Here is a 57,133-nt window from a genome sequence, read left to right on the forward strand (position 1 = left end):
CAGTGATAGTTCTCACCAAAGACCAAAGGCAATGGAAGATGCCACCAGGGATGTTGACGGTTGTTAAGGACGTAAACTGATACCAGGGAGATCGCTGTGTCAATTATGTCAGGGAATGAACGCTAACGGCTGGGACGGTGTGAGCGTCATCATGGATAAGGCGTACGAGGGTGATGAGACCCGTCAGTTGATTCTGGATTTAAAAATGACGCCTATCGTGCCTCCCAAAGTTAATCGTGTGACACCTTGGGCGTACGACAAAGAAATGTACAAGAAGCGGAACGAGGTAGAGCGCCTGTTTCGACGCCTGAAAGGATTCCGAAGAATCTTTAGCCGATTCGACAAGCTTGATGTGGTTTTCAGGTTTTTCATTAACTTTTCACTGATCGCCGACAGGCTGATTAGTGTGAACAGGCCCTAGTAGCTTTGACGGATATGTAGAGAGTGTTCAAAACTCATTGTCAACCAAGATTACAGCGCCATGTGATCGTCCAGTCGCCCCTCAGTAATAAATCGCCAACTGTGATAGCGTGAGATTCCAGTTTTGTACTGAGTGCGCAGTGGGTCATTCCGTCAGCGGAATCACATAAAACAACACGGCAAAGAAATGCAGCGTGCTGCCGGTCAGGACAAACAGATGCCAGATGGCGTGGTGATAAGGGAGGCTGCGCCAGAGGTAGAACCCCACCCCACCGGTATAGGCCAGCCCGCCGATCAGTAGTAACAGCAACCCGCCGGTTTTGACGTTGGCCAGCAGGGGTTTGATGGCGGTCAACACCACCCAGCCCATCAACAGGTAAAGCGTGATGGAAGCAGCGCGGTAGCGCCGCAGCGATGTCACCTCCAGCAAAATGCCCAACAGCGCCAAGCCCCAGATAACACCGAAAATGGACCAGCCCCAGGGGCCGCGAATATTGACCAGCGCGAACGGAGTATAGGTGCCGGCAATCAATATAAAAATGGCGATATGGTCCAGAATGCGCAGCACCGGTTTGACCCGGGGCGTCTGGATACTGTGGTAGAGCGTCGAGGTGGCATACTGAAAAATCAGTGAAAAGCCGAAAATGCTGCAACTGACGATATGCCACACATTGCCGTAGATACTGGCGAATGCAGTGAGTACGCCGAGACCGCCGATCGACAGCAGGATGCCGACACCGTGTGTGACACTGTTGGCGATCTCTTCGCCGAGGGTGTAACGCGGTACTGCTGTCGTCATAATGACTACTCTCCGGTGGCGACGGACGGTTTACAGGCCGTGATGCCGGTTACGGTTTGCCGGGCGGTTAGTTTGAGTGTAGCTGCAATATACGGGCTGCTCCCTGTTGCAGCCAAGTTAAAATATCCGTTCGGTCACGCGCTGTAGTGCTTGTTGTGTCAACTTTTGTGCAAGCAATCGAGTCGGTAAAAACCTGTTATGCATCGGTACGCCTGCAACTGCAATCGCCTCGCGGATCGGACTTTGCCCGGCCCGATTTGTTGACACACGGGGATGGTATCCACCGGCACCTGTTCGTTCAGGTGCCGGTGGAGTTTACCATAGGCTGACCCGGGCGAGTCAGCGCCGGCCGATGGGTAATAATGCCGTATTTCCATGACAGTTTGGCTGCCATGGGGTCGCATTCGGGGACAGTTCTGGCGACCCCGGCCTGCGACTATCCTTCCCCGGCCGGCGGGCGGGTTTACAACCGGCGTCTGACCGATAGGTCGCAAAATGGGCGTGGCGCCCGGTGCCGGTCCCCGAGCTGAGCGAGGCCCGGCGATAACAACGGGCTTAGCGCGCTTTCAGGCGGTACAAGGCGCCGATAAAGGCCAGGCCCAGCGCAATACCCACGGCATTGGCGAGGATATCCTGCGGACTGAAATGGCGCCCCGGCACCCAGTGCTGGGCCATATCCAGCAGTGCCGAGTAAACCAGCAATGCCATTGCCCCCTGCGCACTCAAGCGCAGCGGCGCTGCGGTGCGCACCCCTGCCAGGGCGATTTGCAGGGACAGGGTCAGTACCAGCCAGCAGACCACGTGCAGCGCTTTATCCCAGATCGACACAAATACCGCGCCGGGACTGGGAGTCAGGTGCAGATAGCTGGCATAGCTGAGTAACAGTAGGAACTGGGCGTTTCTGAGCGCCCCCGATATCGGTCTCACGGACCCTCCTGCATAAATCCCGCTCCCGCAAGCTCCAGACGTAGATTCGGGGTGCGCTTTGAGAGACTTGTAGCCATAAAAGATGTATAACGTGACATTCGTAGGGCAGTTGCGAGACAGGATTATACAAACAGTTATAGGAAATAGGTCATAAACGCCACTGTGGGGTTTTCAGGGGGGCCCATAGTATCAGCGCAATGACAAGCAAACGAGTGAGGGAATGCTTTGAATGAATTGACAGCTATATTATCGGCGATGGTGGCCCGGTCTGCCTCAGATCTGTATATCAACGTGGGTGCACCGCCGACGATCAAAGTGGAGGGTTCGCACCATCGGATGGGCAGCGAAAACCTGAGCGCAGAGCGGGTGCAGGCGTTGATCGACGGGGTTCTCTCCGAGCGGCAACGCCGCGATTTCGAACGGGATATGGAGATGGACCTGGGCATGGAGTTTCCCAAGGTGGGCCGTTTCCGCCTCAATGTCTACCGGCAAAAAGGGCTGCCGGCGATGGTGGTGCGATACATCAAAGACACTATCCCGTCGATCAGTGAGTTGGGGCTGCCCGAGGTGCTGCACGATCTGGCGATGCAGGAGCACGGGCTGTTGTTGGTGGTGGGAGCCACCGGCTCCGGCAAATCCACCACCCTGGCGGCGCTGATCGACCACCGCAACCAGAACCGGACCGGGCATATCCTGACCGTCGAGGACCCCATTGAGTTCACCCACAGGCACAAGCGGTCTCTGGTGAGCCAGAGAGAGGTGGGCATAGATACCCGCAGCTATGCCGACGCGCTCAAGTACGGTTTGCGGGAGGCGCCGGATGTGATCATGATCGGCGAAATTCGCGATGCCGATACGGCCATGCAGGCGCTGCGCTATGCCGAGACCGGCCACCTGTGTATCTCCACCATGCACGCCACCAATGCCAACCAGGCGCTGGACCGGTTTATGAACTTCTTTCCTGCTGCCGCCCAGCGGCGAGTGCAGCAGGACCTGGCCCATCACCTGGTGGCGATTCTCAGCCAGCGGCTGGCGGTGGGCGTCGACGACAAGCGGGTGGCGGTGGTGGAAATCATGATGCGAACGCCCCATATCGCCGAGCTTATCGATAAAGGTGAGACGGACAAAATCAAAGAGGCGATGGGCGGCGGCGCCAACGGCGAGTGTCAGACCTTTGATGATGCGTTGTATAAACTCATCGCCGAGCGGCGCATCAGCAAGGCAGAGGGGCTGCGCCTGGCCGACTCGCGTATTAACCTCAACCTGCGTCTGCGTCTCGATGGCAAGCGCCAGCCCGATAACGCCGGCACGCGCACCAGGCACTGGTTCAGCAAGACCGCCGATTTCAGCCGTTATAAGAAAGTCAATGTACGGGCCAGGAAGACCAGCCTCGAGCGGCGCCCCGAGATGGAAAAAATGTTGACCGCCGCCATCAAGCAGGCGGCTGTGGACCGCGGTTACCACATCGATGAGAAGGCGCCCGATATCGTGCTTCACTATGCGTTCGGGCTGCGCCAGGACGGTTTGCGCCAGGACCATTTACCTCAAAACCACTCACCTCAAAACCATTCACCTCAAAACCATTCACCTCAAAACAAAGGGCTGGATATCGACGGCGGCCAGGCCGAGCCGGTCCCGGGCGCCGACTCGGCGCTGGCCAAAGGCGGGCTGGCGATCCAGGCCAAGGAGGTGCGCAGTGGCGAGGTGGTGTGGACCCTGATTGCGCCGCGTCCCCTGGGGGAGCAGTTAAAGGGGCAACAGGAGCTGAATACTGAGATATCGAATCTGCTGGGGTCGCTGCCGGTGGCGGGTAAGGCCAAGCTTTAGTGCTTTGACCAGAAACTATTTTCACTTCGGTGGCACTGAGGTCTCGATCCGGGTATCGCCCTTCGGGACCTTCGCCAGCAGGGATGCTGGCGTAGAGCTTACAGGGAGGTATTCACAGCGTGTCCCGAAGGGCGATACCCGGATCGAGACCGTGTCGGCTAGGACACCAAAACCCGTTTTGAGTGAAAATCTTTATTTGTCAAAGCTCTTCAGGTGGTGCCCCGCGTTGACAACGACGGTTTAGCCAGTTGCCTCCGCCGCTGGTGTCAGCGGCGGAGCGAATCAACGCCCGGCGGGGCTCGTCAGGCTTTCGGCCCCGCCGCTTCAATTTCCGCAGCGACATTGAACTTCTTGATATTTTCCGCAAACAGGCCGGCCAGCTTTTGCGCCTGCCGGTCGTAAGCGTCGTCGTCGTTCCAGGCTTTGCGGGGGTTGAGGTATTTGCTATCGACGCCCTCTACTGCGGTGGGGATGGCCAGATTGAGGGCCGCCAGGTGCTCGGTCGGCGCGTTTTCCAGCGAGCCGCTCTGGATGGCGGCGACCACCGCCCGGGTGACGGGAATCGGGAAGCGTGAACCCTTGCCGTTGGCGCCGCCGGCACCGCCGGTCCAGCCGGTGTTGACCAGGTAGACTTTAGCGCCGAATTCCTCGATACGTTTCATCAACAGGTCGGCGTACTCGCGGGCCGGACGCGGCATAAACGGCGCACCGAAACACGTGGAGAAAGTGGGGTGAATACCGGCCTCGGCACCCAGTTCGGTGGAGCCGACCCGGGCGGTATAGCCCGACAGAAAGTGATAGGCGGCGGCCTCTTTACTGAGCACGGACACCGGCGGCAGCACGCCGGTGACATCGCAGGTCAGGAAGATGATGTTGTTGGGCTCGCCGGCGCGGTTCTCCGCCACCCGCAGTTCGACGTGCCGCAGCGGATAAGAACAGCGGCCGTTTTCGGTGAGGCTGGTATCGCTGTAATCCGGCTGCCGCCGTTCCGCGTCGTGCACGACGTTCTCGACAATGGAGCCGAAGCGAATGGCATCCCAGATCACCGGTTCGTTTTTGCGGCTCAGGTCGATGGTTTTGGCGTAGCAGCCGCCTTCCATATTAAACACCATGCCCCTGCCCCAGCCGTGTTCGTCGTCGCCGATCAGGAAGCGCTCCGGGTCTGCCGACAGTGTGGTTTTGCCGGTGCCGGAGAGGCCGAAAAACAGGCAGGTATCGCCGTCTTTACCGACGTTGGCCGAGCAGTGCATGGGCATCACGTCTTTTTCCGGCAGCAGGAAGTTTTGCACCGAGAACATCGATTTTTTCATTTCCCCGGCGTATTTCATGCCGGCCAACAGCACTTTGCGCTGGCCGAAGTTGATGATTACCACGCCGTCAGAGTTGGTGCCGTCGCGCTCGGGGTCGCAGGCAAAGTCGGCGGCGTGCAATATGCGCCATTCCTCTTTGCCTTTGGGGTTATAGGTGTCCGGATGGATAAACATATTGCTGGCAAACAGGCTGTGCCAGGCCGTTTCGGTAGTGACTTTTACCGGCAGGTAGTGATCCGGGTCTTCGGCCACGTGCAGGTGTGATACAAAATTGTCCACCGCTGCCAGGTGAGTTTCAACCCGTTCCCACAGGCGGTCGAACTTGTCGGCGGGGAAAGGTCGGTTCACCGGACCCCAGTCGATACTTTCGGCGCTGGAGGGTTCCTCGACGATATAGCGGTCGGCGGGGGAGCGACCGGTGCGTTTACCGGTAGTGGCGACCAGGGCACCGGTGTGGGCGAGCTTACCCTCATTGCGGGCAACTGCTTCCTCAACCAGTTGTGATGGGCTCAGATCGGCAAAAACAGTTGCCGGTGTCTCTTCGTGTGTCATTCGTTATTGTCCTGTCAGCTTGTGGCCAAGTTAATACATATCCCGCCGCCTATGGTTGGCAACTTTGGGAGCACTGAACCCCACTGAATGGTAGTTCCTCGGGGTGAGTTATCGGGGGGAGCCATTATGTCAGAAAAGCCCCTCTGAATCGATTCGATGGGGGCTATGGTGGTTATTAATTTGACTTATGTCGGCAGCGGCGATCACGATTTGAAGTGCGTTCTTCAGTGCAGCGTGCGGGGTTGATCGCCGAACAGTGTCTCGACTTCCGGCGGGCCGAAGCGGTACCGTTGATTGCAGAACTGGCAGTCGATGGTGATGGCCTGTCGCTCCGCCAGGATGCGCCTGGCCTCTGCCTCGCCCAGCGCTTTCAGGGCATTGGCACTGCGCTGTGGCGAGCAACTGCAGGCGAAGCGTACCGGTGCCGGTGCAAACAGCCGCACCTGTTCTTCGTTGAACAGCCGGTAGAGCAAATCCCCGTGGTCCAGCTCGAGCAGTTCGCCCGTGGTTACCGTGCCGGCCAGATGGCAGGCCGTTTCCCAGTGCCGGCGGTTGTCCTCCTCGGAGGCATTGACCTGTCGCGGCAGGGCCTGCAACAACAGGCCGGAGGCCCGTTGCCCGTCGGCGGCCAGCCACAGCCGGGTGTCCAGTTGCTCCGACTGGTAAAAGTAGTGCTCCAGGCAACCGGCGAGGCTGTCGCTGTCCAGGGGCACTATGCCCTGGTAGCGCTCGCCCTGCTCGGGGTCGATGGTGATGGCCAGCACGCCCTTACCCAGTAGTTGGCGGATATTGGCAGTATCGAGGTCGGCCAGGTCACCATCGTCGGCTGCCAGCCGGGCGATCCCGCGCAGGTTCTGGTGGTGTGTGCACTCGGCCATCAGCAACGACACCGGCCCTTCGCCGCGGGCCTGCAGCGTCAGGATACCGTCGAATTTGAGCGTGCTGGACAGTAGGCTGGCGGCGGCCAGGAACTGGCCCAGCAGATTCTGCACCACGGTGGGCAGGGGGTTGTGGTTGAGCACCTCCCGCAGACTGTGTTCCAAGGTCACTACCTCGCCGCGGATGTCTGTATGGTCAAATAAAAAGCGGTGCATCTGGTCTCTGGAGGGCATGGGAGAGTTCTCACGGCATAGTTTTTATAACAAGGGTTTTACGCTAAAGTTTTTTCCGCCGGCATTTTTTTCAACCCGATCTTTTACAGTCGGGCCGTCTTGGTAAGGCTTCAATCACCGGTGTCTCGCAGCCGGTCTTTATTAACGCGGCCCTGGCAAAAAGTGTTGGCGGTAAGGCTTTTAATAATAGGGGGACACTGATAACTTAATAACTTGGCTGGCCAGCCAAGTTATTAAGTTATCAGTGTCCCCTTCCCTTCCTTCCCTTCCTCAACTACTGAGTTTTAAGTACTGGATTTTGACTGCTGAATCTTAAGTAAAAGGTTTTAGCAACAGGGTTCTAGAAACAAGTTTCCGGCGACATAAGGACTCCGACTAAGTGGGGCTTGCCCCAGGGGTTTCAATCCCCCTGGCCAAAGCCCCCGGGTGCTTTGGCTTACTAGCCGCAATACTGATTGATCTCCGCCTGCAGCTTGGCCTCCCGCTCCTTGCGCTCGCGCTCGCTGATATTGTAAGGCTGGCCGTTTTCATCGACAAAATAAACCCGCCCGCGCAATACATCGAGCAGTTTGCGCGCCCGTTTGCAGTCCTTGTCGTGCTGTTGCCGCCGGGTCTGGCGCTCCTGCGTCTGGCGCTGGCGCAGCGCCTTTTCCGCCGCCGTCTCCTTTGGAAACACGTCCCCGAGTTTTTGGTTCTGCTGGGTGCTGTCGTCGATATTGGTCTTGGAGACCGCCTCGGAAATGTCTTCCGCGGCGGCTTTGCCCTGGGGTTTGCGATCGCTGAAATGGACTTTGCCATTCTCGTCGACCCACCGGTACACCTCCGCCGGCGCCCACAGCGGCAGTGCCACCAGCACCAGCAGGCCAAGTCTTGTTTTCAAACTGTGGTATGCCATCTTATTGCCCGCCCCGGTCTAATCGGCTGCCTGTTGCTCGAACAGTCCGACGGAGTGACTGCCCGGAATCCGGTACAGCTCGAGGATCTCCGGCTCCGCCGCCAGCGCCTGCTGGTGGTCTATAACCAACTGGTAGCCATCGTCGTCCTTAAAAATAACATGATCGGCGGTGTTGTTGCGCAGCAGCTCGCTGAAGCTCTGGAAGTCGCGGATCGGCGTGCCGTTGATGGTGTCCAGAATCCAGTTCTTCCAGTCGTGGTAGCCCAGGTTCACGTCTGCCGCCAGCACTTTCAACGCCACCACCAGTTCGCGCTGTTGGTTGGAACTCCAGCGGTTGCGGGCATGGAGAAAATCCACCGGCGCCTTGCTGTGCCAGTCGCGCCCCCAGCGTTTGATCAGGTTCATGTTCAGGGGCACAAAGACGATGCCGCCATAGATATAGTAGCGCGGCACCTGATCGAACTGCTCGTTTTGCACCAGGCTGTAACTGGTGAGGCGCTCGCCGGCGGTCAGCTCGATCTCTTTAATCTCGCCGTGGCGGGAGACCGTCAGCTCGATCTTGTCGCCGATGTGGTACTGGTCGATGGCGTGCTTGAAATTGGTACGCTGGTCGGGCCGGAACTCGATGGTGCGGTCATCGGCGATGGTAAAACCGTCGATGGCGAGAATAACATCATTGACCTGCAACCGGCCGCTGGCGGGGGACTTGTCGAATACCTTGGCGACCAGGGCGCCGGTTTGGTCGCGGTTGAGGTTATAGGCGTTTTTCATCGCCGGGCTCTCCAGGTTCTGGGTGCGAAAACCCAGGTCCGGAAAACCGTGGTGGAAGCCGTCGGTCGCGTCTTTAAGTACATGGCGAATAACGCTGGGTGGCACGAAGTAACCCAGGTTCTCGGCCCGGCCGCTGGTATTGGCCTGCATCACCACGCCGACGATCTTTTGGTCGACGATGACCGGGCCGCCGCTGTTGCCGGGATTGATCGCCGCGTCTATCTGCCCGGCCAGCAGAAAGGCGCCGCTGTGAGCGTAATACTGGTGTTCCACCCGCGACAGAATACCCTTGGTGATACTGAGGGCATTGCCGCCAAACGGGTAACCGAACACGGACACCTCCTGCAGCGGGTCGGGCAGCTTGCCCAATGACAATGGGCGCAGTCCGTCAAAAAACGTCTTGTCGTCGACTTCGAGAATGGCCAGGTCGGCTTCGTGGGAGATAAATGCCACCCGGGCCAGGTACTTCTTCGGATCGCCGTTTTTCTGCGCCTGGATATAGCGCGCATCGGCCAGCACATGGGCGTTGGTCAATATTCGCTGGCCCGAGATAACCGCGCCCGAACCGCTCGACTGTTTGGGGTTGAGCAGGCGCCAGGGAGTAAAGTAGTCCGGCGGGGCCGAGGTGGTGTAGATCTTCACCACCGCGCTTTTCAGCCGTTTTATCTGCCGCTCGGTATCGGCCATGGCACTGACGCAGGTCAGTGTTAAAAGGGCGGCAACAATAAGCTGAATTCTCTTCATCGCAGATCCTTGATTGACAATATGTAATTGAATATAGATTAATTATGTGGTTCGGCCGGTCATCGCGGCTATTCATCGGCAGTTCCGTGACCCTGTTTGTTGACAAACTGGTGTATCTGGCGGCGCTCCTTTTTGGTCGGCCGGCGCTCGCGCGGCGGATTGACGCCGCGCTGTGCCTTGCGCTGCTCGGCGCGGGCCTCCCGTGCGGCGATACTCGCCTCAGTCTCGCGGTACAGGGCTGCCGCCTCGGCGGCGCCGCGACGCTGGTCGGACAGGGCCAGTACCACCACGGTTTTTTCATCCCAACCCTGCCGCAGCGTTATTATTTGATCGACAGCAATATCCTTGCTGGGTTTCACTTTGTGGCCGTCGGCGTGCACCTTGCCGCCTTCGATGGCCTGTTTGGCGAGGCTGCGGGTCTTGTAAAAGCGGGCGGCCCATAACCATTTGTCGATACGTACTTTTTCCATCGGGCGTCTGTCTTAGGGGTGGCTGTCGTTCGCGCGCCGGCGCTCAGTGAGATTGTTCGGGGGCCGGCGGCGGCATGATTTCGTCGAAATGGTCGATGGCCGGGTATTCGGTGATCTGCCGGTGTTCGCTGCGGCTGTCGGGTTGGTGGATACACAGCAGATGGGCGATGCCGAAGCGCTCGGCCGAGCGCAGCACCCGCAGTGTGTCGTCGATAAACAGGGTGCGCGCCTTGTCGAAATGCTCCCGCTGCTGCAACTGGTGCCAGAAGGCCTGGGCCTCCTTGGGTTCCTGGAATTCGTGAGAGGAGATCACCATATCCAGCCAGCGGTCGATGCTGGTGATCTCCAGCTTGATATCCAGGCTCTGGGGGTGGGCATTGGTGATCAGAATAAGTTTTTTGTCCAGTGCCTGCAGACGCTGGAGAAAGTCGCTGACAAAGGGGCGCACCTGGATTTTGTCTTTGACTTCGTGCTTCAGCTTGACGATGTCGATTTTCAGAAAGTCGCTCCAGTGCTCCAGACAATACCACTGCAGGGTACCCTCATGGGCCCGGTATTGAGCCGCCAGTTGTCGATGGGCGGTGTCCAGGTCGACACCGTGGGCCTCGGCGTAGCGCCTGGGCAGATGGGTCAGCCAGAAGTAGTTATCGAAATGCAGGTCCAGCAGGGTGCCATCCATATCCAGGAGCACGGTGTCTATATGTTGCCAATCTATCATTTGCTTGTTGTGCCCTAAACTTTCCATGGTCGCATTCCGCTGAGGGTGCGCGGTCCGGGTGCCGGTGTGGCAGGGTGATTATCAACAAGCATTGTGCTAAATACCAGCCTCTCTATAATAGCCGTCCCGATCTTGCCCCCCGGCCCCGATCCGCACAGGAACCTCCGATGACTGATACGGCCCTGATAAACCAGGTCATACAACTCTGCCACCGCGCCGGCGAGGCGATTCTCGACGTCTATAACCACAGTGCGGGCTTCGATATCGATACCAAGGCTGACGACTCACCGGTCACCGAGGCCGATCTCGCCGCCCACCGCATCCTCGAGTCCGGTCTCAGCGAGTTGCTGGCAGGCGTGCCTGTGTTGTCGGAGGAGTCCAGTCTGCCGCCGTTCGCCGAGCGCTCCCGCTGGCAGCGTTACTGGATTGTCGATCCGCTCGACGGCACCAAGGAGTTTATCAATCGCAATGGCGAGTTTACGGTGAATGTCGCGCTGATCGAAGCGGGCCGGCCGGTGCTCGGCGTGGTGTATGTACCGACTACCGGTGTCACCTACGGCGGCGCCGATGGACCGGGCGCTTTTAAAGAAGTGGACGGTAACAGGCAGGCCATCGCTGTGCGCTCAATCGAGGCCCGCCGCAGTGCCGGTCTGCCCGTGTCGGTAGTAGCCAGTCGCCGTCACGGTGCCAGTGCCGTGGATCAATTGCTCGATAAGATAGCCGCCGCCTTTGGTCCGGTTGAGACCACCAGTATGGGCAGCTCCCTGAAACTCTGCCTGGTGGCGGAGGGGGCGGCGGATATATACCCGCGCCTGGCGCTGACATCAGAGTGGGATACCGCCGCCGCCCAGGCAGTGGTGGAGTGTGCCGGTGGCCTGGTGGTGGATACTGACTTCGCGATTTTGCGCTACAACACAAAAAAGGACATATTAAATCCGTTTTTCTACGTTTTTGGGGATAAAGACGTGGACTGGCGTGGGATTCTTAGCTAGGGTAGAGAGCCGGGTCGGAGTTGTGTCAGCTGACTCTCGATGGGTTTTATGGTCGTTTAGATGTCGTTTAACAGGTGTTTGATGGTCATTTGATAGCTGTTTGTGATAGCTGTTTGACAGTTATCAGGTGTCGCCAGACGTTGTTTACAGTGGTGTGAAAGTTTTATAAATCAGGCGTTTGAAGCGCGGGCCGCTTGCCTGTGTCAATATATTGACTATGCTTCGAACTGAGATAACTGCATTACCTCCAGAGGTATAAGATGCGACGTTTACGGGCGGAACACGTTGGTGTGAGCTTTCAGAGCATTAACCAGGTCAAAGAGCAGTTGATTCGCGAAATCACCAATCTGGAGCGCCAGCTCGAGCATATGCGGGTCAACGACGATACCGTCAACTTTTCTATGGTCCAGACTTACAAGGAAATGATCCACTCGCGCCGGGAAATGATGGCGCACCTGCCGCGCAGCACCTGAGCAACGGCAGGCTCGGTCCGGCCTGGTCGGCAGTCCCAATCCCATGGGCAAGCGTTCGCCTGCCTTAGTTTCCCGCCACTGGCGTTGATTGTGTGGCACCCGGCTTTCCCTCATCTGCTCCTTTGGTTCCCGTCGCTGCCATTGATGTCAGCAGGTCGAGGCTCCAGGGTTTTGCCGAGGCGGGATTGATCAATCGGGCCGTCCTGTTGGGCGTCCTACCACTCTCCCGTGTTGGGCATCGACTGCCAGGGCTCAGCGGGCGGCAGCGAATCGCCTTTTTGCAGTAATTCTATCGAGATACCGTCCGGCGAGCGGATAAAAGCCATATGGCCATCCCTGGGTGGGCGGTTAATGGTCACGCCGGCCTGTTGCAGGCGTTCACAGAGGGCGTAGATATCGTCTACCCGGTAGGCCAGGTGGCCGAAGTTACGCCCGCCGGTGTAGGTTTCGGGGTCCCAGTTGTAAGTGAGTTCCACCATGGGGGCATGTTTCTCGCGGGCGCTCTCGGCGTCGCCGGGGGCGGCCAGAAAGACCAGGGTAAAGCGTCCGCTTTCGCTGTCTTTACGGCTGATTTCCACCAGTCCCAACTGGTCGCAGTAGAAATCCAGGGCTTGTTCGAGATTGGCGACCCGCACCATTGTGTGAAGGTATTGCATATGAGGCTCCTTAAGATACAGGTAAGAGGGGCAGGTAACTGCGTGCGCACATTTTAAGGGCTATGTGGTCCGACTACCAAACCTCCGGACATGTAAAGACTATATGGCTGTCCACAAGTTCTCGCCTGTGACATCGTTGTTTTCACGTTGTTAACCGCCCGGTAAGCGATGTCGGATTTGCCAGACGGCCGGATGTTTACAACCTAAGCGGGGCAGGTATTGCCAATGATCCGCAAGAGCCGGTCAAACGTATAACCCTGGCTGGTTTGAATAGTGAAGTCGGAGATCATCAATATGTTTGGCCTTTTTTCCTCCAATCCTGTCAAAAAACTCAATAAACGCTATCACGTATTGTTACGGGAGGCGATGGAAGCCCAGCGCTCGGGCGATATTCGTCTCTACTCCGAATTGAGCGAAAAAGCCGATTTCACTCTGAAGGAGATTGAGAAGGCGAAAGAGGGTACGCCCGAAAAGTGATTGAGAGGCTTGGCCAGCCCCCACTATCTCGTCACTACTGCGGGCAGCACACCAAACCCTCCACCGCAAAGCGGCCATTTAGATGAGAATCGACCCTTGCCAAAGGAGGCGTTCCGCTTTCGCACAGATAGCCGGGGCTGTGTATTCTGCCGTCGCCGATGTCACCAATGACCAAGCCACCCATTTCGTCGCACTAAAACGGCCCGTCCCCAGTAGTCCACACTCTTTTACGAAAGATGTTTACCAAGACGAAGTGCCGGGCGCACCTTTAAATGGACCCTCGATATTGCTTGTAATCCAACCGCCGTAAAAATCCCCGGCTTGCGCAATGACCTGTTCTTCATTGACAAAGCAGGCATCGACTTTCGAGGCGTAAAAGCTCACATGGTCTTTGATAGCTGAAAAGGTCGATGAAGGCTGTTGGTAAGTCCATGCCCCACGCATAATCACTTTGCCATTGATCTGCAGATCGAAATAGCTGGCAATTCCCTTCCATTCACAAAATGTTTGATGGTCGTTTTCCTTCAGTATATCCATATTGACATCTTGTGGTGGGAAGTAGTAAGTGGGCGGGTGTGATGTCTCCAGTGTGCGATAAGCGTGTGTCGTGCGCGCGAGAATCAGGCCGTCATGTTTGACCGTCAAGGCACCTTTGAAAGGTTCGCATATGGCGGGCCTGGGGTAGTCCCACACATTTTCCCGTTTCGATACTTTTGTCATCGGATGACCTATGTCGAGTTGATGGTATGCGATTTGAACGTATCACGACGGCCCAAATCGTGCTGGTTGGCATCTCCTCCTGCGAAAATAGCTGTTGCAGGTATTGTAGAGTAGGGCTTGTGGCTAACACAGAACCCCTTGTCCTAATTGAATTTTTCCTTGCACATTTAACTTTTGCCGGTCTTGTGGTCATGTGCCGTAGGATTTCCCCGCAGACTTATATTTTCTGTCAACGAAAGATTATCCAGTCGCCAAGGTTTACCGTTACAAGTGTCATAGTTCTTACAGTCCGCCGTGCATCCCCTGCAGGGCAGTCTTGTATTCGGGTAACGATTATGCTTAGAAATGTTACCACCGGTATTGTAGTGCTCTGGCATATTGATTCACCGTAATGACTCGCTGTTAATTATCGGCCAGTCGGCCGCGTCGACAGAATCCAATGAGGTAGCGCCGGTCTCGCCACGCCACTTCGCAATAAACCTCTTGTCCGGGTCGTAAAGCTTGGTTTGTTTTTCAATATCAAAATGTCGCTTGCCTCGCGGGTCGGTGCCAACCCCCGCCAGGTACTGCCAATTCCCCCAGTTTACTGCCACATCATAATCTACCAACTGCTGCTCAAAGTAAGCCGCACCGTAGCGCCAGTCCAGATCGAGTTCGTTGACAAAGCAGCTGGCCACAATTTGGCGGCCACGGTTTGACATATAGCCTGTGGCGTTGAGTTGTTTCATACAGGCGTTCACGAGTGGGAAAGGTGTATTGCCTTGACACCAGCGCTGGAAGCGCTCCGGGTAGAAGGAAGTGAGAACTTTTTTGCGGCTGATTCCGTGGAGAGTAAAAAGCGTTGCCTGATGCGCATGGGCAAGCCACTGAAAGTACTCACGCCACAGCAATTCAAATTGTATCCAGTAGGTGGATTCGTTAGCCTCGACTCCGCTCTCATAGTGTCGGAGTGCACTGAGGATCTGTCTTGCCGAAAGGCTGCCGTTCGCCAGCCAGGGTGAAAATTTCGTCGAATTTTCCCAGCCATCGAGGGCGTTTCTTACCTGTTTGTAAGAACTTGGCAGGCGCGTTCCGAAGTATCTGGACAGGTGTCTGTGCCCTTCGTTTGCGCCACCCTTAAACACCTCCGATTTACTTTCCCCCGCAGCCGAAGGCAATTTCGTCAGGGTCCGGTCGTTAACTCGAGGTGGAGGCGGAAGCTGTATTACTGCGCAGAGGTCTTCGCCGTTATTTAAAGGCTCGATAAGTTTTCGAAACTTGGAAAAAGTTGCGGGTAACCCCGAAAGAGCAAAAGGTAACGATGCCGCTGTAAACAGCGTATGAGTGGCAAGCTCTTCAAAGTGCAGGAACTGGTAGCGCCTTTGCAGAGTCTGCCAGAGTCCATTTTCGTAGAACCCGGCGTTTTGACTGCGAAACAGTCCATCAACGTCGTACTGCGAGATTAACTGCGCCAGGGCATCGAGTGGTGATTGGTAAATGATAAGCAGGTCTTGCCCAAGACCTTCAAGTGAGTGTTTTAAGTCAACCAGCGTCTGATATAAGAATCGCCAGCGGTGATCGCCCAGTGGTCTCAGGCCATACCTGTTGGGCGTGAACCAGGAGGGATCGACCACATAGCAGCAGAGCAATTGGCTCGTTCTTTCAGCGGCTCGTGAAAGTGCGCGATTGTCCTCGATACGAAGATCGTTAGTGAACCAGTATATGCCGGTCCTCAATTTCGGTTCGTTGCCCCGTGGTTGGTTGTCCGCCATGTATCAGACCTGTCTGACCACTTTGGTTGCCGGCCAGGAGCCGATCTCGATTGCAGCGGTACTATTCGCCACTTTTCTCTGCTTGGGCATATAAAACATAAAGTTAACCTACAGGGCGTTAGTAGTTCGACGTCTCTTGGTGCCTGGATCATCGTCACTTAGGTTACAAAGATCTTTGTATACGTCACTAATGTCTATTTGGTTCGCTTCAGGTCGGATACATTTGTATGCAAGTGAGTCACCGCCTTCTGGATGCCAGCGACCACAGGGAGGAAGGTAAGGAGTTTGGAGTGTTCGGGGTCAAGTGTTCAGGGTTAAAGTAAAAACCAAGATTTGAGACCAGAGTGGAATGGCGCGCGCTTTGGGTATCTGCTTTCGCTTGAGTCGGTGCCATTCGGGCCAGAGTAAAAACCCATAGTTGGGAGTATCCGGTTCCGCCACCATGTCGGCTGAAAAGCTCTCAACATATCATCCATGGGTAACAATTGCCGGGCGCCCCTTGTCATCGACGGCGGTATGCGGCGTATACATGTCGGCTCTATAAAGGCGCGGCATAGCACCTCGTAGAATGATTATTCAATCGGCGGGGATTCCTACACGCGGCGCCTTACTCGCACCTTTACATGTTTGGGCTGCAGAAATGCGTGCAGCCCTTCTGGTCCCAGCTCACTGCCTATGCCGCTGAGTTTCCAACCGCCAAAAGGCGCCTGTAATTCCGTAGTGTCATTAATGTTGACCCCCACCGCACCAAACTCAAGTTGATCGGCTATGTCCCATGCCCGCTCGAGATCGCGGCTAAAAACGTAGGCCGCAAGTCCGTAGGGAAGGCTGTTAGCATTATCAAGCAGTGTTTTTTCACAATCACAGGAATGTATTGCGGCAAGCGGCCCATATGTTTCCTCAGTCATTGGCAGCGAATTCAGGGGAGCCTTGTCAATTAAGGTGGGGCGGAAGAAAAACCCTTTTTCGAGACCTGCAAGCTGTGCGTGATCCCCGCCTGTGATCAGTTTGCCACCCTTGGCCAGCGCGTCTTTAATATGTCGTTGCGTACGTTCTATCACTGACTGGTTCAATGCCGGACCGTACTCAACACCAGGCTCCATGCCGTGTCCCAGCTCAATAGCGGTGGTTAACTCAGTTAACGCCTCGATAAATCGCTTATGCACCGCTTGATGTACCAGTATCCGATTAACCGCAATACAGATCTGTCCCATATTCGAAAAAGAGCGACGCATCGCCGCACTCGCGGCCTCTTCAATATCCGCGTCGGGCAAAACGATAAATGGCGAGTGGCCACCCAGCTCAAGGCTTAAACGCTTTAAATTACCCGCCGCATTGCGCATGATATCCTGCCCGGCAGCGACTGAGGCGGTTGCCGAAATAGCATCGACCCCGGGATGTTTTGCCAGGGCCGCTCCGGCTACCGGGCCTGTGCCCGGTAAGTTCGCCAACACCCCTGGCGGTAAACCCGCTTCCTCGAAGCACTCCACCACTTTGCCAATAGCAAAAGGAGTCTCGTGGGGCGGTTTGACCACTATCGGACAGCCGGCGGCTAATGCGGCGCCAATTTTCCAACAATAAATGTCGACCGGATAGTTCCAGGGCACAATGGCCGCCACTACGCCTAGCGGCTGATAACTGACAATACTTTTAATCCCGGTTGACATCGACGGCCTTAACGAACCATAAACACACCGCCCTTCTTGCGCGTAATAGCGAAGTACCTCTATCCCAAACTCAATTTCCTTGCGGCTGCCGGAGACTGGTTTACCCTGTTCCCGGGTCAACAGTTCGGCGATTTCATCAATTCTTGTAACAATCAGATCGGCGGCTTTATGAATGATTCGTGCGCGCTCATCGGCATGCATGCTGGCCCAAACCGGTACTGCTTGCCGTGCGGCCTGGACAGCGCGATCAATATCCTCATGGCCCGCCAGCGGTATCTTTCCGATGCGCTCCCCGCTTGCCGGATCATGTACATCGAAACTCTCGGTTGCAAGCGGGTCTTGCCATTCGCCGGCATAAAAAAATCTTTCATTGACCATAGCTGTATTTCTCGTTTTTCCACTACCGCGCGCGCAATCGACGCCACAACTCCGCATAGTTACGGTCATTTTGGATATCGGCCTTGGCTTTATCCGTGGTGTTGGGGCTGACCATAATAAAAGGGTCCACGCCTCGTGCAGCCAGTTTTTCCACCGTTGCCGCATTGATCGCCTGGCCGAGGGCAATAGCGACACTGGTCGATGTCGCTCCTACCTTGCCTTCTACTCGCTCTACAGCAATAGAGGCATCGCCTTTGGGCACACCCGTATCGATGACTACGTCGGCAAATTCGTACAGTCGCTTACCACATGAATGCCGCGACGGGGTACTGGAGGAATGTGGAATACTGGTCACAGCGATTAGTTTCATACCTTTTTTCTGCGCTTCGATAGCTACATCGAGGGTCACAGCATTGAGCCCTGAATGGGAGAAAATCAGCATGGTATCTTCAGCATCAGTTTGATGGGATGACATTATCGCTTTGCCATATCCCTCTTGTGCGTGAATGAATCGGTACTGTCTCGCGCCCATATCACCCAGAACACGGTGAAAGGAAATCATTGAACTTTCGACAATGGGCCTGAATCCAACTGCCGTTCCAGTGCGAGGGAACATTTCCATTGCGGCAAACGAGCCGTGGCCGGTGCCAAAAGTAAACACAAGCTTGCCTTTTTCAATGCTGTCTGCACAGTGCTCAGCAGCCTGATCGATAGCTTTATACTGACTAGTAAAAGCAGTCTCCAGACGCTCAGACAACAATGCGTAATAGTGTTTGGCAATATTCATATCATCCTCTCATTTATCTGTTCACGTTGTCTTAGGGGCGATAACTACAGTTGCGTAGTAGTTACCGCCCGCAGTGCAACGGTAAAGAGATCCTGCTCGCTGACTTCCATGTCGCGATGGTCGATTTTTTGATGCTTAAGGCTGTTTACTGTTGCTACGCAGAGACTGCCGGCCTTGCAGCCCAATACCCGGCCCACAGTCAACAGTGCCGATGTTTCCATATCGACAGCTACAACACCCTGTTCGCTGAGCGTGTGCAGGTTTTTTTGTACGCGCTGATCAGTAGACTTTTCTATGGAAAACATATCGCGATAAAAGCCATCGTAACTGGCGAAATTGCCTACCCGATAATTGTGTCCATTCTCTTTGATCGCATTGATGGATGCGCTGATAACATCCAGATCGGCAATTGCCTCATAATCTGCGGGGGCGTAAGCATTTGACGTTCCCTCATGGCGCTGGGCTTTATCGGCAATAATAAAGTCGCCAAGCTCAATGGGGGGTAATGCTATGGCTGTGCCGATGCGTAAAAAAACTCTGGCGCCCAGGGTGTAGAGTTCGTGCATCACAATCGCGGCGATGGGTGCACCCATTCCAAATGCGGCCACCGTAATACCGGTACCCTGATAGGAGCCGGTAATCGTCATCAGCCCGCGGTTAACCGGAAAAACCTGTACGTCGTCAAGCAGGTCCTGAAGCCGTGAAACCCTGGCGGGGTCACCAACCAGTATCACCCGATCGGCAATTTGCTGGCTGCTGCAGCCGATATACCATGCTTTTTTTTCCATTGTCCTGCTCGCCCGTCGAACCCTGTTTTAATCGTTGCTCAGTCGGTCTCTACACGTTGGCCTAACATTGCTTGCACAGCGTCTATGCCAGCCCTGCCTATTGCGGCCAGACTTTTCTCACCGTTCATGATGGCGGCCAGGCAGGCACCTGCCAATGTATCCCCGGCGCCACAAGTGTCTTTTACAGCCAGATGAGTAACGTTAAGCGAATGGCGCTCTTCGCCTTGACAGACCAACACGTCACCGGCACCTCGTGTTTCAATGACTAGTGGAGGCGGTTTTGCCCTGCTTTTTATCGCATCGTCAATCCAACCCCGCTCATGCAGATTGCAGAAAATATAATCTGCCCGTTGTCCGAGTGCTTCGCGCAGGTCCTCCGAGTAAGACAGGGGATCGTTTTTGGCTACCCAGGCGATTGCGGTTTCGGCTCGTGCCAGCGACAATGCCCGTAACCCTATCTGTGCCGGACCGACGGTAATGCAAAGTAGGTCCGCTTTTCGTATCAGCTCCGACTGAGCAACCGTCAATGCTTCACGACCCATAAACCCCGGGTCAAAACAGCAGCCGCAGCTGCCATCTTGTTGGTATAACATCAGGCATATCGGCGTAGAACCCGGCTTAACCACAGCAACCCCAGTCTCTCGGATGCCGTCGCCTTTTATAGAGCGGCAAAACAACTTACCCATCTCATCGCTGCCGATCCAGGTCACAATGGAAGTTTTTACCCCGGTCTGTGCCAGGCTACGGCCTACATAGCGCGGCGAGCCGCCGGGGCGAGGAAAGTTATCCTCCGGTCTGCTCTTGATCATCACCGTATGATCGCCCTGGAGCTGGCCATCGAGAATTACGGGGTAATCCAACGAAGCGTAACCGGTAACGACTGCGCTTTTCATGATAACGCGTCCTCCGCCTCTGCAAGGGTCACTGCCCATCCCATATAACGGTCGATGTCCTCCAAAGCTGCATCTGCCAGATGGGGGCGATTGGAATTCACCGCCTGCCGGGGAACCAGGCAGCGATATCCCAGTGAAAACGCATCCTGGACGGTTGCCCGAACGCAGACATTGGCTTTGACGCCGGCGATAACCAGGCGACTAATACTCTTTTCCCGCAACAGTAAGTCGAGGTCAGTGGCAAAGAAGGCACTCATCCGGCGCTTGTCGATAAGGAATTCGTTGCTGTTGCCCGCGGGCCCAAAGCCTTTGAAAAACGCCGCATCATGGCTGCCGACAATGCAATGCTCCGGTAACTTTGCGTACTCAAAGTCTTCTACATCCGGTCGATGTTGTTCGCTGACATGCACTACCAACCGATCCGATGCGCGGGCGCGCCGCAGTAAGCGGTGTAAGTTGGGCACTATCTCAGTGGCAGCCTCGTAGTAATTGCTGCCAGCGGGGTGAAAGAAAGAGTTCTGTATATCGACCAGCACCAAAGCCGTCGATGCGCCTGTCACGAGGTGACTTCTCCAGTCAGTGTTCATGTTGTTGTAGTCTTTTGATCTTGCTCGGGCAGGGAAACCGAGGCAATGTCTGCTACCCCGTAGGTTCGCACCAGTCGGGTGTCGTAGGTGTAGGAGTCGCCGAGATAAATCGCTTCAACCAATTCCAATAGCTGGCCGTCGGGATCAAACGTTCGGCGGTGCACCATCATCACGGCCGCAGGTGCGGCAATTTTAAGTAGCTCAGCCTCTGCGTCGCTGGCGAGTCTTGACTGCACGCTTTCCTCTGCGTTGTCGATCACATAGCCTGCATCGCCGATGGCCTGGTACAGAGAGAAATTTACCGCTTCGCGCAGGCGTTTACCCTTGGTATTCAGCGCTGGAATGTTACCGGCGACCGCCAGTGGAATAAGGCTTTTGTGCACCGCCCAGGGAATATCGTCCACCAACCTGACCCGGTGCAACAACACCGCCGGTTCATGGCAACCATACTGCATCGCTTCATCACGCTGTAACTGGCGTAATTCAAGCAGTTGCTGAGATGGCACCCGCCCCTGCTTTAGCACGGTTTCAGCAAAGCCCTGCAGAAACCCCGGCTGGCGGTGAAGCGCGGGGCGGCTGACAAAGGTTCCGACCCCCTGGCGCCTTTGCGCCAGCCCCTCCTGCAGCAGCAGCTCTATCGCCTTGACGACCGTACCCCGGCTTACACCGTAGTCTTGCGACAGTATTGTTTCACTCGGCAACAAGTCTCCCGGCTGCCACTCTTGGGCGGCAATCCCCGCCCGCAGGCGATCGGCCAGCTGCAGGTAAAGGGGCTGCTGATTTTTATGCCGGTGTAAGGTTTTCTTCATAGTTAGCTCCCAGGGGTAAAATTATGATAACGACCACTTGACTAGTCAAGTGGTCTTTTATATATTTTTGCCATGCCGCTATCAAAGCCTGTTGTGCAGCATGCACATAACGAAAAGGGGTTTCTGGCTCGTATGTAAAGGAAGTGGTTTCTAAATCATATGAAAAATAAAAGAGAGGCAAAGTGTATGAAACCTCAACGTTATTTACGCCATTCAGGATTTACACCTACCTTCATCTTTACTGTGTTTGCCGTAGCCGCCACCACTAACAGCACCCAGGCCAACGATAACGCGCTATTGGAGGAAGTCGTGGTCACCGCGCAGAAACGTGAGCAAAGCCTCGACGATATAGGTATTGCTATCGATGCCTTTACCGGCCAGCAACTGCGTGAAAGCGGGGCCAATTCACTGCTGGATATCAGTCAGTTATCGCCCGGCTTGAACATTCGCGGCCCATTCGGCGACTTCGGGTATCCTATCATCACCCTGCGCGGTGTAAACACTGATGGTTTTATCGAAACATTGCCACAGTCCACGGCTGTTTATGCCGATGGTGTTTATCTTTCGCAGCCGCCAATGCTGGGTTTTCGCATGCTGGATTTGGAGCGGGTGGAAGTGCTTAAAGGCCCTCAGGGCACGCTCTATGGGCGCAATACGATTGCCGGTGCTGTCAACTTTGTGGCCAATCGACCCACGTTCGAGCGTGAAGGTTATGTGAATGCCGGCTACGGTCGATACAATCGTTTCACGCTCGAAACCGCTCACGGCGGTGCCCTGTCCGAAACCGTCGCCGGGCGCATTGCCGTTAAGTATTTGCGCCAGACCGACAGTCCTCTAACGAATTTGAATCCCGATGTCGGCGATGGCGGCGAGCTTGATCAGGTGTCCGGTCGCTTGTCTCTGTTGTTTGAACCTAGTGATGAGGTGGAGTTGCTGGTCCAGGTGTATGCCGGCAGGGATGAATCCGATGTCTGGCCTTTTGCGCTTATTCCAGGTGGTGAGGACACCGATGGCGATGGTATTCCCGATCGACTTTGTAATGAGTTTTTCACCGGCAATGTCAGCGCCGCGCAGCGCAACTGCCTGGCCGGAGACCCATTTGGCAGTGGCGACACCTTTAATGATACCGATGGCGATCCCTACACCATCAATCAGAATGCTATCGGCCGGCACAACAATGAATCCGTCGGCGCAATGGTTGAGTTAAATTGGGACTTGGGCGACATGGGGTTTACTTCCGTTACCGGCTGGGACGACTTCAGCCGCCGCGATGAACTGGATGAGGATGCCGGCCCGACCACGGCGATTGATAATGTGCGCAGCTCCGATATTAAACAGTTTTCACAGGAGCTGCGTCTGTCGTCCGGCGACGCTGCGGCGATGACCTGGCTGGCGGGCCTGTATTTTTCCGATGATGAACTGACCGGCGACCCCTCATTTGATTCCGGCGGCCGTCGTGATACCTCCACGCTTGAAACAAGAACCTACGGCCTCTACGGTCAGGTGGAATACCCGCTCAGCGATGATTTAACGCTTATAGCAGGTGGGCGCTACACGCAGGTGGAGCGTGATTTCAGCTATCGGACCAATGGTTTTTTTGCAGCCCCGGCATTGCAGGCCGGTATTACGGACGATTTTAGCGATGGCGACTGGTCCGGAAAAATAGGCTTGGACTGGCGTGTCAGTGAGGATACCCTGGTCTACGCCAGCGTTTCCCGCGGCTTTAATGCGGGTACCTACAACAGCCAGTTTATCGACGCCGTTATTGATATCGACCCGACATCCTCCGAAACCATCGTGGCTTATGAGACCGGCATCAAAACCAAGTTCGCCAATGGCAGAGCCAGCCTGGAAGCTTCGACTTATTTTTATGATTATCAGGATATTCAGGTTGTTGCCGTCGTACCGCGGGGTACTATCGATGCCAATGTGCTCACTAATGCCGACGGTGCTGATTTGTATGGCTTCGAGACACAACTGCGACTGCTGCCTACGGACTGGCTCGATATCAACCTGGGCATCAGCTATATCAATAGCGAGCTTGGCGAGCTTTCTTCACCGGCGCCCGGCACCGGGCTTGACAGCCCTGCCCCCTTTAACGGCGATCCCTTTGCCGGTGGACAGATTGTTGATCTGGAAGGCGAGAGTCTGCCAAACGCTCCCGAATGGAGTTTTAACTCATCGTTTACTGTGACCTTACCTGTCAATGGCCAGTATGATTTTGTCGCTCGGGCCGATATCAGTTGGGAAGACGAGATCAAAAGAGACCTAATCGGCACCCGGGCGCTTTATACTGAGGATCACTGGAATGTGGATGCCAGTTTTAGTGTGCAGACCGCCGATGACAAATGGCGTTTTTCCGTGTGGGGAAAAAATCTCGCTGACGAAACCTGGATTACCGAGGCTTACCAGGTCCTCGGCTTCGGTTTTTATATTGCCGGTGCCAACTATAATTATCCGCGCACCTTTGGTTTAAGCGTGGATTATGGCTATTAACAGCGACAGTCCATCAATCCGCGCCGGTGCGCTGGCACTCTATACCGCGGGTGGACTGTTCTGGGCATTTCTCCCTTACTTTATCGGCCTGCAAACGGATGCCGGAGGGTTGTCCCAGACTCAGGCAGGTTCGCTGGGCTCCGGCTACCTGTTGGGCTTTACCCTGGCATCTGCCGGTGCGCTCTGGTGGGTGCCGCGCTTTAACTGGCGACGGGTAAATCTGGCCGGCGCGGTGATAATCATAGCGGCCCTGGCTGTGCTTCAGGACACAGACTCTTATAGCGTGAGCCTGCTGGCGGTTATTGCCGTCGGGGTTATGATGGGGTCGTTCTGGGCTATCTACTACCGTATTTTCGCCGCTACCGCCAACCCCGATCGTAACTATGCTATAGGTATTGTTGTTTCCTATACCGTCCTGGCCGTTGTTTCTTACGTTATCGGTAGCTATATTATTCCCGCCAGCGGCCTCAAGGGGGCGGCTTACACTCTTGGTGTGGCCATTATCCTGCTGGCGAGCATTGGCCTGTTGATACCTAAAAACCTGGCAGAAGAAAAAGTGGAGGCCGGTTATTCTTACCGCCCCTCACGATCCATTGTTCTGGCTCTGATCGGCATTCTCACCACCGGTCTGGCGTTTGCGTCGGTCTGGGCCTTTGCCGAGCGCATTGGTGTTACGGCGGGCCTGTCGCGGGATGCCGTCAGCCCGGTTATTGCCTCTAATCTGCTGGCCGCCGCCGCGGGGTCGGTACTGGCAACCCTGCTCGGCACGCGGTTGGGTCGCAGATTCTCCCTTTTTGCCGGTTTCATCGTTATGGCTGTCGCAGTTTTTATGCTCTTTGGTGCGACATCTGTGTGGCTCTATGCCGGAGGTTTGATTGGGCTCGGTTTTGGGATTGGTTTTGTAATGCCCTATCAAATGGCGTTGATCGCTGTGCTCGACAGCAAAGGGCATTTTGTGGTGTTGATTGCCGCGGTGCAGGGTTTGGGTTCTGCGGCGGGACCATTGCTGGGAGGGCTGGCGGCGGATATTTCCGGTGTGGATGCGTTGTTGGTCTTTGTGCTGTGTACACTTGCCTTGAGTGCTGTCGCTTTTGCTTTGGTTGGGAGTGAGGTACCGGATTATAGGGAGGTCTGAGTTGTGTCATGATTACCCCTCTGTGGTTTACTAGCAAGTTGTATATGAAAGGCATTGAATCTGTGTGGTGTTTATAAAATTAATTTTGAGCGGCGCATTTACGTTTGCGAATCACTGACCCACATAATCTGACTCCAAAAAAGTACCTGTGAAAGATTGACTTGATATATTTGTTGCCTGGTGTGAGTTTTAGTAGTTTTGCCATCGATTGGTTATGAAAAAGCTCATCGCAGGGGGTAAAAAACTTTATCGATCTTTTTACTCCAAGCGATGAATGCGGATAGTCCGTGTCAGACCAGTGTTGGCGGAGTTGCCTTGATAAGAATTATACGTGACGCAAGCTCCTAGTGACGCTTTGTAAGTGTTGTCCCGGCATGCGGATAAATAATGGAGGCAAGAAGAGACATCGCACCTGAAAATCGCTAGATCAAGGACCGCCAATGGTTCACGCTGTTATTAAGACTCGATTGGAGATATTGATACGGGGTATTGGCTCCTTCGGGTCGTCTGGGTAGTATTTGAGCAAGAGATATCCGCGTATGTCAGTCTGGCGCTATAACAGATGACTGTTCTTGCTCGTCAACGGGTGGACTGTCCTCTTTCCTGCGTACCATTCCAGAGATAATCAGCTCCTTGATCCGCTTCCGTTCATACAGTGGGGAAAATGTACGCATTACACGCTTCCAGTCGGAATCATGCACTGTCAGTGCATCTAGAAAGCGGCGGGCGACTGACTTGGTGGTGGTTTCACTACTAAGAAAGCCAACTAGTTTTTTTAATATTGCTCCGTGCTCTTTGGAGATTACCGGTATTGGTTCTATTTTTTTCTTTGCAAAGCTGTCTCCTAGTGTTTCATTTAGTGTGGCTTGCTGGCGCGTTTCACCTGCATGAATAATATAGGTTCCGAGCGCCATGTAGTTGGTAATATCCCTATTCCAGATCCTTTCGTAGCGATCACAGATGGTTTTTCGGTAAATTTTTACTCTATTTTTTGTAATCCTTTCTCCCGGCCTTACTTCTACAGGGTAAGCGTCCTCTACTACTGCAAATTTATCTTCTGCTAGCGGTGGAACCCAGGATTCACCTCGGCCCAGATGTCCCGATGACGGTGGGTAACCCAACGCGTACATATAGGTGGTGCAAGCCAGGCAGGAGGATATCTTGGTGGTGGCCTCCCCCACTGTCACTTCATAGGGAGTGCTCCAGGGTCCGTGTCTGACGCACATATGTATGGCAGCACTCATACCATGAATATAGCCGACCTTTTCTCTGCCGTAGCCTCCGATAGGCTCCAGAGCGGGTAGAGGTCCCATGCCGCCGTCGCCTAAAGCCCTCAAATTTCTAAACGGCTGATCATGATCATTATCCTTGCCGCCGAGGACTCCCCATGGAATGTTGGGCGACGCGTCATTTTCGGTGGGATTCCATTCTTTGTCGGCACGAAAAACCCTGAGTGGTGGCCGTGTGTTTTGTGCCTCATTGGGAGTATCAGCATATTTATAACTCAATTCCACCTCATCATCCCAAATCCCTATATAGGCTCCTCGTCCTGTATAAATATTATTTTCTTCTGCCCAGCTTTTGTCTTTGTCTCTCAGTTTTTTCAATAATTCCTTGGTTTGCCATGACCGAGGTTCCTTGTCCCTGGCAGGTCCCGTCAGTCCAGCTCCTCCTTTTCTGCCGGTGATCAACTCGCCGGCTCCCTCCTTTTGCGACTGCCGGTCTTTTAGCCAAGCCCCCATTCCACCCTCGAACCGATCGAGAATATCTTGCAGGCAGGCCATTACAGTAAAAAACTCCTGTTGCTCCCGGGCGTTTTTCATAGACCAGATATCTTCGGCGGTGCGGCCATACTCGTCCCGCTTTCTACCCTTAGGCCAGCCTATACTCTTGGCAAGTTCGGCTTCATCTTCTGGCATTTTTTCGTACTCTACATCATAAGAAAATGGCTGGCGTTGATAATAACGGGTAGCCGCCAAGCCCAGAATGACGCAAGTAATAATTACGTCCGCTTCAAGCTTTACTTCAGAAAATTCTGCTGTCTCAGTGTGGTTGATTAAGCTTTGGTAAGTCCGCGCCATTTTTACTCTCCATTTAAGTTTTCCCAGAGTCTTTTCGATAGTGCTATTTGAGTCGTCAGAGATGTATCGGCCGCTGGTAGTGCTTAATAGTTGCCTGTTTATCGGTAAGGCAGGATTTATACCAATCGGTATAACTGTTCTTGAATTGGCATTGTGTATTTAACGTCGTGATGTAAAGATGCTAAGCCCACCAAGGAAATGGCTTTTTCTTGGTATAAAGTATCAGGACGGCTCAGTATGACGTCGATAGATATTTGATGGACGATTGCAGCCACCGGCAGCCGTCTCTTGGAGAGCTCCGGCCATCTGAGGATAGATAATCTCCTTGTTGTTACTGCTTGTCTGCACGTGTTATTAGATGCAGGTGTTGAACTCGGTATTAAATTTGCATTCAAGAAACTGTCTGCTTTTCTGGAGATGAAAAGATGCCCGATGCTGGTTGTAATCCTGATTTCCAGTTTGAGCGATGGCTGCGGTTCCTACTGCCGTATTTAAGTGAAGAGCCAACTACCCTGTTAAAGCAATGGATATCGAATCTGCGCACCTATGATGCTGCTCGAAAACGAGTAGATGCGATTGGCAATGGGGAAAGTCTACAGAACCTACAAGAAAAAATTGATCATATGCTTGCAGTTGAAGCAACGATAAATGATGTGGTGGCTACTGTATTTCTGGAAACTCCGGACCCTGAAGAAGCTGTTGGCTTGTGGGATGGAGGTAAAACGAGATCAAACTTGGCACAGAGAGAAAATGTTATTAACGAGATTGGCAAGCTGATCTCGCTGGCTTACACTAGAATTCGCGATGATGCCGCCTTATTTGACCGGGAACAAGGTGCCCGTGTTGAGAGTGGAAAGGTTTGCGCAGAAAAGGCCGTGCCGGCAAGTGTTGGTCCAACCCAGGTGACTGTATCTACAGGCGAGGCGGATAAGCCAGAAGTCAAAGAAGCTTTTTCAGGGTATGGGGGCGATAGGGCCAGGACATCAGGCTCAACCGCTAACAAGTCTCCACCAAAACCGGCCTCTGACTATTACGATGACTTGTTTGTTGAAGACTACTACTAGGACTTAATCTGGATAATGTCCAGAAGAGACCTCGATGGCGGCCAGTTAGCATGGTGCAGCCACCGTTTACTAATCATTTTGCGTGAAACTCAAGGTATCCTGGGCTTCTTTCACCCTTTGTTTGACGCAAACCTCTCGCCGTGAATCCATCGTTTGACAGCGGTAACTCTTTGTTTTATTTAGACATTACTCCATTCGTTCCCATGAATGGAGATTAAAGCAAAGTTCGGCCTGCTTTATATTCCGTATCTGCACCATTTCTGATGTTGTACGTCACTGACGTATGAGGTCATGTATCATTAAACGAACAACGAAATTTCAAGGGCTAGAACTCAGACGGGGTTATCCCAGAGTGAGTTTGCACAAGCGCTACAGATATCTACTAGAACGCTCCAAGAGTGGGAGCAGGGCCGTCGATCGCCCTCAGGTTCAGCGAAAGCGCTCATTCGCATCGCCATGCGACACCCTGAAATCATCCGGGAGAGTTTTGAAAGTCTTAAGACGACGAAAGATGCTATGTCTAGCATGCTGGATCAGATGGCAGATTTGTTACTAGCCGGAGATGAAATAGCATTTTCAGATTTGGTGCGGGATTGGCACCGTAGCGAATATGAGTGCCAGTTAACACCAAAGCCTGTGGATGCGGATTCACGTAAGCTTGCGCTCAAAGCCAGTATTGTGGAGCGACTCGTAGAGGTGCTCAACATGCCACCACACAACGCTAATCAATCAGCTCCCCCCTGGACGAACTCGGTGAGTGGTTTTGGTGAGGTGGTGAAGCTCCAGAGCGACCGCCTGCTAGAGGATGAAGACTATTGCGAAGCCTTTGAAAAAAGAGGTTTCCTCGTTGCGAAAAATTTTATTTTTTTATCTAATGCTGGGTGGGCTGGCGGCAGATATGCCCGGTATTCATGCGCTGCTGGTCTTGGCGCTGTGCACCCTTGCCTTAAGCGCTCTCACCTTTACTTTGGTTAGAGAGTAAGTTTCCGGTTTCAGGTAGGCTCTAAGTTTCGCCATATTTACCGCGCTGCCGTTTGCTCCTGCCATAGCGGTATTGACCTCAACCATGACGCCATTTTCGCCCGACCGTCTTCCTCTTATCCGGAATGCACTAAATTTTTTAATTAACATTTTTTTACAATAAAGTGACGGTTGTTATTTAGTTTTTCGTATGAATCAGTAGATAGAAGCCCACTTCTGTTGTGGATTTAGAGGAATGAAAGTATTAGTCCTGTTTACATTTATCTACAATTATCACTATTCTTGTGTGATCAATATCTCATTTTCAGTGTCCAGCCTTCGATACCATGCGCCACTTAGTCGACACCCGCTTCGGGTGGCTGTTTATAAGTTGGGGTTGTTGTAGTGTCATGAAAATTTCTTTAACGAAGTCTTTATTCAGCGTATTACTCTGTGTAGCTTCCCTGCCTTCGGCGAGCGCGCTTGACAATGTTGTATCTGGAAAGCCGGTATCAACTTATTTTTCTGTCGGTACACCAGCAGCGCGGGCTGTCGATAATAATCTTGCCAACAATAGTGCCTGGTCGAGCGGACTGAAAAAACGTGCTGTTGAATTGACTATTGAGCTAAATGGTTTTTTTGAGGTGTCCAGTGCTGAGTTTCATGTTGGCAAAATCGTCGATGGTACACCTCGTTTTATCCCTGAAGTCTTTGAGCTGCAGTATTACGATGACTACTGTTGGGTGCCCGTTGAGAATGCGTCGTTTCGTGGGTTTGCCGGTGATAAAGCAGAAGCTAGCTTTGCACCAGTCATCACCGATCGCCTGCGGTATATTTCGGTAGATCCCGATGGCCATAACAACTTGCGTGAGCTGAAGGTTTTTGGCGTATCAACAGATGAGCCAGTGCTGAAAACGGGGCATTGTGAGACCGGCGGTAGAGTGATGGTTAGAGGTCCGCTTTTTGATGTCGCACGCTATTTGCCCGAGGACTACAATACGCCCGATGCCAGTGGTAATCCGAAAAAATGGCCGTTAGTTATTTCCATGCATGGTATTGGTGGTCAAATACTGGATGTGGCCCGTACCCGGGTGTTGGACGACAGCGGTAATAACGGTATTAAAGGCTTTCACAAGCAGTTGCTGGATGTCACGGACTATCCTGCGATAGTGTTGTCGCCCGCCTGTCATCCCAATACCGATCCCTGCTGGTTTGACCCTAAGAATATCCCTAACGCCATCAATCAGTTAACAAGAAAAGCCATACAGGAATACGCTGTAGATGAGGACAGGGTTTTTATCACCGGATTGAGCGGTGGTGGCAAAAGGGCGATTGAATCTGCGTTTATTGAACCGGAGTTATATGCCGGCATTGCACCTATTGCCTATAAACAGTCGCAGAGTAATATTTGTCAATACACCGCGTTTCACGTATCGGCATACGGTGGTAATCGTGATCTTCGCCATCCTCCCACGACATGGATTTCTACTCGCAATGCACTGAATACGACCTGCGGTGCGGGTGCTGATGAGCATTTTGAGGTGACAGTGATTAACGGCGGGAATCATAGCGGCAGTACGTGGGATACCGCTTACGCGAGTGCCGAGCTACAGGACTTTTTTATCACCAATACCAAGCTTATACAGGGCAACACCAAGCCCGTGGTCGATGCCGGGCCGGACAAAACGGTTTATATCTCACAAGGGAGCTTTACGCTACAAGCTGCTGCGACTGATGATGGAACAATCACCCGAACAGAATGGGAACAACTATCAGGCCCCGCCATTGAGCTTCTTGATACAAACACACTAACGCTGCGCGGATCAAATATTGTTTTAGGGGAATATGTGTTTCGGTTTACCGCATTTGATGAATTCAATGAGTCCGGCAGTGATGATGTGGTAGTTACGGTAGTCGATGATCCGGAGAATATGCCCCCGGTTATTAGGCTGGCGACGCAAAAAACGGTTGAATTGCCGGCTACGACTGTGATGCTCACAGCAGAGGTCATTGATCCTGACGGTATATTGAGCATGCAGTGGCAGCAGGTGTCTGGTGGCGTCGTCGGCTTGAATGGCCAGCAAAGCGAGGTGCTGAGTGTGTCCGGCCTACAGGAAGGTCGCTACGCTTTTACGCTAACCGCCACCGATTCGCTGGGCCTGAGTGCAACGGCCGGGATTGAGGTCAATGTCGTACGTAACGTGGTTTGGAGGAATGTCGCAGTAACTAAACCGGTCACTGCGAGTGCCACACAGGCAGGCGGTTATCGTCCGGAGCATATCACTGACGGCAACATCCAACCGAAAGCGCCGACCTGGGCTTCCGGTAAAGGCAATAACCGATATATCGAAGTTGACTTGTTGCAGCCCTATTCGTTGTCACGCATAGTTGTTCACAGTGGGTACAACCACACACGCTTTATTATGAAAAATTTTGACGTGAGGGTATACGATGGCGCGGCCTGGGTGCCGGTTGCCGGCGGTGAGTTTAGCGGCGGCACTAACGCTGATTATGAGGTAACGCTAACTTTTGACGAGTCGGTCGTTGCTCAAAAGGTGCGTCTATACTGCAACAATGCTTATGCGGAGAATTGTGTTCTACGTGAAGTGGAGCTGTTAACCACTGATAATATATCCCTTAATGATACCCTATGATTATTGATAGCAATACAGTTAGGTTCTTTTTGAACGCCCATGGCGATATCAACAAGTTTTAGGGTAGCTTGAGTTTTTCAAGTGTTGCCGATACCTTTCAACCATTGGGTTTTGCGGACAACTTCTGAATTAGAAAAAGCCGAGGATTGGTTATCTAAGGCTCTGAATATGCATAGGACGATATCAAGAGCAGGATAAATAGAATTTCTTAAAGGGTTTAATATGAAAAAGCTATATTTATTGCTGTTTCTCATCGTTCCTATGATTGGCAATTCCGTTGAACTCAAAGGTAGAGATAAAGTCACGGATACTGTTGCAGGCCATATTGAAGAAATTCTTACTTCGGCGGGGCTGACATCTGCATCAATAGCACGTGGGAGTGACACTCCCAAGGGGCAGGCGACTGTTATGTATGACTATTACTTAAAGCCAGATGCTCCAAATTGCAAAGTAGGGAAACAAATTGGTTCGCATATTTGTGCATGTCAGAGCTACAGTGATAGGCTCGCTTGTGCAAAAGCAACATACGGCTCAATCGGTGACGCAGCTATTGATTCAATTACTGACCCAGCTAAACGAAATGAATCAATCGTTGAAATGACTTCGGCTATTGAGATTGAAATAGCGGAAGCTGGTGTTAATAGGAATCAGTTAGCTCATGTGCCAATTGCCGGTCGTTATGCAGTTGACATCAAGCCAAGCTCTATCTCAGATAAAGAGAAGTTTAAACAAGCGGTGATGACACACCCAAATGTCATTAAAGAACGATTTTTCTACCCAGGCAAAATTGGCGGGCCGGCCGAAACAGCTTTCCATATCGAGTTTGTAGTGGATTAGCGAGGATATAAACTTGTGTATGGAGGTTGGCGCAGATAAATTACGCTGCACTCCAAATTCTGTACCGATTTTCACGCCTCGACCTAAAAGTGCAACAAGTTCATCTTTGATCTCGTAGTTTATAGTGATATCAACGATATCCACTCGAACGTCTTCAGCGCCTTTCCAAGTCACCAATAAATTACTTGGAGGAAGAATATCCGAGATTTTTTGATCGCGGTAGATAACACCGACCTCACTATCATTTAACTCAAACACATCTACATAGTCTTCAAGAAGCGCTCGGTACTGACGCACCAAAAACTTGAGCTTTGGGTGCTCGAGCCGTACAGAGGTAATATCAAACTTTTCTACTTTTAACTTTCGCCTAAAAGTAGACAATCGGTGTCGACCCGGACCAAGCACCTTTTGTAGCTTGTCGGCACCCTGATTTGTGCTCAGCCAATTGCTTTCGCTACTGGCCAATCGAATTCAAGGTTATGGACCTCTCGTAGATTTTTTTATCAAGAACCTAAATCTTGCGAGGACTCGAACCTCGGGGTCTCTCGGCCTTTGCCATAAGAATCGATTTACAGACGACGGTTGTTTTTTGGCAGGAATCGAACCTGCGACTTTTCGATTATGAGTCGATTGCTCTACCCAACTGAGCCACAAAAACAGTGGTAGCTTGTTCCCGCTTTCGAATTGGTACACAGCAAGTTAATAACGCTTGTGCCAGACTGGCCTACAGAACCAGTTCCGCTAATTCTTGGCGGAGATATAAACTTCTGTATGGAATACGACGTAAATAAATCACGCCGCTTTCCAAGTTCTTTTACCTGAAAATTGTTTTCCCAGGTATTCCATTTGATCCGCTAGTACTTTGTGTTGTGCTAAGTACATGGATTCAAATATATTTGGTCTAAAAGGTATGGCTAATAACTTCATACCCGCTTGTTCAGGTGTGCGGTCCGCTTTAAAGTGATTACACTTTCCACAGGCTGCAACAACATTTTCCCAAATATCTAATCCTCCTTGTGCACGCGGTACTACGTGATCTCGTGTCAATTCTACGTTACTAAATTTACTACCGCAGTACATACAGCGATAATTATCTCTGCGGAATAGCATTCGATTATTAAACCCGGAAACCAATTTTCTTCGATAGGTATCACCTCGAGTTGCAATAACGGGGCTAATTTCCAACGATGATTGTTTTCCGGTTAATCGGTTTGTTCCTCCGAAGATAACTAAACTTTTATCTCCTACTTCCCACTGCACCAAATTTTTAACATATAAAACGGCAGCTTCTTCCCGCGAAAGCCAAGAAGTCGGTGTGCCGGAGATATCTAAGCGCAATACTCTGCCCACTTCATTGCTCCTGCTGGTTGCTAAACTGGCGTCCCCGGTAGGATTCGAACCCACAGCCCACGGAGTAGAAATCCGTTGCGCTCTCCAGTTGCGCCACGAGGATGTTAGTGTTTTATAAATGTTGTCCCATCAGCAGAGTTGTAACCTCCTTTCGTGAGCTCTTCAGCTAATAGAACACGTTTATTGCGGTCGCTTTCTGTTACCACTACATAAGGTGGAAGTAATTTTTTTGTCCTAGCCCATGCTAAGACATGAGTACCGTTTTCCCGGCCATACAAATAAAAATCCACGGCTAATATGGATATTTGATTTTCCCTTAATGTTTTTTTCGCGGAGTTGCTATCACTGCAATAAATATCTGCGTGATAACACTCGCGTTTACTTAGTGCTATGCGCATGATGCTCTCCTTGATTGAGTGATTGAAAACACTTAGGGGTGACCGACGAGATTCGAACTCGCAAAGACCTGGATCACAGCCAGGGGCGTCTACCATTCCGCCACGGCCACACCTAAGTGTTCTCTTTTTTGAATTGGCACTCCCGGCTGGGTTCAAACCAGCATCACTTTGTTTCGAAGACAAGTGCTCTATCCATTGAGCTACGGAAGCAAAGAATTGGTCCGCCCGGTAGGACTTGAACCTACACCTGTCGGCTCGGCGTGCCCTTTGGGTATAAAAGGCCGATGCGCTACCATTACGCCACGAGCGGAAAAACAAAAAATAAATTGGCGCTCGATGCAGGATTCAAACCTGCATTACCGGCTTCGCACGCCAGCGTTTTCTTCTATTAAACTAATCGAGCAAATTGGGGCTCACGGACAGGATTTGAACCGTCATCATCTTCCTTACAAGGGAAGTGCTTTACCGTTAAGCGACGTGAGCATTCTTTTAAAAATAAAGTGGTAGACGTGAATGGACCGCGGCGGCGGACCGCTTGAACCACTGTATCCTGTGTGTAAAACAGGTGCTCTCCCATTGAGCTGCACGTCCATTAAATTGGTCCGGGTACTAGGATTCGAACCTAGGGCCTCTTGCTCCCAAAGCAAGCGCTCTTCGCAAACTGAGCTACACCCGGAAATAAAATAAATAAAAAAATTGGAGCGGCATCAGGGAATCGAACCCTGTTCCTCTGCTTGGAAGACAGGTACCTCACCATTCGGTCAATGCCGCAATTTAATTGGTCTAGGTGGTAGGATTTGAACCTACGGCCGCCCGGCTCCAAACCGGCCACGCTCACCAGACTGCGCTACACCCAGAATAACCTTTTGTTAAAACGAGTTTGGCGGTTCGTACGGGATTCAAACCCGTGATCCCTCGGCTGACAACCGAGTGCTTTAAATCTGGCTAAGCTAACGAACCGAAAATTGGTGGAGACCGTCGGATTAATTTGATTGGATCAAATTAAAACAGCTTTGCTGTCCGAAGGGTGAAAGCCAGGACGGCTTGAGTTAATCGAACCGACCTCACAATGCTTGCAAAGCATCGTCGCCCCCGTGGTACATGGGCCCCCGAAATTGGAGCACGAGGCCGGATTCAAACCGGCGTAATACGGGGTTTGCAATCCCGCGCATATTCTCTCTGCCACTCGTGCATAACTTTTAATTTGGCAGCAGCGCCAGGATTTGAACGGCACGGGCCGCCCCGCTGAAATATGTGAGTCAAAGTCACGTGTGTTGCCAGTTACACCACACTGCTTCTTAATTGGTCGTGGAGGGTGGGCTTGAACCACCAACATCGATTTTATGAAAATCGCATTTTGCCGATTAAACTACTCCACGAGTTTTGGTACAGGCGGTGAGATTCGAACTCACAAAAAAGCGATGTTTGAAAACGCCATGTCTGCCAATTGCAATCACGCCTGCATTAAAATGGTACCCAGCCCCAGAGTCGAACTGGGAACACCCTGGTTCTAAGCCAGGCGCCTCTGCCAATTGGGCTAGCTGGGCTTTAAATTGGTACTCCGAGCGAGAGTCGAACTCGCAACAAACCGATTTTAAGTCGGTCATGTCTTCCAATTGCATCATCGGAGCATTTGTTGGAAGAAGGTGGAGGAGTCGAACACCAGCCGTATCTCTACAACTCGCCGGTTTTCAAGACCGGTTGTCCGCCACTGGACCGCACCTTCCAAGTAATCAAATTGGCGGAAGCGAAGAGATTCGAACTCTTGAAGCAACTTTCGTCACTTGCCGGTTTAGCAAACCGGTGCCTTCACCGCTCGGCCACACTTCCATTTAAAATTGGTGGGGAAGGTAGGACCGCAGCGGCGGACCGTTCGAACCTACGTTTCAAAATTATCCTGATTTACAGTCAGGCCTCGTTGCCACTTGAGTACTTCCCATAAATTGGCTGCACAGGCAGGGATCGAACCTGCGACATCTCGCTTAACAGGCGAGTGCTTTACCACTCAGCTACTGTGCAATAAATTTGGTGTAGAGAACCGGAATTGAACCGGGATCTCCTGGGCTTCAACCAGGCGCTCTCGCCATTTGAGCTATCTCTACAAATTTGGTTGCGGGGAGCCGGCTGGGGTCGCACTCGACTTGCACCGACGTCACGGGCTTATGAAACCCGCATGATTCTGCTTCACTATCCCGCTTTTAATTGGCACGCCGAGTAGGATTTGAACCCACATCTTCTGGTTTTGGAGACCAACGCTTTTCCATTAAGCTATCGACGTAACACTTGGTGGACATGGCGGGATTAGAACGGGGCGGCCTTCCGTACGCGAAAGGAAACAACTGAGGCATTACTCTCAGCCAAGCTAATTACTTGGAAAACGCGCGCCAGCTGACACCCGCCGTAGAGCATCGAGCCTGCATCCTCAACCATGCGTAATAGCTTATTTCAGTAACCTCCGGTTTTACCCGGCTACCCTTAACCTAATCGTTTTTGGTAGTGGTTCTCCATTCTCGCCTGCATGCCCAAAAAATTGGTATCCCTAGCCGGACTCGAACCGGCGCTGCCTGATAGAAAGTCAGGAGTCCTCACCACTAGACCATAGGGACATTGGTTGGCAGAGTAGGTTTTCACCTACATCTACTCGGTTATCAGCCGAGGGCTTTGCTATTAAGCTACCTGCCAAAAAAAGCGACCACATTGTTAAAAAACCGATACCGTGTCGGTGGGTATCACACCTAAATAAAATTGTTTCCGCACATCCATTGCGCGTTTAGCAATTCCATTTGCTAGAAACAAAAATCGCAATCCGTGCGAGTACTACTCCATAAAGTTCCGCTTTAGCATCCAGCTTTCGCGAATTCGTTCTTCCTGAAACGAAAAAACCCCGATTGTTGCCAACCGGGGTTTCTCTAATTCACCGGAAGGCACAGCCTTCCGTTATTGAAAGCTGCTTACATTAGTTTGCTATCACCAAAAGTTATGCAGGGACGTTCTAGCCCACTGCGGAGTACATTTGTATCTATGGACGTTGTGGACCAGTCCGATAAATAAAAATGCTTGCTATGTTGCTGATAATTAAAATTCATAATTCTTTACTTACTGTTTTTGTTCGTGTTGCGAATCTGTTTTAAACGATACGTGCTGATTTTTTTCTTTGCAAATTTAATTTTTTTGTGATTTTTGGGTGTATTCCCGAACGTTATATAGCGTTATTTTTTTTAGGCCGAGCAATCCCCTGTTGCAACTTATGGCAAAATTACGAGAAGGGGGCATCGGAGAAAAATTGACTAAAATTCAAATTTTCCCTACCGGTTAAAACACGCTATTCATCTATAAAAAAATGTTCTAAGCCTCAATTAAAATAAATCTCTCTTTCCTGTTGATTTCCTAAATTTGGTGGCCCGTGAGAGAGTCGAAGCGAAGCGTCGCCCCGGTCTGTAACCGGCTTATGAGGCCAGCGTTCTAACCGTTGAACTAACGGCCCAATTTTTAAATTTTCATTTCCTTCAGGCGAAAAAAAACCCGAAAAGCGTATTTCGCCTTCCGGGTTTTCTGTATGAATACTTAAACTAAAGCTGGAAGGCCTATTGCCTACCAGATTCTTCGTCTAGCAGGCAAATTGTGGACGTGCGAGATCCTCCTGTGGATTACATATCATCCCGGGCGTCCAGATATAAAAACTGCCGTGCTTTGAACGTAGTAAAGTCATTACCGTCTCAAATTTGGTTTGCGCGTATTATAGGCTGGGAAGTCGTAAAATCAAGATTCGAGTTGCCGCCTAAATAAGGTTGACTCAATCAGGTGTTGGGCTGGTTCTGCTTTTAGACCCCGGGCGTCGACACTTGTTTAACCGCCGCTGCGGCTTTGATGATGTGGAGCCGCAGGTCAAACCGGAAAAACGGCGTCGACACTCTGTCGCCACTTTGAGGGCTCACTGTCTTTCGAGACCTTAGTGTGACTTCGCAACAATATGGTTTTTAAGGGGTTGTTTGGTGCCCAGAGGCGGAATCGAACCACCGACACGAGGATTTTCAGTCCACTGCTCTACCGACTGAGCTATCTGGGCAAAGAGCTTGACGCCTGCAGGATGCAAGGCCGACAAAGCTGAAGAGGCGCGTATTAAACCCGTTCAGCCGCCCCGAGTCAAGGCCGCCCGGGGCCATTTGCGGACTTATTGTTGCGGTGGCACATAGCCCTCTGCGGCGTCGTATTCCTCACCCGACAGGAACTTCTGCATTTGCTCGCTGAGGTAGGTGCGGGCGGTCATATCCATCATATTGAGGTGCTTTTCGTTGATCAGCATGGTCTGATGACGCATCCACTCCTGCCAGGCCTGGCGCGAGACATTGTCGAAAATATCCTGCCCCTTGGGGCCCGGGTACGGGGGAGCTTCCAGACCTTCCATCTGTTGCTGGTACTTGCGGCAAAATACGGTGCGGGACATGGGCGATACCTTTTGGTTGTCGACTGGCTGTTCGGGTTCGATCTCAGTCCGCGGGCTCGAGATCGGTGATGGGCTCGAGACCGGCGAGCTGCTCCAACAGGCGCTTGACCGGCGCCGCCAGCCCCAGGGCCTCGGGACGCCGAACGTTATACCAGACTGACCGACCCGCCGCCATGATCCGGTCCGGCTCCCGGTTCAGTTGCAGCAGCACCGGGGTAATGTCCAGGTGAAAGTGACTGAAGGTGTGCCGGTAACTGTCCCAGGTTTCGCGCTCGGCGAGCATCAGGTCGTGGTCGCGGCAATAGTCTTCCGGACTCTCCTCAGCGGGCAGCTCCGGAAAACTCCAGAGCCCGCCCCAAATACCCTGCGGCGGGCGCCGTTGCAGCAACAGCTCGCCGCCGGGATTGCGCAGCATCAGCATTTGTACCTGCCTGACGGGCAGTTCCTTCTTCGGTTTTTTACCCGGATAGTCGGCGGGGTTACCTTGCCGGTAAGCCTGGCAGCCGTCTTTGAGGGGGCACAAACCGCAGGCGGGTTTGCCGCGCGAGCAAAGCGTTGCCCCGAGGTCCATCATCGCCTGGGTGTAGTCACCGTTGCGGCGCTTTGGCGTGTAGGCCTCGGCATGCTCCCAAAGCTGCTTGAGCACACTGCTTTTGCCCGGCCAGCCGGACACCGCGTGAAAACGTGCCAGCACCCGTTTGACATTGCCGTCCAGTATCGGGGCGGACTTGCCGTAGGCAATACTGCAGATGGCCCCGGCAGTGGAGCGGCCGATACCCGGCAACTCACTCAGCTGCTCTACGGTGTCGGGGAATTCGCCGCCATATTGCTCTACCACCACCGCAGCGCAGCGGTGCAGGTTGCGCGCCCGCGCATAGTATCCCAGCCCGGTCCACAGGTGCAGCACCTCGTCGACCGGTGCGGCAGCCAGGGTGGCGACGGTCGGGAAGGTCTGCATAAAGCGCTCGAAATAGGGAATTACCGTATTCACCTGGGTCTGTTGCAGCATGATCTCGGAGACCCAGACGCGGTAAGCGTTGATATCCCGCTGCCAGGGCAGGTGCTTGCGCCCGTGCTGATCGAACCAGGCCAGTACGACTTTTGAGAACAATTGTGGTTGCATAGGCTGTGACGACATTGCCGACTGCGGCGCAGGTTGGTTGACGGCGGCCAGTGTGGATAGCTGTTTGATCGAGGTCAAGCCCGCAGCGCCTTTTCCCGATAAATGTTTGCTTATGAGAATAAGAATACTTATCATCTTTGCTTTTCGCGGCGCCGACCCGGCGTTGCGACATACTGCTTTGAAGTAAGGGGGCCATGGGTGATATACAGAGTGGGTAAAATACTGTTGGTCGGTGCGGTGGTCTGGCTGGCGGCCGCTTGTAGTGATAAGCGCAGTCCGCCCGAGGGGGATACGGGGCAGGCAGCGACCACGCTAGTTACCGTTTATTCAGCTCGCAAGGAGCACTTGATCAAGCCAATGTTCGATCGCTACACCGCCAACACCGGGGTCGAGATCCGCTATATCACCGACAAGGAAGGGCCGCTGCTGGCGCGCCTGGAGGCTGAAGGCGAGACCACCCCGGCCGATATGCTGATCACGGTGGACGCCGGCAACCTCTGGCAGGCCACCGAGCGCGGCGTGTTGCGCCAGGTCGACTCGCCGGCCCTTGCCGCCAATATTCCGCAACATCTGCGCGCCGCGGACAACACTTGGTTTGGCCTGTCTGTGCGCGCGCGCACCATCGTCTATTCCACCGAGCGGGTGGACCCGCAACAGCTCTCCACTTATGAGGATTTGACCGCCGAACCCTGGCGTGGGCGGTTGTGCCTGCGCACTTCGAAAAAGGTCTACAATCAGTCCCTGGTGGCGACCATGATCAATACGCTTGGTGAAGAGGCCACCGAGGCTGTGGTGGCCGGCTGGGTGGCCAATCTTGCCACCGATCCGTACTCGAGCGATACCAAGGTTATGGAGGCCATGGCGGCCGGACAGTGCGATGTGTCGATCGTCAATACTTATTATTTTGGCCGGCTGAAAAAGGAAAACCCGCAATTGCCGCTGGCGCTGTTCTGGCCCAACCAGGACGGACGCGGTGTGCATATCAATGTATCGGGCGCCGGTATTACCAAACACGCCAAGCAGCCGGCCGCCGCCGTTGCGTTGCTGGAGTGGTTGTCCAGTGCAGAGGCTCAGGGTAAGTTTGCCGAGCTGAATCAGGAGTATCCCGCCAATCCTGCGGTGGCACCGTCAGCTGAGGTGGCCTCCTGGGGTGAGTTCAAAGCTGACGACGTCAATGTCGAGGCGGCCGGCAGGCTCCAGGCCGCCGCGGTAAAACTGATGGATCGGGCGCAATACCGATAGGATCACCTGGAGCCATAGAACCGCCGTAATTGATAGAACGGCCTTACTCGAAAGGACCCGCCCTAATTGAAAGGACCGCCTTGACCGATACCGCCCTCAAACGGCCGGCTCTGCCGGCCGCTGCTTTGGCGCCGCCGCCCAATGGCCGGCTGTGGCGCCTGCCAGCTTGGTTGATGGCGGGCCTGGTATTGCTGCCGGTCAGCGTTATCGTATTGAGTTGGGGCAGCGCGCAGACCGAGGTCTGGCAACACCTGATCGCCACCCAATTGAGCCGCCTGCTGGGAAATACCCTGATCCTGGTGCTCGGCGTGGGTGTCTGGGTCATGGTGTTGGGGGTGAGTCTGGCCTGGTTTACCGCTACGTGTGAGTTCCCGGGCCGGCGCTGGCTCGATTGGGCATTGATGCTGCCGCTGGCGATACCCACGTATGTGGTGGCTTTTGTCGCCCTGGGGCTGCTGGGCTACAGCGGCCCGGTGCAGACGCTCTGGCGGCACTGGTTCGGGGCCGATGCCTGGTTTCCCGATATCCGCGGCGCCGGCGGCGTCGTGATGGTGATGACCACGGTGCTTTACCCCTATGTCTACATGCTGGCCAGGGCGGCGTTTTTGGCCCAGGGGCGGGGCTTGATGGATGCCTCGCGATTGCTCGGCAACGGCCCCTGGTCCAGCTTTCTGCGGGTGGCGCTGCCGATGGCGCGCCCGGCCATTGTGGCCGGCACCGCACTGGCGTTGATGGAGTGTCTGGCGGACTTCGGCGCGGTATCGGTTTTGAATTACGACACCTTCACCACCGCTATCTACAAATCCTGGTTTGGCTTTTTTAACCTGCAGGCGGCGGCACAACTGGCTTCATTGTTACTGCTGTTTGTCTTTGCCGCACTCTACGCCGAGCAGCGCGCCCGCGGCAGCGGCCGCATCCACCAGCAGCCCCGCCGCACTCGCACGGCCTATCAATTGACCGGCTGGCGGGGTCTGCTGGTCAGCGCTTATTGCACCAGTGTGGTGGTGCTGGCGTTTGTGGTGCCGGTGTTGCAGTTGCTGGTGTGGGTATTCGAAACCCGCGCGACCGGCCTTGATTCCCGCTACGGCGCCCTGATCCTCCGCACCTTCACCCTGGGGGGCAGCGCGGCGCTGATAACCGTGGCGATCGCAGTATTGGTGGCCTATGGCCAGCGGGTGTCGGGACGGCTTGGGATCAGTACCTCCGTGCGGCTCGCCGGCCTCGGCTATGCCCTGCCCGGCTCGGTGCTGGCGGTGGGTATCCTGCTGGCGTTTGCATATATCGACCGGCAGTTGATCAATCCGCTGCGCCTGTTGCTGGAGTTGCCGCCGGCGCAGATTCTGGTGGGCAGTGTCGCAGCGCTGGTGTTGGCCTATGTGATTCGCTTTTTCTCTGTCGCCGTGGGGCCGGTACAGGCCGGACTCGAACGGATCAAGCCGCATTTTCAGGAGGCGGCCCATACACTTGGTGCCGGTCAGTGGCGGGTATTGCGGCGCATCTATCTGCCGCTGCTGGCACCGGGCCTGCTGACCGCGCTGTTGCTGGTGCTGGTTGACACCATGAAGGAGATGCCGGCCACGTTGCTGCTGCGGCCGTTTGGCTGGGATACGCTGGCGGTGCGGGTCTTCGAGCTGACCTCCGAGGGCGAGTGGCAGCGGGCGGCGCTGCCGGCGCTGACGCTGGTATTGTTGAGCATCCCGCCGGTCGTCATTATGGTGCGGCGTTCGCGCGCTGTTTAGCACTGCAAATCGTCATTGATTCGGATTATAAACTCGCTACAATAGCGGCGTTATTCCACTATTGGAAACAGTGTGATCACTATCGGAAACTCGGACGGCTAACGGCTAACGGCTAACGGCTAACGGCTAACGGCTAACGGCTAACGGCTAACGGTCGCACCCGGCATCGACTCACTGGGAGTGGCTGCCGGCGATATAAAGTGTCAGCTGCCAGCGCCGTAAAATCAGGTACCTCTCATGGGCAACAAAACAGTCTTATTCGAGACCCACCAGGAAATGCAGGGCAAAATGGTGGATTTTGGCGGTTGGGACATGCCGCTCAACTACGGCTCGCAGATCGAGGAGCACCACCAGGTCAGACGCCACGCCGGTATGTTCGACGTATCCCATATGACTATCGTGGATGTCACCGGCTCCCAGAGTAAAGCTTACCTCCGACACCTGTTAGCCAACGACGTCGAGAAGCTCGGGGGTGAACCCGGCAAGGCCCTTTACAGCGCCATGCTCAACGACAGCGGCGGGGTTATCGACGATTTGATCGTCTACCATATGGGCGGTTGGTACCGGACCGTGGTAAATTGCGCCACGCGGGAAAAGGACCTGGCCTGGATGCGACGCCAGGCCGACGGCTTCGACGTCGCCATCAACGAGCGCCCGGAGCTGGCGATGATTGCCGTACAGGGACCTGAGGCTATCGGCCATGTCGGTGCCGTGACCTCCGCAGCCCGGTCTGCAGCCAGTGCCGGACTCAGTGTTTTCCAAGGCGTGCAGGTAGAGGAGTGGTTTATCGCCCGCACCGGCTACACGGGGGAGGACGGCCTGGAGGTTATTCTGCCCGAGGCGGACGCCGAGGCATTCTGGCGTGCGCTGGCGCAGCGGGGTGTGGTGCCCTGTGGGCTGGCGGCACGGGACACCCTGCGTTTGGAGGCCGGTATGAATTTATACGGCAACGAGATGGACGAGTCGATATCGCCACTGGCGGCCAATATGGCCTGGACCCTGGCCTGGGAGCCGCAGACGCGCGACTTTGTCGGTCGTGCCGCGGTGCTGGCGGAGCGGCAGCGGCAGCCGAGCCACAAGCTGGTGGGGCTGGTGTTGGAGGGGCGCGGCGTATTGCGGGCCGGGCAGGCGGTAATCGTCGACGCGGCAGCGCAGGCACCAGCCAAAGGTGTGGTTACCAGTGGCACCTATTCGCCGACACTCGGGTTTTCTATCGCCCTGGCACGGGTGCCGGTTGAAGTCGGGGACACATGTCTGGTAGAAATGCGCAACAAGCAGGTAGCGGTGAAAGTGGTGAAGCCCGGTTTTGTACGCCACGGTCAATCTTTGCTTTAATCTACTGAGCGCCGCGCTCCTGTGGCCCACGTAGACCGGAGCCACATAAAGCTGTAGCTCCAGCGAAGCAGTAGTTCCGGCGAAAGGCGCGTCTTTAAGTGAAAACAGTTTCAGCGAAGCCGTAGCTGCAAGGAAACATTAACCCGAATAATGAAGCAGTAGCGCCAAGATAAGAGTGCACTGATTAAGTTGATTGTTTGAGGACTAACAAATGAGCGAGATTCGTACGGAGTTAAAATATCTGGCCAGCCACGAGTGGGCCCGGGTGGAAGAGGACGGCAGTGTGACCATCGGCATTACCGACCACGCCCAGGACAGCCTGGGTGATGTCGTCTATGTGGAAGCGCCTGAGGTCGGCAGCACCGTCAGCGTCGGCGAGGAGGCCGGGGTTGTGGAATCGGTGAAGGCCGCCTCGGATATTTATTCACTGGTGTCCGGTGAAGTGATCGCCGTCAATGAAGCGCTCGAGGACGCGCCGGAAACCGTCAACGCATCACCCTACGATGATGGTTGGTTTTTTAAAGTGAAGCCCAGCGATATCAGCGAGTTGGAAAATGCGCTCGATGCCGATGCCTACCGGGAGATCGCCGAGGCGGACGAGTAAGCTCACCCGCCCGCTTGACTCTCAGCCCACCCATGTCGCCATCGCCGTTGATCCTGAAAAGCCAGGCGGATAAACGCCTGAAGCGCGGTCACCTGTGGATTTATTCCAATGAGGTGGACACCGCCAAAAGTCCCCTGAAAGCGTTTGCACCGGGCCAGCAGGCACAGGTATTAAACAGCCGCGGCCAGTGCCTCGGTGTGGCGACTGTCAATCCCAATACGCTGATCTGCGCTCGCCTGGTCAGCCGCGACGGCGACCGGCCACTGACTCGCGCACTGTTGCTGCGCCGCCTCGAGCAGGCGCTGGCGTTGCGAAGTCAATGGTTCACCGCACCTTTTTATCGGCTGGTGTTTGGCGATTCCGATCTCTTGCCGGGGTTGGTGGTGGATCGGTTTGGCGAGATTCTGGTAGTGCAGATTGCCACCGCCGGTATGGAGCGGGTCAAAGACGAGGTGGTCGGTGCACTGCAGCAGTGTCTTAAGCCCAAGGGTATCCTGCTGCGCAACGATCATTCGGCCAGAGACCTGGAAGCGCTGCCGGCCTATGTCGAGACTGTCGGTGAAGTACCCGAAGTGGTGGAATTGCAGGAAAACGCCGCCCGCTTCCTGGCGCCGATAGCGGCGGGACAGAAAACCGGCTGGTTTTACGATCACCGGCTCAACCGCGCCCACTTGCAGGGCTGCGCCGGCGGCAAGCGGGTGCTGGATGTGTTTTCCTATATCGGCGGCTGGGGTATCCAGGCGGCCTGCGGCGGTGCCGATCAGGTAGTCTGTGTCGATGCCTCGCAACAGGCACTGGATTGGGTGGGGGAGAACGCCGCCCTCAACGGTGTCGGCGATCGCGTGCAAACCCGGGCCGGTAAGGCCATAGCGGTGATGAAACAATTGCTCGACGAGGGCGAGCGTTTCGATATTGTGGTGCTGGACCCGCCGGCGTTTATCAAGCGTCGCAAAGACCAGAAAGCCGGCGCCGCCGCCTACCGGCATATCAATGAACTGGGCATGCGGTTGTTGCAGCGCGACGGCCTGCTGGTGTCGGCTTCCTGTTCCATGCACCTGGAGCGGCAGGCGCTGACCGATATTATTCGCGGCGCCGGCCGCCATCTCGACCGGCACGTGCAACTGGTCTACCAGGGTGGGCAGGGACCCGACCACCCGGTGCATCCGGCGATTGTGGAAACGGATTACCTGAAAGCTGCTTTTGTGCGGGTAGTGGCGGCCTAGACGCTATTGCAACACCGATGTCTGGAGTCCGGCTACTCGCTTGCCACGTCATCGCTGCCGGGCCGTTCGGGTCCGATTAAACTGGCCGCGGCCGCCAGGGTGTCGCGCAGCTCCGTCACCGCCGGCTTCTGGGTTGTTTCATTGCCGTGCAACACGGTGGTTTGCAGCAGGGTCAGGGCCTTTGCCAGCGTCTCTGTCAGTTGCGCCCGGGGCTCCTCCTCCAGCAGCCAAATAGCCAGCCCGGTGTTCGCAGTGAGCAGTAATTGTTGCAGGCCCTCGATACCTGCCGCCATGGCGCGGGCTGAGTCTCCGGCGTAAAAACTGTGTACCGCCTCTGCGGGATCGCCGGTGTCCTGCAGCAGCGGTGTCAGTTGCCGGGCGATCAGGTCCTGAGTCAAAAAATGCTGGGCTGCCTGCTGCAACAACTGCAGTCGGCTCTGGGGCAAGAGTTGCCGGTATCGAACCGGCATGGCGGCCTCGGCGCTGCTCCACCGTTGTTGCAGGCTGGCCAGGTCGTCGCCCAGCAAATTGCACATCAGCGCGATCAGGTCGCGGCGCCGATTGTTCGGCAGGTCCACGACACTGATCCCCGCGCCGCGCTGGTTGGCCGGTATTTCAGTGGCGGCGGCGAAGTCCGCCGGTGGTCGCTGGCCACCCTCCCCCCACAGCAAATAGGCGATGGCATGCAGGCCCAGGCTGACATCGGTGTTATCGCTGAAGCCGTGCTGTCGCCGGATGGCGCTGGCAGTGATTGGCACGGCGATATCGTTGACGATACCGCTATGGGTGTAGACGTCGAAGTAATCCAGGTACCCGGGCATGATGGGCCAGGTATCGATCGGCGAGTTCAGCGCCGCCAGCTCGCCAAACAGTCCGGGGTTGCTGCCTGCCAGCGCCCGGAAAATATCGAAGCGGTGGTAGTCGTTGTGGGCCCGGTGCCAGGCCTGGCGCGCCAGGGTCTGATTGTCGGCATCCGGTTGCGCGAGTAATTGCTGCACCGCCTCACACAAGCGGCCGGCGCCGGTCTGCGCCTCGGTGAGGTAAGTGTCTCCCAGTTGCCAGGCAGTGAGAGTGGCGGGGGCCAGGGGCGCGTCGTTAACCACCGGCGCCGGGGTTTCCTCCACCGGCGGTGGTGGCGCTTTTTCTCCGCAGCCGGCGGTGATCATCAGCGCCGCTGCCGGTAGCAGCAGCCACCGGCGCGCCAGAGACTGATAACGGTTTTGCAACATCACCCTCGGGTTGTTACCTGGCAAAGTCCTGTAGAGAGTATTGTTGTCGGGCACGTCGTTGTCCTTCTTATTTCTTTTATTTACGCAGGCTGATAATGTCCCAACCGTGTTCGACGGCGTGTTGGCGCAGTTTATCGTCCGGGTCCACGGCGATGGGGTTATCCACTTTTTGCAGGAGCGGCAGATCGTTGATGGAGTCGCTGTAGAAGCTGCTGTCCTGCAGGGTGCCGGGGTAATCTTGCAGCCAGTGTTGCAGCCGGGTGACCTTGCCCTCGCGAAAGCAGGGTGTGCCCACATGCCTGCCGGTGTAAACACCGTCTTTGATTTCCGGCTCGGTGGCGAGTATGTCGTCGATGCCGAGCAGGCGTGCAATCGGCGCGGTAACGAAACGGTTGGTGGCGGTGATAATCAGTAGGTCGTCGCCCCGGCGCCGGTGTTTTTGCAGCAGCGCATCGCTTTTTTGCAGGCGGATGGGTGCTATGCATTCGCTCATAAACTGGCGGTGCAGTTCCTGCAGTCGGGCCATGGGAATTCTGGCCAGGGGTTCCAGGGAGAACGCCAAAAACGCGTCGATATCGAGACGGCCGGTCTGGTAGTCGCGGTAAAACCGGTCGTTCTCACTTTTGTAGTGCTGCGCGTCGACCAACTGCCGGCCTATCAGAAATTCTCCCCACAAATGGTCGCTGTCGCCGCCGATAAGGGTATTGTCCAGATCAAAAATCGCCAGGCTCACCGCATCTCCCCGGGTTGTTTGGCTGCTATGCTGTAAAGATCGCCAGGATACCAGAGAAAAGTCAACTCAATGATATCTATGTCGGCGACCGTGTCCTATTTCGCCACACAGGTCACGCAAATCGGCCCGATTGCTGAAAGTCGTTGATTTGTGGAACAATAGTTAGCCGCCACTCGCCCGGACAGGGGCGGGTTTACGATAATAAACAGGGAGATAGGTGTGATCGACGCCGATGGCTTTCGACCTAATGTAGGCATTGTGCTGACCAATGCCGAAGGCCGGCTGCTATGGGCTCGTCGCGTCGGTGGCCAGGATGCCTGGCAATTTCCCCAGGGCGGTATCAACGACGATGAGTCGCCGGAACAGGCCCTCTACAGAGAACTTTACGAGGAGGTGGGTCTCAGACCCAAACAGGTGGAACTGCTCGCCGCCACCCGCGGCTGGCTGCGCTACCGGCTGCCGCGGCGCCTGGTGCGCCAGCACTCGACCCCCGTCTGTGTGGGGCAGAAGCAGAAGTGGTTTTTGCTCAAACTGCTCGCTGATGACAGCAGTGTCAGCCTGGAAAACGGCGGTCCGGCGGAATTTGACGGCTGGCGCTGGGTCAGTTACTGGTACCCGCTCGGCAAGGTGGTGGCGTTCAAGCGCGACGTCTATCGGCGCGCTCTGAAGGAACTGGCGCCGGCCCATGCGCAGTTGGAGGCCGCCCAGGGGCGCACCGAGGTCACGCGATGCTGAATTCTCTGCGCAATATCGTCCAGGAGGTCAATACCGCCCGCGATCTGAAGGCGGCGCTGGCGATTATTGTGAGCCGGGTGAAGGCGGCGATGGAAACCCATGTCTGCTCGGTGTATTTGCGTGACGGCAAGGGCGGTTATGTGTTGATGTCCACCGACGGCCTCAATCCCGATGCCGTGGGCAAGGTGCACCTGGCCCCGGATGAGGGCCTGGTGGGGCGGGTGGTGGTGCGTGAAGAGCCCATCAACCTGGAACACGCCGAGACTCACCCCAAGTACCAGTATTTCCCCGAAACCGGTGAAGAGCGCTACAGTTCCTTTCTCGGCGTGCCGATCATTCACCACCGGGAGGTGCTCGGGGTGTTGGTGGTACAGCAGATTGAGCGGCGCCGCTTTGACGAGGGGCACGAGGCGTTTCTGGTCACCATGTCGGCGCAACTGGCCGGTGTTATCGCCCATGCGGAGGCCACCGGGGCCCTGGAATATATGGGCCAGAAGGCGGTGGAGGCGAAATTTGTCGGTGTCGCCGGGGCCCCCGGCGTCGCCATCGGGCAGGCGGTGGTGATGGCGCCGCCGGCGGACCTGGATGCCGTACCTTTTAAGCGCTGTAGCAATATTGACGAGGAGCTGGTGTTTTTCCACCGCTCCCTGGTGGCGGTGCGCAACGATATCAGGGCGCTGGGAGACAAACTGAAACCGCGCATCAACCGCGAGGAGCAGGCACTGTTTGACGCCTATGTGGGGATGCTGGACGATGCCGCCCTCGGCGGCGAGGTGACCGAGCGGATTCGCCAGGGCATCAGCGCGCCCTTTGCCTGGCGCGAGGTGATCCTCGAACACGTCAACAATTTTTCCAGTATGAACGATGCCTATCTGCGCGAGCGGGCTGCCGATGTGCGCGATCTGGGGCGCCGGGTGCTGGCTTACCTGCAGGAGTCGGCCCAGCAATGTCGCACCTTTCCCAAAAACACCATCCTGGTGGGTGAGGAACTGACCGCCTCCATGCTCGGCGAGGTGCCCAAGGACAAGCTGGCGGGGCTGGTATCGGTGCAGGGCTCGGGCAACTCGCACGTGGCGATTCTGGCGCGGGCCATGGGGATCCCGACCGTGATGGGCGCCGTGGACTTGCCCTACACGCAACTGGAGCAACGCGAGCTGGTGGTGGACGGCTACCACGGTCGCGTCTACAGTGATCCGGGCCCCGAGCTGCGCCGTCACTATGAGGCCATCTGTCTCGAGGAACAGGAGCTGGTGCGCGGGCTGGAAGCCCTGAAAGAATTGCCCTGCGAAACCCAGGACCACCACCGGGTGCCCCTGTGGGTGAATACCGGGCTGATGGCCGATGTGGTGCGCTCGCTCGAACGCGGTGCCGAGGGGGTGGGTTTGTATCGCACCGAAGTGCCGTTCCTGTTGCGCGACCGCTTTCCCAGTGAAGAGGAGCAGCGCCTGATTTACCGGGAGCAGCTCGAGGCGTTTGCTCCTCACCCGGTCACTATGCGCACCCTGGATATCGGCGGTGACAAGTCGCTGCCCTACTTTCCCATCGAGGAGGCCAATCCGTTTTTGGGCTGGCGCGGCATCCGGGTCACGCTCGACCACCCGGAAATCTTTCTGGCCCAGGTAAGGGCTATGTTAAAGGCCAGTGAAGGCTTGAATAACCTGCGCATTATGTTGCCGATGATTTCCAGTGTGCTCGAGTTGGAGGCGGCCCAGACGTTGATTTACCGCTCTTTCCACGAGTTATTGGAAGAGGGTCATAAGATAGATTTACCGCCGATAGGCGTTATGGTGGAGGTGCCGGCGGCCGTTTACCAGGCCCGCGAACTGGCCGAGCGGGTCGATTTTCTGTCGGTGGGCAGCAACGACCTCACCCAGTACCTGCTGGCGGTGGATCGCAACAACGCCCGGGTTGCCGACCTCTACGATGCTTTTCACCCGGCGGTGCTGCGGGCCCTGCAGCAGGTAGTTGCCGATGCGCACAGCCAGGGTACACCGGTCAGCATCTGCGGTGAACTGGCGGGCGATCCCGGCGCTGCCCTGCTGTTGATGGCGATGGGTTTCGATGTCTTGTCCATGAATGCCACCAACCTGCCGAAGGTCAAGTCGGTTATTCGCAGTGTGACCCTGGAGCAGGCCGAGGACCTGCTGGCGGAGGTGATGCAGTTGACGGATGCCGATGCCATCGGCCATTTTGTGGAGAATTCCCTGCAGCGGGCCGGTATTACCAAACTGCTGCGCCCTGCCAACGCGTGAAGTTCTTTGCTGTGCTACGCTCCTCGCTAAAGGCGCCTCTCCCCGCACCGTGCCGCCGGGAGAGGTGACGCAGGCTTGTTCAAGGTAAAGCGAAACGGTAGGTGTTTGTGTCGACTTCTTCTTCCGGCCCGGCGCTAAAACTGCGTTCGGTAAACTCCACCTCCCTCCCCTGCACAATAATGGCAGTGGAGGCCCGCGTACCATAATCACCAGCCCGGATAAAACGGGGTGACAACTGTCGCTCCCACTCCAGCGGCACGCCGGTGTCGGGCAGCTCGCATTCCGGGGCTGTCTGCCGGTCGGCCAATATCTCCAACAGCCCGGTGCTGCTGGGGACGCCGTCGACGGCTGCCCGGAGCGCGTCTTTGCCGCCGGTAACCTTGGGCCAGGGGCTGTCCAAGAGGCCGTTGCTCAAGCCGTAGATGCCGGGTTCCAACTCGGTAATACTGTGCTCCCGGTTGCTGTAGTAGAACAGGTCGCGCCCGTCCCCGAGCAGCAGATTGAAGCCGTTGTAGTCGGCGGCCTGGCGGTGCACTCGGCGCAGGTAGTCCGCCGGCGCCTGTTCAGTGCGCAAAAAGTCCCGGGTCAGTTGCCCGCGCGACTGCTTGTCCGTGCGGGGCGCGCTGTCTTCCCGGTAGTTGGTAATGGCGGCGAACCTGCCGCTGCGGGTAATACCGAGCCAGGTGCCGCCGGCGCGGCTGTCGACGCCGGCCAGGACATTCGGGTCGCAGCTCCAGAAATGTGCGGCGCGGGTGGGGCGCTCGTAGAACTCATCGCGATTGGCAGCGACCACCAGCGGGTAGTCCGGATGATAAAGATGGGCAAATAAAATCAAACACATGGGGCGGGCGTTTACCTCATCGGCGGAAAATAGCAGTTGAGCGTGGAGTTTAGCAGCTCTTGCCGCGATAATACCGCCCCGGCAGAGTTTGGGTGCGCGGGGTCGCAATGGTATCATCCCCTGCCTTTTGCCGTTGCCAGGTCAGGATTTTAGACGCCTTATGAAATATCCCAACATTGATCCCGTAGCGGTTTCGATCGGCCCCTTTAACCTGGGTGACCGAGTAATCGGCCCGCTGGATATCCACTGGTACGGGCTGATGTACCTGCTCGGCTTTATCGGGGCCTGGCTGCTGGCACTGAAACGGGCGCAGAACAAATACTCGCCGATACAAAAGTCGCAGGTGGAGGATTTGATCGTTTACTGTGCCCTCGGCGTCATTCTGGGTGGCCGCTGTGGTTATGTGATCTTTTATCATTTCGAGGAATGGCTGGGCGATCCGCTGTGGCTGTTTCGGGTGTGGGAGGGCGGTATGTCGTTCCACGGCGGCCTGATCGGCGTGCTTGTCGCCATGTGGCTGTATGCCCGCCGGCTCAAACAGCATCCGCTCGATGTGCTGGACTTTGTCGCCCCGCTGGTGCCCCTGGGGCTGGGGCTGGGGCGGATCGGCAATTTTATCGGCGGCGAGTTATGGGGGCGGGAGACGACCCTGTCCTGGGGCATGCAATTCCCCAAGGACGAACTGGGTCTGTTGCGCCATCCCTCACAGTTATACCAGGCTTTTCTGGAAGGGCTGGTGTTGTTTGTGGTCCTGTTCTGGTTTTCGTCCAAGCCGCGACCGCGGGCCACGGTCGGCGGGCTGTTCCTGGCGCTCTACGGCTGTTTTCGGTTTCTGGTTGAATTCGTGCGGGAGCCGGACAGCCATTTGCAGGACCAGCTGTTGTTTGACTGGATGACCCGGGGCCAGGTGTTGTCCCTGCCCATGATTGTGGCGGGGATCGGATTAACGGTATGGGGTTATCGCTACCGGCGGTATGTCCCGGCCCGCAGTGAAAGAGCAAGTGGTTGAGGGAATAAAATGAAGCAGTATCTGGACCTGATGCGCCATGTGCGCGACAACGGCGTGCGCAAAGAGGATCGCACCGGCACCGGCACCCTCAGTGTGTTCGGTTATCAGATGCGGTTTGATCTGGCCGCGGGATTTCCTCTGGTAACCACCAAGAAATGCCATCTGAAGTCGATTATTCACGAGCTGCTATGGTTCCTGCGCGGCGATACCAATACCGCCTACCTGAAGGAGCACGGTGTCAGCATCTGGGATGAGTGGGCCACCGAATCCGGCGATCTGGGTCCGATCTACGGCTACCAGTGGCGTTCCTGGCCGGACGCCGGCGGCACCGGCATCGACCAGATGGCGCAGGTGCTGCAGCAGTTACAGTCCCGACCCGATTCGCGCCGCCTGATCGTGTCCGCCTGGAATCCGGCGCAACTGCCCGACGAGGCCCTCTCTCCGCAGCAGAATGTGGCGCACGGCAATATGGCGCTGGCGGCCTGCCACACACTGTTCCAGTTTTACGTAGCTGAGGGCCGGTTGTCTTGCCAGCTCTACCAGCGCAGCGCCGATGTATTTTTGGGGGTGCCGTTCAACATCGCCTCCTACGCGCTGCTGACGCTGATGGTGGCCCAGGTGAGCGGCTTGCAGCCCGGTGATTTTGTCCATACTTTCGGCGATGCGCATCTCTATCTCAATCACAGGGAGCAGGTGGAGACCCAGTTGGCCCGCGAGCCCTTCCCTTTGCCCCGGATGCAGATCAATCCCGAGGTAAAAGACCTGTTCGGGTTTTGCTACGAAGACTTCTCATTGCAGGATTATCGGGCACATCCTCATATACCGGCGCCCGTTGCTATTTAGGCATCCTGATCCAGAGGTGGGGAGAGAGAGTTCGATGAAACTGGCTGTAATAGCCGCGGTAGCGGCCAATGGCGTTATTGGTCGCGACAACCAACTGCCCTGGCACCTGCCCCAAGACCTGCAGTACTTCAAGCGGGTGACCATGGGCAAACCCGTTATCATGGGCCGCAAGACCTTCGATTCCATCGGCCGGCCGTTACCCGGGCGCGACAATATTGTGGTGACGCGCCAGCGCGACTGGCGTGCCGGCGGGGTGGTGGCCGTTAATTCCCTGGCCGCCGCCCTGGATAAGGCCGCCGCGGTGCTAAAAGCGCCGGCGGCCGAGGCGATGTTGATCGGCGGCGCGCAGTTGTATGCCGAGGGGTTGCCGCTGGCCCGGCGCCTCTACCTGACCCGCGTCAGCGCCCGTGTCGAAGGCGATGCTTTCTTTCCCGATATCGATCTTGCCGAGTGGTGTGAGGTATCCCGGGAGGATCACGCCGCAGGTAACGACAACAGCCTTCCCCATGCGTTTATCGTGCTGGATCGTGTTACCAATGGTAATAGGTGAAATGTCTGCCCTGCCTATTAAGTAATCGCCGCGAGTGTTTTTTGTTCAAATGAGGCCATATATCACCGATCGAGAGATGGCTTTACCTGTGATTGACGATTGTTACCGCAAATAGTGCCAAGTGCAAAAAAGTGTTACTTGAATGATACCAATCTACACAAATAGGGGCGGTTTTCTTATAAATTATTGAATGTTTGCGATGCCTGTTATTACAATGGCCCGCACCTAGCCCTGCCGAGCATCTGGACTGATCTAATAAATTTCTTGGCGGCTATTTTTCGTCGCAAACTATATTCTCTGAAATCCCGGTTTCTTTGAAGCCTATCGGTTTTTTTTGATTATGGTAGTTGATTGCAAGCAAGCACCCGAGTTGGGGGAGATATGAAGAACCAGCGATTCAAAGCCGTGGCTATGGCTACTGTGCTTTCTGCCGGCGCGCTTATTGGAAGTGCTGCCCATGCGGATAAAACTTTGGACTCGATCCTGAAAGTCGGCCAGGCAAAGACGTCTGCCGCACTCAAGTCCCAGCAGCGTATCGACAAGCTCGCGGATGAAACCGCGGACCTGCTGCAGGACTTTAAGACCGTCAATAAGCAGATCGACGGACTGAGAGTCTACAACTCCCAGCTGGAGCGGCAGATCGCCAACCAGTTGGAGGTTATCAACGAGCTCGAAACCTCCATCGAAAACGTCACCGTGATCGAGCGGCAAATCCAGCCGCTGATCTTGCGTATGCTGGATGCCCTGGAGCAGTTTGTGGCACTGGATATGCCCTTCCACATGGATGAGCGCAATGATCGCCTGGAGATGCTGCGTGCCAATCAGGAGCGCGCCGATATCTCGGTTGCCGAGAAATTCCGCCAGGTATTGGAGGCTTATAAGATCGAGGCCGAGTACGGCCGCAAGATAGACACCTACAAGGATACCCTTGATGTGGGTGGCCAGGAGCGTGAAGTGAATGTGCTGCGCGTCGGCCGCATCGCTCTGATGTATCAGACTACCGACACCGAGTTGTCCGGTGCCTGGGACCAGCGCCAGCGCGCCTGGGTTGAGTTGGCCCCCGGACAATTCCGCAGCGCCATTCTCGTCGGTCTCCGCATGGCCAAGAAACAGGCCACCCCCGATATCATGAGGTTACCGATTTTGGCTCCGGAGGCAGCGCAATGAACACGATCAGTTTTCAAAGTTTGAAGCATTGTTTGCAGCAGGCGCTGGCCTTAACGGTAGCTGGGCTGCTGCTGGCCGGTAGCGCCCTGGCCCAGGAGCAGGCGTCGTCGCTCGATGAGTTGCTGAGAAAAGTACAAAACAGCCAGATTGCCGAAACCAAGGAGCACCGCCAGCGCGAGGCGGAATTCCGCCGTCAAAAGGCCAATCAACGCAACCTGCTGAACCAGGCACAGCGCACCAAGGCCAATGAAGAGGCGCGCTCCACCCGCCTCGAGAAGACTTACGAAGAGCAGGAGATACAGGTTTCCGCCAAGCGCCAGCAACTGCAGGAGCGCCTCGGGTCCCTGAAGGAGCTGTTTGGTCACCTGACCTCCACCGCCGGCGACCTGCGCAGTAATCTGCAGACCTCGATTATCAGCGCCCAAATGCCCGGCCGGGCAGAGTTTCTCGACGATCTGATCGAGAAGATGAACAGCGCCACCCAATTGCCCACTATTGAGGAAATCGAGCGCCTGTGGTTCGAGTTGCAGCGCGAGACCATTGAGGGCGGCAAGGTGGTCAAGTTCATGGATACCGTTATCAAACCCAACGGTGAACAGGTAGAACAGGAAGTGGTGCGTATCGGTACCTTCAACCTGGTGTCTGACGGCCAGTACCTGGCTTTCAACCCCAAGGGCGAGAAACTTGAAGAGCTGACCCGCCAGCCCGCCGGCGCATTCCTGAGCGCTGCGACGGAATTGCAGTCCTCCAGCGACGGTTTTACCCGTGTCGGTATTGACCCCACCGGCCCCAGCGGCGGTTCACTGTTGTCGGCTCTGATCAACAGCCCCTCCCTGATCGAGCGCTGGCATGACGGCAAGCTGGTCGGTTATATCATCTCCTGTGTGGGGGTGTTTGCGGTGTTGCTGGCAGTGGCGCGCTTCCTGGCACTGTCGAGCATGAGCAGCAAAGTCAACGCGCAGTTGAAGTCTGAGCGGGCCAACACCAACAACCCGCTTGGGCGAGTGCTGAAAGTGGCAGAGGACAACCCGGGTCTCGACGGTGAAACCCTGGAGCTGAAGCTGGAGGAGGCGGTACTCAAAGAGCGTCCCGCCATCGAATCCGGTCTCAATTTGCTCAAGATCATCGCCGCGGTGGCGCCGCTGTTAGGGCTGCTGGGTACGGTGACCGGTATGATCATCACCTTCCAGGCCATCACTGTGTTCGGTGCCGGTGATCCGAAGACCATGGCGGCCGGTATCTCCAGCGCCCTGGTGACTACAGTGCTGGGCCTGATTGTGGCCATTCCGACCGTCCTGATGCATACCCTGGTGAGTGGACGCGCCAAGCGTATCATCCATATCCTGGATGAGCAGAGCGCCGGCATTATCGCTGAACATGCTGAGCGCAAGTAGGGAGACGTAACATGTTGGCATTAATGGAAGCACTAGCGGCCATTAAGGCCTTTGTGAATCAGGGTGGTGAGGTACTGATCCTCATCGCTATCCTGACCTTCGTTATGTGGACGCTGATTTTCGAGCGTATCTGGTACTTCAGGGGCCCCCTGCACAGAGATGTGCAGGCGGC

At 55.1% G+C, this 57,133-nt stretch carries 49 protein-coding genes, 24 tRNA genes and 1 pseudogene (1 of these 74 cut by a window edge); 25 read left to right on the forward strand and 49 right to left on the reverse strand.

What is annotated here, in order from left to right; genetic code table 11:
• The first annotated feature begins 94 nt into the window (after positions 1-94).
• Positions 95-421, forward strand: a complete 327-nt coding sequence (locus tag FKG94_RS14560; protein WP_425460050.1) for a transposase — start codon at positions 95-97, stop codon at positions 419-421.
• Between the two features lie 144 nt (positions 422-565).
• On the opposite strand, the gene trhA is transcribed toward FKG94_RS14560, so the two are convergent.
• The gene (trhA, locus tag FKG94_RS14565; RefSeq protein ID WP_142905079.1) at positions 566-1,219 is read right to left on the reverse strand and encodes a PAQR family membrane homeostasis protein TrhA; all 654 of its coding nucleotides are present in this window, start codon (positions 1,217-1,219) and stop codon (positions 566-568) included.
• 555 nt (positions 1,220-1,774) lie between these two features.
• The gene (locus FKG94_RS14570; RefSeq protein ID WP_142905080.1) at positions 1,775-2,146 is read right to left on the reverse strand and encodes a VanZ family protein; all 372 of its coding nucleotides are present in this window, start codon (positions 2,144-2,146) and stop codon (positions 1,775-1,777) included.
• A gap of 225 nt (positions 2,147-2,371) precedes the next feature.
• Between FKG94_RS14570 and FKG94_RS14575 the strand changes: the two genes are divergently transcribed.
• On the forward strand, positions 2,372-3,973 hold the full coding sequence (locus tag FKG94_RS14575) for a PilT/PilU family type 4a pilus ATPase (protein WP_218943541.1): 1,602 nt from the start codon (positions 2,372-2,374) through the stop codon (positions 3,971-3,973).
• Positions 3,974-4,275: 302 nt separating this feature from the next.
• Here the strand turns inward: FKG94_RS14575 and FKG94_RS14580 are convergent, their stop codons facing one another.
• The 6 genes from FKG94_RS14580 to yrfG form a co-directional block, all read right to left on the reverse strand.
• The gene (locus FKG94_RS14580) at positions 4,276-5,835 is read right to left on the reverse strand and encodes a phosphoenolpyruvate carboxykinase (RefSeq protein WP_142905081.1); all 1,560 of its coding nucleotides are present in this window, start codon (positions 5,833-5,835) and stop codon (positions 4,276-4,278) included.
• Positions 5,836-6,059: 224 nt separating this feature from the next.
• Positions 6,060-6,947 (reverse strand): Hsp33 family molecular chaperone HslO, encoded by an 888-nt coding sequence (gene hslO, locus FKG94_RS14585; RefSeq protein ID WP_142905082.1) that lies wholly within the window; start codon positions 6,945-6,947, stop codon positions 6,060-6,062.
• Between the two features lie 439 nt (positions 6,948-7,386).
• The gene (locus tag FKG94_RS14590) at positions 7,387-7,827 is read right to left on the reverse strand and encodes a DUF4124 domain-containing protein (protein WP_179957657.1); all 441 of its coding nucleotides are present in this window, start codon (positions 7,825-7,827) and stop codon (positions 7,387-7,389) included.
• 33 nt (positions 7,828-7,860) lie between these two features.
• Positions 7,861-9,357 (reverse strand): S1C family serine protease, encoded by a 1,497-nt coding sequence (locus FKG94_RS14595; protein ID WP_246125175.1) that lies wholly within the window; start codon positions 9,355-9,357, stop codon positions 7,861-7,863.
• Positions 9,358-9,425: 68 nt separating this feature from the next.
• Entirely contained in the window at positions 9,426-9,827 is a 402-nt protein-coding gene (locus FKG94_RS14600; RefSeq protein WP_142905084.1) for an RNA-binding S4 domain-containing protein, read from the reverse strand.
• Positions 9,828-9,870: 43 nt separating this feature from the next.
• Positions 9,871-10,545 (reverse strand): GMP/IMP nucleotidase, encoded by a 675-nt coding sequence (gene yrfG / locus FKG94_RS14605; RefSeq protein WP_142905289.1) that lies wholly within the window; start codon positions 10,543-10,545, stop codon positions 9,871-9,873.
• Between the two features lie 167 nt (positions 10,546-10,712).
• On the opposite strand from yrfG, the gene cysQ reads away from it, so the two are divergent.
• Positions 10,713-11,537, forward strand: a complete 825-nt coding sequence (gene cysQ, locus FKG94_RS14610; protein ID WP_142905085.1) for a 3'(2'),5'-bisphosphate nucleotidase CysQ — start codon at positions 10,713-10,715, stop codon at positions 11,535-11,537.
• 290 nt (positions 11,538-11,827) lie between these two features.
• Entirely contained in the window at positions 11,828-12,010 is a 183-nt protein-coding gene (locus FKG94_RS14615; RefSeq protein WP_142905086.1) for a hypothetical protein, read from the forward strand.
• A gap of 215 nt (positions 12,011-12,225) precedes the next feature.
• Here FKG94_RS14615 and FKG94_RS14620 read toward each other — a convergent pair whose 3' ends face one another.
• A complete protein-coding gene (locus FKG94_RS14620) occupies positions 12,226-12,666 on the reverse strand; it encodes a VOC family protein (protein ID WP_142905087.1) in 441 nt (146 codons plus the stop codon).
• Between the two features lie 294 nt (positions 12,667-12,960).
• Here FKG94_RS14620 and FKG94_RS14625 point away from each other — a divergent pair, with 294 nt between their 5' ends.
• Positions 12,961-13,143: a DUF6435 family protein gene (locus FKG94_RS14625; RefSeq protein WP_142905088.1), complete on the forward strand. Its 183-nt coding sequence runs from the start codon at positions 12,961-12,963 to the stop codon at positions 13,141-13,143.
• A 240-nt stretch (positions 13,144-13,383) separates the two neighbouring features.
• Here FKG94_RS14625 and FKG94_RS14630 read toward each other — a convergent pair whose 3' ends face one another.
• The 8 genes from FKG94_RS14630 to FKG94_RS14665 all read right to left on the reverse strand — a co-directional run bounded on the left by FKG94_RS14630 (position 13,384) and on the right by FKG94_RS14665 (position 21,523).
• Entirely contained in the window at positions 13,384-13,863 is a 480-nt protein-coding gene (locus FKG94_RS14630; protein ID WP_142905089.1) for a DUF427 domain-containing protein, read from the reverse strand.
• A gap of 383 nt (positions 13,864-14,246) precedes the next feature.
• Positions 14,247-15,614, reverse strand: a complete 1,368-nt coding sequence (locus FKG94_RS14635; protein ID WP_179957658.1) for a DASH family cryptochrome — start codon at positions 15,612-15,614, stop codon at positions 14,247-14,249.
• Positions 15,615-16,207: 593 nt separating this feature from the next.
• The gene (locus tag FKG94_RS14640; protein WP_142905090.1) at positions 16,208-17,659 is read right to left on the reverse strand and encodes an aldehyde dehydrogenase family protein; all 1,452 of its coding nucleotides are present in this window, start codon (positions 17,657-17,659) and stop codon (positions 16,208-16,210) included.
• 22 nt (positions 17,660-17,681) lie between these two features.
• Entirely contained in the window at positions 17,682-18,446 is a 765-nt protein-coding gene (locus tag FKG94_RS14645; RefSeq protein ID WP_142905091.1) for a sugar isomerase domain-containing protein, read from the reverse strand.
• A gap of 44 nt (positions 18,447-18,490) precedes the next feature.
• Positions 18,491-19,234, reverse strand: a complete 744-nt coding sequence (locus tag FKG94_RS14650) for a nucleoside phosphorylase (RefSeq protein WP_142905092.1) — start codon at positions 19,232-19,234, stop codon at positions 18,491-18,493.
• A 38-nt stretch (positions 19,235-19,272) separates the two neighbouring features.
• Positions 19,273-20,127, reverse strand: a complete 855-nt coding sequence (locus FKG94_RS14655; RefSeq protein WP_179957659.1) for a carbohydrate kinase family protein — start codon at positions 20,125-20,127, stop codon at positions 19,273-19,275.
• On the reverse strand, positions 20,124-20,687 hold the full coding sequence (locus tag FKG94_RS14660) for a cysteine hydrolase family protein (RefSeq protein WP_218943542.1): 564 nt from the start codon (positions 20,685-20,687) through the stop codon (positions 20,124-20,126). The genes FKG94_RS14655 and FKG94_RS14660 overlap by 4 nt, the downstream gene beginning before the upstream one ends.
• Positions 20,688-20,710: 23 nt before the next feature.
• Complete coding sequence (locus tag FKG94_RS14665; RefSeq protein ID WP_142905095.1) at positions 20,711-21,523, reverse strand: GntR family transcriptional regulator; 813 nt, start codon at positions 21,521-21,523, stop codon at positions 20,711-20,713.
• Between the two features lie 186 nt (positions 21,524-21,709).
• On the opposite strand from FKG94_RS14665, the gene FKG94_RS14670 reads away from it, so the two are divergent.
• Together FKG94_RS14670 and FKG94_RS14675 are read left to right on the forward strand one after the other, a co-directional pair.
• Positions 21,710-24,019: a TonB-dependent receptor gene (locus FKG94_RS14670; RefSeq protein ID WP_179957660.1), complete on the forward strand. Its 2,310-nt coding sequence runs from the start codon at positions 21,710-21,712 to the stop codon at positions 24,017-24,019.
• Positions 24,009-25,154 (forward strand): MFS transporter, encoded by a 1,146-nt coding sequence (locus FKG94_RS14675; RefSeq protein WP_142905097.1) that lies wholly within the window; start codon positions 24,009-24,011, stop codon positions 25,152-25,154. The genes FKG94_RS14670 and FKG94_RS14675 overlap by 11 nt, the downstream gene beginning before the upstream one ends.
• Before the next feature lie 542 nt (positions 25,155-25,696).
• On the opposite strand, the gene FKG94_RS14680 is transcribed toward FKG94_RS14675, so the two are convergent.
• Positions 25,697-27,235 carry a hypothetical protein gene (locus tag FKG94_RS14680; RefSeq protein ID WP_142905098.1) on the reverse strand — a complete coding sequence of 513 codons (1,539 nt, stop codon included), beginning with the start codon at positions 27,233-27,235 and terminating at the stop codon, positions 25,697-25,699.
• Positions 27,236-27,660: 425 nt separating this feature from the next.
• On the opposite strand from FKG94_RS14680, the gene FKG94_RS14685 reads away from it, so the two are divergent.
• The 5 genes and pseudogenes from FKG94_RS14685 to FKG94_RS14700 all read left to right on the forward strand — a co-directional run bounded on the left by FKG94_RS14685 (position 27,661) and on the right by FKG94_RS14700 (position 32,750).
• Positions 27,661-28,299, forward strand: a complete 639-nt coding sequence (locus tag FKG94_RS14685; protein ID WP_142905099.1) for a hypothetical protein — start codon at positions 27,661-27,663, stop codon at positions 28,297-28,299.
• 315 nt (positions 28,300-28,614) lie between these two features.
• A pseudogene (locus FKG94_RS29570) lies at positions 28,615-28,719 on the forward strand (helix-turn-helix domain-containing protein); the annotation flags it as partial.
• Positions 28,720-28,815: 96 nt separating this feature from the next.
• The gene (locus tag FKG94_RS14690; RefSeq protein ID WP_246125177.1) at positions 28,816-29,274 is read left to right on the forward strand and encodes a hypothetical protein; all 459 of its coding nucleotides are present in this window, start codon (positions 28,816-28,818) and stop codon (positions 29,272-29,274) included.
• 395 nt (positions 29,275-29,669) lie between these two features.
• Positions 29,670-31,913, forward strand: a complete 2,244-nt coding sequence (locus FKG94_RS14695; protein WP_179957661.1) for a PKD domain-containing protein — start codon at positions 29,670-29,672, stop codon at positions 31,911-31,913.
• A 222-nt stretch (positions 31,914-32,135) separates the two neighbouring features.
• A complete protein-coding gene (locus FKG94_RS14700) occupies positions 32,136-32,750 on the forward strand; it encodes a hypothetical protein (RefSeq protein WP_142905101.1) in 615 nt (204 codons plus the stop codon).
• 583 nt (positions 32,751-33,333) lie between these two features.
• Here the strand turns inward: FKG94_RS14700 and FKG94_RS14705 are convergent.
• The 28 genes from FKG94_RS14705 to mutY all read right to left on the reverse strand — a co-directional run bounded on the left by FKG94_RS14705 (position 33,334) and on the right by mutY (position 40,080).
• Positions 33,334-33,408 (reverse strand) — tRNA-Met (locus FKG94_RS14705).
• A gap of 134 nt (positions 33,409-33,542) precedes the next feature.
• Entirely contained in the window at positions 33,543-34,100 is a 558-nt protein-coding gene (locus FKG94_RS14710) for an HNH endonuclease (RefSeq protein ID WP_142905102.1), read from the reverse strand.
• Between the two features lie 104 nt (positions 34,101-34,204).
• Positions 34,205-34,498, reverse strand: a complete 294-nt coding sequence (locus tag FKG94_RS14720; RefSeq protein ID WP_142905103.1) for a response regulator — start codon at positions 34,496-34,498, stop codon at positions 34,205-34,207.
• A 37-nt stretch (positions 34,499-34,535) separates the two neighbouring features.
• Positions 34,536-34,608 (reverse strand) — tRNA-His (locus tag FKG94_RS14725).
• 24 nt (positions 34,609-34,632) lie between these two features.
• Positions 34,633-34,708 (reverse strand) — tRNA-Arg (locus FKG94_RS14730).
• Positions 34,709-34,715: 7 nt separating this feature from the next.
• Positions 34,716-34,808, reverse strand: a tRNA-OTHER gene (locus tag FKG94_RS14735).
• Positions 34,809-34,825: 17 nt separating this feature from the next.
• A tRNA-Arg gene (locus tag FKG94_RS14740) sits at positions 34,826-34,901 on the reverse strand.
• A gap of 4 nt (positions 34,902-34,905) precedes the next feature.
• Positions 34,906-34,981, reverse strand: a tRNA-Thr gene (locus FKG94_RS14745).
• Positions 34,982-34,999: 18 nt separating this feature from the next.
• Positions 35,000-35,089: transfer RNA gene (locus tag FKG94_RS14750), tRNA-Val, on the reverse strand.
• Positions 35,090-35,096: 7 nt separating this feature from the next.
• A tRNA-Pro gene (locus FKG94_RS14755) sits at positions 35,097-35,174 on the reverse strand.
• Positions 35,175-35,195: 21 nt separating this feature from the next.
• Positions 35,196-35,269 (reverse strand) — tRNA-Gly (locus tag FKG94_RS14760).
• An 8-nt stretch (positions 35,270-35,277) separates the two neighbouring features.
• A tRNA-Pro gene (locus FKG94_RS14765) sits at positions 35,278-35,355 on the reverse strand.
• Positions 35,356-35,379: 24 nt separating this feature from the next.
• A tRNA-Asp gene (locus FKG94_RS14770) sits at positions 35,380-35,458 on the reverse strand.
• Positions 35,459-35,614: 156 nt separating this feature from the next.
• A tRNA-Cys gene (locus FKG94_RS14775) sits at positions 35,615-35,690 on the reverse strand.
• Between the two features lie 13 nt (positions 35,691-35,703).
• Positions 35,704-35,794 (reverse strand) — tRNA-Gln (locus tag FKG94_RS14780).
• 7 nt (positions 35,795-35,801) lie between these two features.
• Positions 35,802-35,877 (reverse strand) — tRNA-Met (locus FKG94_RS14785).
• 5 nt (positions 35,878-35,882) lie between these two features.
• Positions 35,883-35,961 (reverse strand) — tRNA-Leu (locus FKG94_RS14790).
• Between the two features lie 7 nt (positions 35,962-35,968).
• A tRNA-Leu gene (locus FKG94_RS14795) sits at positions 35,969-36,045 on the reverse strand.
• 7 nt (positions 36,046-36,052) lie between these two features.
• Positions 36,053-36,129: transfer RNA gene (locus tag FKG94_RS14800), tRNA-Leu, on the reverse strand.
• 108 nt (positions 36,130-36,237) lie between these two features.
• Positions 36,238-36,328 (reverse strand) — tRNA-Ser (locus FKG94_RS14805).
• Between the two features lie 114 nt (positions 36,329-36,442).
• Positions 36,443-36,517: transfer RNA gene (locus FKG94_RS14810), tRNA-Asn, on the reverse strand.
• Between the two features lie 7 nt (positions 36,518-36,524).
• Positions 36,525-36,600: transfer RNA gene (locus tag FKG94_RS14815), tRNA-Phe, on the reverse strand.
• A 101-nt stretch (positions 36,601-36,701) separates the two neighbouring features.
• Positions 36,702-36,776, reverse strand: a tRNA-Trp gene (locus tag FKG94_RS14820).
• A gap of 253 nt (positions 36,777-37,029) precedes the next feature.
• Positions 37,030-37,104, reverse strand: a tRNA-Glu gene (locus tag FKG94_RS14825).
• 2 nt (positions 37,105-37,106) lie between these two features.
• Positions 37,107-37,180 (reverse strand) — tRNA-Ile (locus FKG94_RS14830).
• A gap of 1,308 nt (positions 37,181-38,488) precedes the next feature.
• Positions 38,489-38,564, reverse strand: a tRNA-Phe gene (locus FKG94_RS14835).
• 105 nt (positions 38,565-38,669) lie between these two features.
• Positions 38,670-38,942, reverse strand: coding sequence for an oxidative damage protection protein (locus tag FKG94_RS14840; RefSeq protein ID WP_142905104.1), 273 nt, complete (start codon positions 38,940-38,942; stop codon positions 38,670-38,672).
• Positions 38,943-38,985: 43 nt separating this feature from the next.
• A complete protein-coding gene (mutY, locus tag FKG94_RS14845) occupies positions 38,986-40,080 on the reverse strand; it encodes an A/G-specific adenine glycosylase (RefSeq protein WP_142905292.1) in 1,095 nt (364 codons plus the stop codon).
• Positions 40,081-40,275: 195 nt separating this feature from the next.
• On the opposite strand from mutY, the gene FKG94_RS14850 reads away from it, so the two are divergent.
• From FKG94_RS14850 to FKG94_RS14870, 5 genes are all read left to right on the forward strand, one after another.
• A complete protein-coding gene (locus FKG94_RS14850; protein ID WP_246125179.1) occupies positions 40,276-41,307 on the forward strand; it encodes an extracellular solute-binding protein in 1,032 nt (343 codons plus the stop codon).
• Positions 41,308-41,387: 80 nt separating this feature from the next.
• Entirely contained in the window at positions 41,388-43,046 is a 1,659-nt protein-coding gene (locus FKG94_RS14855; protein ID WP_246125182.1) for an ABC transporter permease, read from the forward strand.
• A 237-nt stretch (positions 43,047-43,283) separates the two neighbouring features.
• Positions 43,284-44,381, forward strand: coding sequence for a glycine cleavage system aminomethyltransferase GcvT (gene gcvT, locus FKG94_RS14860; RefSeq protein ID WP_142905106.1), 1,098 nt, complete (start codon positions 43,284-43,286; stop codon positions 44,379-44,381).
• Positions 44,382-44,592: 211 nt separating this feature from the next.
• Positions 44,593-44,985: a glycine cleavage system protein GcvH gene (gene gcvH / locus FKG94_RS14865; RefSeq protein WP_142905107.1), complete on the forward strand. Its 393-nt coding sequence runs from the start codon at positions 44,593-44,595 to the stop codon at positions 44,983-44,985.
• Between the two features lie 32 nt (positions 44,986-45,017).
• On the forward strand, positions 45,018-46,208 hold the full coding sequence (locus FKG94_RS14870) for a class I SAM-dependent rRNA methyltransferase (protein WP_142905108.1): 1,191 nt from the start codon (positions 45,018-45,020) through the stop codon (positions 46,206-46,208).
• Between the two features lie 32 nt (positions 46,209-46,240).
• Here the strand turns inward: FKG94_RS14870 and FKG94_RS14875 are convergent, their stop codons facing one another.
• Positions 46,241-47,491: an imelysin family protein gene (locus FKG94_RS14875; protein ID WP_142905109.1), complete on the reverse strand. Its 1,251-nt coding sequence runs from the start codon at positions 47,489-47,491 to the stop codon at positions 46,241-46,243.
• A 22-nt stretch (positions 47,492-47,513) separates the two neighbouring features.
• Positions 47,514-48,170 (reverse strand): histidinol-phosphatase, encoded by a 657-nt coding sequence (locus FKG94_RS14880; protein WP_142905110.1) that lies wholly within the window; start codon positions 48,168-48,170, stop codon positions 47,514-47,516.
• A 219-nt stretch (positions 48,171-48,389) separates the two neighbouring features.
• On the opposite strand from FKG94_RS14880, the gene rppH reads away from it, so the two are divergent.
• Together rppH and ptsP are read left to right on the forward strand one after the other, a co-directional pair.
• Positions 48,390-48,905, forward strand: a complete 516-nt coding sequence (rppH, locus tag FKG94_RS14885) for an RNA pyrophosphohydrolase (RefSeq protein ID WP_142905111.1) — start codon at positions 48,390-48,392, stop codon at positions 48,903-48,905.
• Positions 48,899-51,157, forward strand: a complete 2,259-nt coding sequence (ptsP, locus tag FKG94_RS14890; RefSeq protein WP_142905112.1) for a phosphoenolpyruvate--protein phosphotransferase — start codon at positions 48,899-48,901, stop codon at positions 51,155-51,157. The genes rppH and ptsP overlap by 7 nt, the downstream gene beginning before the upstream one ends.
• Positions 51,158-51,236: 79 nt before the next feature.
• On the opposite strand, the gene FKG94_RS14895 is transcribed toward ptsP, so the two are convergent.
• Complete coding sequence (locus FKG94_RS14895; protein ID WP_218943543.1) at positions 51,237-52,115, reverse strand: NRDE family protein; 879 nt, start codon at positions 52,113-52,115, stop codon at positions 51,237-51,239.
• A 43-nt stretch (positions 52,116-52,158) separates the two neighbouring features.
• Between FKG94_RS14895 and lgt the strand changes: the two genes are divergently transcribed.
• From lgt to FKG94_RS14925, 6 genes are all read left to right on the forward strand, one after another.
• Positions 52,159-53,007: a prolipoprotein diacylglyceryl transferase gene (gene lgt / locus FKG94_RS14900; RefSeq protein WP_142905114.1), complete on the forward strand. Its 849-nt coding sequence runs from the start codon at positions 52,159-52,161 to the stop codon at positions 53,005-53,007.
• Between the two features lie 9 nt (positions 53,008-53,016).
• The gene (locus tag FKG94_RS14905) at positions 53,017-53,850 is read left to right on the forward strand and encodes a thymidylate synthase (protein ID WP_142905115.1); all 834 of its coding nucleotides are present in this window, start codon (positions 53,017-53,019) and stop codon (positions 53,848-53,850) included.
• A gap of 34 nt (positions 53,851-53,884) precedes the next feature.
• Entirely contained in the window at positions 53,885-54,400 is a 516-nt protein-coding gene (locus tag FKG94_RS14910) for a dihydrofolate reductase (protein ID WP_142905116.1), read from the forward strand.
• Between the two features lie 381 nt (positions 54,401-54,781).
• Positions 54,782-55,567, forward strand: coding sequence for a DUF3450 domain-containing protein (locus tag FKG94_RS14915; RefSeq protein ID WP_142905117.1), 786 nt, complete (start codon positions 54,782-54,784; stop codon positions 55,565-55,567).
• A complete protein-coding gene (locus tag FKG94_RS14920; RefSeq protein ID WP_425460048.1) occupies positions 55,564-56,961 on the forward strand; it encodes a MotA/TolQ/ExbB proton channel family protein in 1,398 nt (465 codons plus the stop codon). The genes FKG94_RS14915 and FKG94_RS14920 overlap by 4 nt, the downstream gene beginning before the upstream one ends.
• A gap of 11 nt (positions 56,962-56,972) precedes the next feature.
• Positions 56,973-57,133: the start of a MotA/TolQ/ExbB proton channel family protein gene (locus FKG94_RS14925; protein ID WP_142905118.1), read on the forward strand. 367 nt of this gene lie beyond the right edge of the window; the window shows 161 of its 528 coding nt (coding positions 1-161); its start codon is at positions 56,973-56,975; its stop codon lies beyond the right edge, outside the window.

Source organism: Exilibacterium tricleocarpae (assembly GCF_007004655.1).
GTDB classification, from domain to species: Bacteria; Pseudomonadota; Gammaproteobacteria; order Pseudomonadales; family Cellvibrionaceae; genus Exilibacterium; species Exilibacterium tricleocarpae.

Excerpts from the sequence above, each read along its gene's own strand:
- trhA (WP_142905079.1), bottom strand. The coding sequence starts at position 1,219 with ATGACGACAGCAGTACCGCGTTACACCCTCGGCGAAGAGATCGCCAAC.
- FKG94_RS14580 (WP_142905081.1), bottom strand. The coding sequence starts at position 5,835 with ATGACACACGAAGAGACACCGGCAACTGTTTTTGCCGATCTGAGCCCA.
- hslO (WP_142905082.1), bottom strand. The coding sequence starts at position 6,947 with ATGCCCTCCAGAGACCAGATGCACCGCTTTTTATTTGACCATACAGAC.
- FKG94_RS14595 (WP_246125175.1), bottom strand. The coding sequence starts at position 9,357 with ATGAAGAGAATTCAGCTTATTGTTGCCGCCCTTTTAACACTGACCTGC.
- FKG94_RS14600 (WP_142905084.1), bottom strand. The coding sequence starts at position 9,827 with ATGGAAAAAGTACGTATCGACAAATGGTTATGGGCCGCCCGCTTTTAC.
- yrfG (WP_142905289.1), bottom strand. The coding sequence starts at position 10,545 with ATGATAGATTGGCAACATATAGACACCGTGCTCCTGGATATGGATGGC.
- cysQ (WP_142905085.1), top strand. The coding sequence starts at position 10,713 with ATGACTGATACGGCCCTGATAAACCAGGTCATACAACTCTGCCACCGC.
- FKG94_RS14620 (WP_142905087.1), bottom strand. The coding sequence starts at position 12,666 with ATGCAATACCTTCACACAATGGTGCGGGTCGCCAATCTCGAACAAGCC.
- FKG94_RS14625 (WP_142905088.1), top strand. The coding sequence starts at position 12,961 with ATGTTTGGCCTTTTTTCCTCCAATCCTGTCAAAAAACTCAATAAACGC.
- FKG94_RS14630 (WP_142905089.1), bottom strand. The coding sequence starts at position 13,863 with ATGACAAAAGTATCGAAACGGGAAAATGTGTGGGACTACCCCAGGCCC.
- FKG94_RS14635 (WP_179957658.1), bottom strand. The coding sequence starts at position 15,614 with ATGGCGGACAACCAACCACGGGGCAACGAACCGAAATTGAGGACCGGC.
- FKG94_RS14640 (WP_142905090.1), bottom strand. The coding sequence starts at position 17,659 with ATGGTCAATGAAAGATTTTTTTATGCCGGCGAATGGCAAGACCCGCTT.
- FKG94_RS14645 (WP_142905091.1), bottom strand. The coding sequence starts at position 18,446 with ATGAATATTGCCAAACACTATTACGCATTGTTGTCTGAGCGTCTGGAG.
- FKG94_RS14650 (WP_142905092.1), bottom strand. The coding sequence starts at position 19,234 with ATGGAAAAAAAAGCATGGTATATCGGCTGCAGCAGCCAGCAAATTGCC.
- FKG94_RS14655 (WP_179957659.1), bottom strand. The coding sequence starts at position 20,127 with ATGAAAAGCGCAGTCGTTACCGGTTACGCTTCGTTGGATTACCCCGTA.
- FKG94_RS14665 (WP_142905095.1), bottom strand. The coding sequence starts at position 21,523 with ATGAAGAAAACCTTACACCGGCATAAAAATCAGCAGCCCCTTTACCTG.
- FKG94_RS14670 (WP_179957660.1), top strand. The coding sequence starts at position 21,710 with ATGAAACCTCAACGTTATTTACGCCATTCAGGATTTACACCTACCTTC.
- FKG94_RS14675 (WP_142905097.1), top strand. The coding sequence starts at position 24,009 with ATGGCTATTAACAGCGACAGTCCATCAATCCGCGCCGGTGCGCTGGCA.
- FKG94_RS14680 (WP_142905098.1), bottom strand. The coding sequence starts at position 27,235 with ATGGCGCGGACTTACCAAAGCTTAATCAACCACACTGAGACAGCAGAA.
- FKG94_RS14685 (WP_142905099.1), top strand. The coding sequence starts at position 27,661 with ATGCCCGATGCTGGTTGTAATCCTGATTTCCAGTTTGAGCGATGGCTG.
- FKG94_RS14690 (WP_246125177.1), top strand. The coding sequence starts at position 28,816 with ATGTCTAGCATGCTGGATCAGATGGCAGATTTGTTACTAGCCGGAGAT.
- FKG94_RS14695 (WP_179957661.1), top strand. The coding sequence starts at position 29,670 with ATGAAAATTTCTTTAACGAAGTCTTTATTCAGCGTATTACTCTGTGTA.
- FKG94_RS14700 (WP_142905101.1), top strand. The coding sequence starts at position 32,136 with ATGAAAAAGCTATATTTATTGCTGTTTCTCATCGTTCCTATGATTGGC.
- FKG94_RS14720 (WP_142905103.1), bottom strand. The coding sequence starts at position 34,498 with ATGCGCATAGCACTAAGTAAACGCGAGTGTTATCACGCAGATATTTAT.
- FKG94_RS14840 (WP_142905104.1), bottom strand. The coding sequence starts at position 38,942 with ATGTCCCGCACCGTATTTTGCCGCAAGTACCAGCAACAGATGGAAGGT.
- mutY (WP_142905292.1), bottom strand. The coding sequence starts at position 40,080 with ATGTCGTCACAGCCTATGCAACCACAATTGTTCTCAAAAGTCGTACTG.
- gcvT (WP_142905106.1), top strand. The coding sequence starts at position 43,284 with ATGGGCAACAAAACAGTCTTATTCGAGACCCACCAGGAAATGCAGGGC.
- gcvH (WP_142905107.1), top strand. The coding sequence starts at position 44,593 with ATGAGCGAGATTCGTACGGAGTTAAAATATCTGGCCAGCCACGAGTGG.
- FKG94_RS14870 (WP_142905108.1), top strand. The coding sequence starts at position 45,018 with ATGTCGCCATCGCCGTTGATCCTGAAAAGCCAGGCGGATAAACGCCTG.
- ptsP (WP_142905112.1), top strand. The coding sequence starts at position 48,899 with ATGCTGAATTCTCTGCGCAATATCGTCCAGGAGGTCAATACCGCCCGC.
- FKG94_RS14895 (WP_218943543.1), bottom strand. The coding sequence starts at position 52,115 with ATGATACCATTGCGACCCCGCGCACCCAAACTCTGCCGGGGCGGTATT.
- lgt (WP_142905114.1), top strand. The coding sequence starts at position 52,159 with ATGAAATATCCCAACATTGATCCCGTAGCGGTTTCGATCGGCCCCTTT.
- FKG94_RS14905 (WP_142905115.1), top strand. The coding sequence starts at position 53,017 with ATGAAGCAGTATCTGGACCTGATGCGCCATGTGCGCGACAACGGCGTG.
- FKG94_RS14910 (WP_142905116.1), top strand. The coding sequence starts at position 53,885 with ATGAAACTGGCTGTAATAGCCGCGGTAGCGGCCAATGGCGTTATTGGT.
- FKG94_RS14915 (WP_142905117.1), top strand. The coding sequence starts at position 54,782 with ATGAAGAACCAGCGATTCAAAGCCGTGGCTATGGCTACTGTGCTTTCT.
- FKG94_RS14920 (WP_425460048.1), top strand. The coding sequence starts at position 55,564 with ATGAACACGATCAGTTTTCAAAGTTTGAAGCATTGTTTGCAGCAGGCG.